At 60.3% G+C, this 57671-nt stretch carries 49 protein-coding genes, 1 tRNA gene and 1 pseudogene (2 of these 51 running past the window's edge); 24 read left to right on the top strand and 27 right to left on the bottom strand.

Going from position 1 to position 57671, the window contains the following annotated elements:
• A tRNA-Cys gene (locus ACZ9IM_RS17945) sits at nt 1-73 on the bottom strand; it reaches 1 nt to the left of the window's first position.
• Nucleotides 74-359: 286 nt separating this feature from the next.
• Nucleotides 360-1265: a helix-turn-helix domain-containing protein gene (locus tag ACZ9IM_RS17940; protein WP_427623995.1), complete on the bottom strand. Its 906-nt coding sequence runs from the start codon at nt 1263-1265 to the stop codon at nt 360-362.
• A gap of 322 nt (nt 1266-1587) precedes the next feature.
• Between ACZ9IM_RS17940 and ACZ9IM_RS17935 the strand changes: the two genes are divergently transcribed.
• On the top strand, nt 1588-2898 hold the full coding sequence (locus tag ACZ9IM_RS17935; protein WP_476224612.1) for an ABC transporter substrate-binding protein: 1311 nt from the start codon (nt 1588-1590) through the stop codon (nt 2896-2898).
• Between the two features lie 179 nt (nt 2899-3077).
• Nucleotides 3078-3851, top strand: coding sequence for an L-iditol 2-dehydrogenase (locus ACZ9IM_RS17930; RefSeq protein WP_476224611.1), 774 nt, complete (start codon nt 3078-3080; stop codon nt 3849-3851).
• A 30-nt stretch (nt 3852-3881) separates the two neighbouring features.
• On the opposite strand, the gene ACZ9IM_RS17925 is transcribed toward ACZ9IM_RS17930, so the two are convergent.
• The 5 genes and pseudogenes from ACZ9IM_RS17925 to nirB all read right to left on the bottom strand — a co-directional run bounded on the left by ACZ9IM_RS17925 (nt 3882) and on the right by nirB (nt 9080).
• Nucleotides 3882-4607: a methyl-accepting chemotaxis protein gene (locus tag ACZ9IM_RS17925; protein ID WP_476224650.1), complete on the bottom strand. Its 726-nt coding sequence runs from the start codon at nt 4605-4607 to the stop codon at nt 3882-3884.
• Between the two features lie 132 nt (nt 4608-4739).
• Nucleotides 4740-5495: pseudogene (locus ACZ9IM_RS17920) on the bottom strand (MCP four helix bundle domain-containing protein); the annotation flags it as partial.
• Between the two features lie 165 nt (nt 5496-5660).
• Nucleotides 5661-6101, bottom strand: a complete 441-nt coding sequence (locus ACZ9IM_RS17915) for a CBS domain-containing protein (protein ID WP_008071340.1) — start codon at nt 6099-6101, stop codon at nt 5661-5663.
• Nucleotides 6102-6132: 31 nt separating this feature from the next.
• The gene (gene nirD, locus ACZ9IM_RS17910) at nt 6133-6519 is read right to left on the bottom strand and encodes a nitrite reductase small subunit NirD (RefSeq protein ID WP_476224610.1); all 387 of its coding nucleotides are present in this window, start codon (nt 6517-6519) and stop codon (nt 6133-6135) included.
• Nucleotides 6519-9080: a nitrite reductase large subunit NirB gene (nirB, locus tag ACZ9IM_RS17905; protein ID WP_476224609.1), complete on the bottom strand. Its 2562-nt coding sequence runs from the start codon at nt 9078-9080 to the stop codon at nt 6519-6521. Before nirB ends, nirD begins: the two co-directional genes overlap by 1 nt.
• Before the next feature lie 963 nt (nt 9081-10043).
• Here nirB and ACZ9IM_RS17900 point away from each other — a divergent pair.
• The 5 genes from ACZ9IM_RS17900 to ACZ9IM_RS17880 all read left to right on the top strand — a co-directional run bounded on the left by ACZ9IM_RS17900 (nt 10044) and on the right by ACZ9IM_RS17880 (nt 14216).
• Nucleotides 10044-10403, top strand: coding sequence for a DUF6124 family protein (locus tag ACZ9IM_RS17900; RefSeq protein WP_476224608.1), 360 nt, complete (start codon nt 10044-10046; stop codon nt 10401-10403).
• A gap of 481 nt (nt 10404-10884) precedes the next feature.
• Nucleotides 10885-11490, top strand: coding sequence for an SCO family protein (locus ACZ9IM_RS17895; RefSeq protein ID WP_008013467.1), 606 nt, complete (start codon nt 10885-10887; stop codon nt 11488-11490).
• Nucleotides 11490-11963, top strand: coding sequence for a copper chaperone PCu(A)C (locus tag ACZ9IM_RS17890; RefSeq protein WP_476224607.1), 474 nt, complete (start codon nt 11490-11492; stop codon nt 11961-11963). The genes ACZ9IM_RS17895 and ACZ9IM_RS17890 overlap by 1 nt, the downstream gene beginning before the upstream one ends.
• A gap of 184 nt (nt 11964-12147) precedes the next feature.
• Entirely contained in the window at nt 12148-13119 is a 972-nt protein-coding gene (locus ACZ9IM_RS17885) for a TerC family protein (RefSeq protein ID WP_476224606.1), read from the top strand.
• A 170-nt stretch (nt 13120-13289) separates the two neighbouring features.
• On the top strand, nt 13290-14216 hold the full coding sequence (locus ACZ9IM_RS17880) for a bifunctional 5,10-methylenetetrahydrofolate dehydrogenase/5,10-methenyltetrahydrofolate cyclohydrolase (protein WP_427628138.1): 927 nt from the start codon (nt 13290-13292) through the stop codon (nt 14214-14216).
• Nucleotides 14217-14386: 170 nt separating this feature from the next.
• On the opposite strand, the gene ACZ9IM_RS17875 is transcribed toward ACZ9IM_RS17880, so the two are convergent.
• Nucleotides 14387-14905 (bottom strand): SgcJ/EcaC family oxidoreductase, encoded by a 519-nt coding sequence (locus ACZ9IM_RS17875; RefSeq protein ID WP_305426835.1) that lies wholly within the window; start codon nt 14903-14905, stop codon nt 14387-14389.
• Nucleotides 14906-15073: 168 nt separating this feature from the next.
• Between ACZ9IM_RS17875 and ACZ9IM_RS17870 the strand changes: the two genes are divergently transcribed.
• The 4 genes from ACZ9IM_RS17870 to ACZ9IM_RS17855 are packed head-to-tail and all read left to right on the top strand — an operon-like array spanning nt 15074 to nt 19693.
• Complete coding sequence (locus ACZ9IM_RS17870; RefSeq protein ID WP_476224605.1) at nt 15074-16258, top strand: sensor histidine kinase; 1185 nt, start codon at nt 15074-15076, stop codon at nt 16256-16258.
• A complete protein-coding gene (locus ACZ9IM_RS17865) occupies nt 16255-16908 on the top strand; it encodes a response regulator (protein WP_192344584.1) in 654 nt (217 codons plus the stop codon). The genes ACZ9IM_RS17870 and ACZ9IM_RS17865 overlap by 4 nt, the downstream gene beginning before the upstream one ends.
• Complete coding sequence (locus ACZ9IM_RS17860; protein WP_476224604.1) at nt 16905-19232, top strand: ATP-binding protein; 2328 nt, start codon at nt 16905-16907, stop codon at nt 19230-19232. The genes ACZ9IM_RS17865 and ACZ9IM_RS17860 overlap by 4 nt, the downstream gene beginning before the upstream one ends.
• Nucleotides 19229-19693, top strand: coding sequence for a response regulator (locus ACZ9IM_RS17855; RefSeq protein WP_123494785.1), 465 nt, complete (start codon nt 19229-19231; stop codon nt 19691-19693). Before ACZ9IM_RS17860 ends, ACZ9IM_RS17855 begins: the two co-directional genes overlap by 4 nt.
• Here ACZ9IM_RS17855 and ACZ9IM_RS17850 read toward each other — a convergent pair.
• Nucleotides 19670-20587 carry an alpha/beta fold hydrolase gene (locus tag ACZ9IM_RS17850; protein ID WP_476224603.1) on the bottom strand — a complete coding sequence of 306 codons (918 nt, stop codon included), beginning with the start codon at nt 20585-20587 and terminating at the stop codon, nt 19670-19672. The two genes, ACZ9IM_RS17855 and ACZ9IM_RS17850, sit on opposite strands and share 24 nt — an antisense overlap.
• Before the next feature lie 310 nt (nt 20588-20897).
• Between ACZ9IM_RS17850 and ACZ9IM_RS17845 the strand changes: the two genes are divergently transcribed.
• Nucleotides 20898-21578, top strand: coding sequence for a glutathione S-transferase family protein (locus ACZ9IM_RS17845; protein WP_476224602.1), 681 nt, complete (start codon nt 20898-20900; stop codon nt 21576-21578).
• 81 nt (nt 21579-21659) lie between these two features.
• On the opposite strand, the gene ACZ9IM_RS17840 is transcribed toward ACZ9IM_RS17845, so the two are convergent.
• Both ACZ9IM_RS17840 and ACZ9IM_RS17835 read right to left on the bottom strand, forming a co-directional pair.
• Nucleotides 21660-22934, bottom strand: a complete 1275-nt coding sequence (locus ACZ9IM_RS17840) for a glucarate dehydratase family protein (RefSeq protein ID WP_476224601.1) — start codon at nt 22932-22934, stop codon at nt 21660-21662.
• Nucleotides 22931-24328 carry an MFS transporter gene (locus tag ACZ9IM_RS17835; RefSeq protein ID WP_476224600.1) on the bottom strand — a complete coding sequence of 466 codons (1398 nt, stop codon included), beginning with the start codon at nt 24326-24328 and terminating at the stop codon, nt 22931-22933. Before ACZ9IM_RS17835 ends, ACZ9IM_RS17840 begins: the two co-directional genes overlap by 4 nt.
• Before the next feature lie 106 nt (nt 24329-24434).
• Between ACZ9IM_RS17835 and ACZ9IM_RS17830 the strand changes: the two genes are divergently transcribed.
• Together ACZ9IM_RS17830 and ACZ9IM_RS17825 are read left to right on the top strand one after the other, a co-directional pair.
• A complete protein-coding gene (locus tag ACZ9IM_RS17830) occupies nt 24435-25337 on the top strand; it encodes a LysR family transcriptional regulator (protein ID WP_476224599.1) in 903 nt (300 codons plus the stop codon).
• Between the two features lie 140 nt (nt 25338-25477).
• Complete coding sequence (locus ACZ9IM_RS17825) at nt 25478-27673, top strand: TonB-dependent siderophore receptor (RefSeq protein WP_476224598.1); 2196 nt, start codon at nt 25478-25480, stop codon at nt 27671-27673.
• Here the strand turns inward: ACZ9IM_RS17825 and ACZ9IM_RS17820 are convergent.
• Entirely contained in the window at nt 27670-27996 is a 327-nt protein-coding gene (locus ACZ9IM_RS17820) for a hypothetical protein (protein WP_476224597.1), read from the bottom strand. The genes ACZ9IM_RS17825 and ACZ9IM_RS17820 overlap by 4 nt on opposite strands.
• A gap of 242 nt (nt 27997-28238) precedes the next feature.
• Here ACZ9IM_RS17820 and ACZ9IM_RS17815 point away from each other — a divergent pair, with 242 nt between their 5' ends.
• Nucleotides 28239-29663 carry a homospermidine synthase gene (locus ACZ9IM_RS17815; protein WP_476224596.1) on the top strand — a complete coding sequence of 475 codons (1425 nt, stop codon included), beginning with the start codon at nt 28239-28241 and terminating at the stop codon, nt 29661-29663.
• 36 nt (nt 29664-29699) lie between these two features.
• On the opposite strand, the gene ACZ9IM_RS17810 is transcribed toward ACZ9IM_RS17815, so the two are convergent.
• From ACZ9IM_RS17810 to ACZ9IM_RS17795, 4 genes are all read right to left on the bottom strand, one after another.
• Entirely contained in the window at nt 29700-30404 is a 705-nt protein-coding gene (locus ACZ9IM_RS17810; RefSeq protein WP_476224594.1) for a phosphoribosyltransferase, read from the bottom strand.
• 81 nt (nt 30405-30485) lie between these two features.
• Entirely contained in the window at nt 30486-31373 is an 888-nt protein-coding gene (locus ACZ9IM_RS17805; protein WP_476224593.1) for a universal stress protein, read from the bottom strand.
• Between the two features lie 175 nt (nt 31374-31548).
• Nucleotides 31549-32367, bottom strand: a complete 819-nt coding sequence (locus ACZ9IM_RS17800) for an alpha/beta fold hydrolase (RefSeq protein WP_427625355.1) — start codon at nt 32365-32367, stop codon at nt 31549-31551.
• Nucleotides 32368-32610: 243 nt separating this feature from the next.
• On the bottom strand, nt 32611-33504 hold the full coding sequence (locus tag ACZ9IM_RS17795) for a LysR family transcriptional regulator (RefSeq protein ID WP_476224592.1): 894 nt from the start codon (nt 33502-33504) through the stop codon (nt 32611-32613).
• A gap of 105 nt (nt 33505-33609) precedes the next feature.
• On the opposite strand from ACZ9IM_RS17795, the gene ACZ9IM_RS17790 reads away from it, so the two are divergent.
• The 7 genes from ACZ9IM_RS17790 to ACZ9IM_RS17760 all read left to right on the top strand — a co-directional run bounded on the left by ACZ9IM_RS17790 (nt 33610) and on the right by ACZ9IM_RS17760 (nt 40523).
• Nucleotides 33610-34275, top strand: coding sequence for an RraA family protein (locus tag ACZ9IM_RS17790; protein ID WP_476224591.1), 666 nt, complete (start codon nt 33610-33612; stop codon nt 34273-34275).
• A complete protein-coding gene (locus ACZ9IM_RS17785) occupies nt 34275-34937 on the top strand; it encodes an RraA family protein (protein WP_476224590.1) in 663 nt (220 codons plus the stop codon). Before ACZ9IM_RS17790 ends, ACZ9IM_RS17785 begins: the two co-directional genes overlap by 1 nt.
• Nucleotides 34937-35575, top strand: coding sequence for an RraA family protein (locus ACZ9IM_RS17780; protein ID WP_401170858.1), 639 nt, complete (start codon nt 34937-34939; stop codon nt 35573-35575). Before ACZ9IM_RS17785 ends, ACZ9IM_RS17780 begins: the two co-directional genes overlap by 1 nt.
• A complete protein-coding gene (locus tag ACZ9IM_RS17775; protein ID WP_476224589.1) occupies nt 35572-36786 on the top strand; it encodes a pyridoxal phosphate-dependent aminotransferase in 1215 nt (404 codons plus the stop codon). Before ACZ9IM_RS17780 ends, ACZ9IM_RS17775 begins: the two co-directional genes overlap by 4 nt.
• Nucleotides 36787-37108: 322 nt before the next feature.
• Nucleotides 37109-38332: a DUF3422 domain-containing protein gene (locus ACZ9IM_RS17770; protein ID WP_476224588.1), complete on the top strand. Its 1224-nt coding sequence runs from the start codon at nt 37109-37111 to the stop codon at nt 38330-38332.
• Between the two features lie 197 nt (nt 38333-38529).
• Nucleotides 38530-39576, top strand: a complete 1047-nt coding sequence (locus tag ACZ9IM_RS17765) for a Rieske 2Fe-2S domain-containing protein (RefSeq protein WP_476224587.1) — start codon at nt 38530-38532, stop codon at nt 39574-39576.
• Entirely contained in the window at nt 39573-40523 is a 951-nt protein-coding gene (locus ACZ9IM_RS17760; RefSeq protein WP_476224586.1) for a PDR/VanB family oxidoreductase, read from the top strand. Before ACZ9IM_RS17765 ends, ACZ9IM_RS17760 begins: the two co-directional genes overlap by 4 nt.
• Before the next feature lie 11 nt (nt 40524-40534).
• Here the strand turns inward: ACZ9IM_RS17760 and ACZ9IM_RS17755 are convergent, their stop codons facing one another.
• From ACZ9IM_RS17755 to ACZ9IM_RS17735, 5 genes are all read right to left on the bottom strand, one after another.
• Nucleotides 40535-41248 carry a GntR family transcriptional regulator gene (locus tag ACZ9IM_RS17755; RefSeq protein ID WP_007895809.1) on the bottom strand — a complete coding sequence of 238 codons (714 nt, stop codon included), beginning with the start codon at nt 41246-41248 and terminating at the stop codon, nt 40535-40537.
• Between the two features lie 93 nt (nt 41249-41341).
• Nucleotides 41342-42583: a thiolase family protein gene (locus ACZ9IM_RS17750; RefSeq protein WP_476224585.1), complete on the bottom strand. Its 1242-nt coding sequence runs from the start codon at nt 42581-42583 to the stop codon at nt 41342-41344.
• A complete protein-coding gene (locus ACZ9IM_RS17745) occupies nt 42580-44463 on the bottom strand; it encodes a feruloyl-CoA synthase (RefSeq protein ID WP_476224584.1) in 1884 nt (627 codons plus the stop codon). The genes ACZ9IM_RS17750 and ACZ9IM_RS17745 overlap by 4 nt, the downstream gene beginning before the upstream one ends.
• Nucleotides 44464-44619: 156 nt before the next feature.
• Entirely contained in the window at nt 44620-46068 is a 1449-nt protein-coding gene (locus ACZ9IM_RS17740; protein WP_476224583.1) for an aldehyde dehydrogenase, read from the bottom strand.
• A 128-nt stretch (nt 46069-46196) separates the two neighbouring features.
• Nucleotides 46197-47027, bottom strand: coding sequence for a p-hydroxycinnamoyl CoA hydratase/lyase (locus tag ACZ9IM_RS17735; protein WP_007895816.1), 831 nt, complete (start codon nt 47025-47027; stop codon nt 46197-46199).
• A 212-nt stretch (nt 47028-47239) separates the two neighbouring features.
• Between ACZ9IM_RS17735 and ACZ9IM_RS17730 the strand changes: the two genes are divergently transcribed.
• The gene (locus ACZ9IM_RS17730) at nt 47240-47728 is read left to right on the top strand and encodes a MarR family winged helix-turn-helix transcriptional regulator (RefSeq protein ID WP_007895817.1); all 489 of its coding nucleotides are present in this window, start codon (nt 47240-47242) and stop codon (nt 47726-47728) included.
• A gap of 57 nt (nt 47729-47785) precedes the next feature.
• Here ACZ9IM_RS17730 and ACZ9IM_RS17725 read toward each other — a convergent pair whose 3' ends face one another.
• The gene (locus tag ACZ9IM_RS17725; RefSeq protein WP_476224582.1) at nt 47786-49096 is read right to left on the bottom strand and encodes an OprD family porin; all 1311 of its coding nucleotides are present in this window, start codon (nt 49094-49096) and stop codon (nt 47786-47788) included.
• A 335-nt stretch (nt 49097-49431) separates the two neighbouring features.
• Between ACZ9IM_RS17725 and mhpT the strand changes: the two genes are divergently transcribed.
• Complete coding sequence (gene mhpT, locus ACZ9IM_RS17720; protein WP_476224581.1) at nt 49432-50649, top strand: 3-(3-hydroxy-phenyl)propionate transporter MhpT; 1218 nt, start codon at nt 49432-49434, stop codon at nt 50647-50649.
• 130 nt (nt 50650-50779) lie between these two features.
• Here mhpT and ACZ9IM_RS17715 read toward each other — a convergent pair whose 3' ends face one another.
• The 5 genes from ACZ9IM_RS17715 to ACZ9IM_RS17695 all read right to left on the bottom strand — a co-directional run.
• The gene (locus ACZ9IM_RS17715) at nt 50780-53203 is read right to left on the bottom strand and encodes an efflux RND transporter permease subunit (protein WP_476224580.1); all 2424 of its coding nucleotides are present in this window, start codon (nt 53201-53203) and stop codon (nt 50780-50782) included.
• Between the two features lie 52 nt (nt 53204-53255).
• Nucleotides 53256-54359 (bottom strand): WD40/YVTN/BNR-like repeat-containing protein, encoded by a 1104-nt coding sequence (locus ACZ9IM_RS17710; protein WP_427625333.1) that lies wholly within the window; start codon nt 54357-54359, stop codon nt 53256-53258.
• 69 nt (nt 54360-54428) lie between these two features.
• A complete protein-coding gene (locus ACZ9IM_RS17705; RefSeq protein ID WP_427625331.1) occupies nt 54429-55790 on the bottom strand; it encodes a DUF1329 domain-containing protein in 1362 nt (453 codons plus the stop codon).
• A 15-nt stretch (nt 55791-55805) separates the two neighbouring features.
• Nucleotides 55806-57455, bottom strand: a complete 1650-nt coding sequence (locus ACZ9IM_RS17700; protein WP_476224579.1) for a DUF1302 domain-containing protein — start codon at nt 57453-57455, stop codon at nt 55806-55808.
• A gap of 101 nt (nt 57456-57556) precedes the next feature.
• Nucleotides 57557-57671, bottom strand: the 3' portion of a protein-coding gene (locus tag ACZ9IM_RS17695; RefSeq protein ID WP_476224578.1) for a coniferyl-alcohol dehydrogenase. It continues 653 nt past the right edge of the window; only the last 115 of its 768 coding nucleotides appear in the window; its start codon lies off the right edge, out of view; it ends in the stop codon at nt 57557-57559.

Raw genomic sequence — 57671 nt, 5'->3', positions numbered from 1 at the left:
GGAGGCCGAAGTCGGAATCGAACCGGCGTAGGTGGATTTGCAATCCACTGCATAACCATTTTGCTATTCGGCCTCAAACATCTGATGTCAGTAGCACAACATCAAACGTGTAAACTCGTATCTGGAAACAAGATTCTAATCTAGCATCCAACCCTTTGAAATCTAAGGGGTTTTCGTGTTCCCTAAGCAGGAATGGACGCAATTCTGGACTGGTTCGAAAGGCATGTCAAGAACTGGAGAAAAATAATTCCACGTCCATCCCGTCATCCTTAAAAGATCGCAGCCTTCGGCGGCTCCTACATGGGTCGCGTACATCCGTAGGAGCTGCCGAAGGCTGCGATCTTTTGATCTTGTGCCCTTTAATGACTGACCGCCACCACCCGTTGCAACCGCTGCCGATACTGACTGGGCGTTTCCTGCATTTCATGTCGGAAGTGCCGATTGAAATTCGACAGGTTGGCATAACCCACTTCAAAGCAGATATCTGCAACGCTGAAACTGCTTTGCGCCAGCAAACGGCAGGCGCGCTGAACCCGCAGTTTGCGCGTCAGGTCGACGAAGGTATGGCCAGTGGCGCGCTTGAAGAATTTGGAGAAGGCCGGTTCGTTCATGTCCAGGCGCTGGGCGATGACGGACATCCGCAACTCATCCGCAAGGTCGTTGAGGATGTAGTCGAAGACAATACTCATGCGCTGGGCCGTCAATGCGTCGAGCATCGGCGCATATTGCAGGCTGGCGAGCGTCTGTCGCTCGGTGTCGGGGGCCGATGCCAACAACTGCAGCAACGACAGGAACAGGCACAGCCTCTGTAATCCTTGGCACTGACCGATTTCTTCCATCAGTCGGGCCGCTTTTTTACGGGTCACGCCATGAAACTGGATGCCCTGGGCCGCCTGACGAAACAGGCTTTGCAATTCGCTGAGTTCGGGGACCTTGTCGCGCAGTTGCATCAACATCTGACCATCGAATTGCAACACGACGTCGCGGCCGGCAATCACCTCCCCTTTGCCCAGGTCGCTGATCCAGTCGTGAGGCAGGCCTGGACCGATCAGGGCGACGTGGCCGGCCTCGAACAGGCCGATGTAGTCACCCGCCAATAGCCGACCACTGCCTTCGCGGATCAGGTGGATCTCGAATTCCGGATGATGATTCCAACGCGCAAGGTCGAAGGGATAGTCATGCTCGTACCAACGAAAGCTGTGCTGGGGCTCGTTCAGAATGACTTCAAGCGCTGGCGGCTTGTCTGCGGTTACGTGATGGTTCATCACCCTGGCGATTCCATTTTTGTTGGTTTTATCAAGGCTACCGCGAAGCCGGGACGAATCGAAGAGATTCGAAACTCCACGGCGCTGTTATCAGATTCACACTAAGCAGACAGCAAGCCTAGCGCCCTGTGTGGCGGTCACTGATACTTTTTTTCCACTGTCCTGCCCGGTTAAAAAAGTATCAGTGCGGTGTATGCCGTTCATTTGTTCATCACTTGGGTTGCTGTAATCCTGTGGTCATCCCGTTGCGGCTATGACTCGCATCGTGGATTACAACAACAATAAGTGCCTCTGCCGCCCAAGGCGCAGAGCGGAGAACACGATGAAGATCATCCCAAGCGCGTTTTTTCTATCCGCCGGCCTGTCCTCTGCCCTGCTCTGCCAGGCTGCCGAAACGGTGACCATCGCCACCGTGAACAACAGCGATATGATCCGCATGCAGCGGCTGTCCAAAACGTTCGAACAGCTGCACCCGGACGTGAAGCTCAACTGGGTGGTGCTTGAAGAGAACGTGTTGCGTCAGCGCCTGACCACTGACATTGCCACTCAGGGCGGTCAATTCGACGTGCTCACCATCGGCACTTACGAAACACCGCTGTGGGGCGCCAAGCATTGGCTGGAACCGATAAAGGATCTGCCCGCCAGCTATGACCTCGAGGATATTTTCCCCTCGGTTCGCCAGGGACTGTCAGTCAACGACACGCTCTATGCCCTGCCGTTTTATGGCGAAAGTACAATCACCTATTACCGAACCGACTTGTTCAAGAACGCCGGCCTGAGCATGCCCGAGCACCCGACCTGGACGCAGCTCGGCGAGTTCGCCGGCAAGCTGCACCAGCCGGACAAAGAGCAGTATGGAATGTGCCTGCGCGGCAAGGCTGGTTGGGGTGAAAACATGGCGTTGCTGACCACCATGTCCAACGCCTTCGGTGCACGCTGGTTCAACGAGCAGTGGCAGCCGCAACTCACTGGGCCGGAATGGACCGCCGCCGCGAACTTCTACGTCAACACCCTCAAGCAGTACGGCCCGCCGGGCGTTTCGAGCAATGGCTTCAACGAGACACTGGCCCTGTTCAACAGCGGGAAATGCGCGATCTGGGTCGATGCCAGCGTCGCAGGCTCCTTCATCACCGATACAACTCAAAGCAAGGTCGCCGATAAGGTCGGCTTCGTCGCGGCCCCCACGCAGGTCACCGACAAGGGTTCGTCCTGGCTCTATGCCTGGTCGCTGGCCATCCCCGCGACGTCCAAACACAAGGAAGCCGCCAAAGCCTTTGTGACGTGGGCGACCTCCAAGGAATACATCCTGCTGGTCGCCGAGAAGGATGGCATCACCAACGTACCGCCGGGCACTCGCATGTCCACCTACAGCGACGCTTATTTGCAGGCTGCGCCCTTCGCCGGTGTCACGCTGAAAATGATGCAGCACGCCGACCCTGCACACCCGTCAGCCCAACCCGTGCCCTACGTCGGTATCCAGTACGTGACCATTCCTGAGTTCCAGGCCATCGGTACGTCGGTCGGCAAGCTGCTGTCTGCGGCGCTCACCGGGCAGATGCCGGTTGAGCAGGCTCTGGCCTCGGCCCAGCAAACCACCGAACGCGAGATGAAACGCGCTGGTTATCCCAAGTAGGTAATCCGTGTGGGAGCGAGCCTGCTCGCGATGAGGCCGGCATATTCAACATTGATACAGCCTGAGACGCCGCCATCGCGAGCAGGCTCGCTCCCACAGGGTTCTTCGCAGGCTGACGACCGCATTTAATGCCCTCAACGGGGGCGTCTCTCTTTAGCTCTAACGATTGGATGGGAAAAATGAAACGTTTGGAAGGAAAAAGCGCCCTTATCACCGGTTCTGCCAGAGGCATCGGGAGAACGTTCGCGCAAGCCTATATCCGCGAAGGCGCTACGGTCGCGATCGCAGACATCAACCTGGAACGGGCGCAAGCCACCGCTGCCGAGATGGGGCCGAATGCCTATGCGGTCGAGATGGACGTGACCGATCAGCAATCCATCGACGGTGCCATCGCTGCGGTTATCGCGACCACAGGCAAGCTCGATATCCTGATCAACAACGCGGCACTGTTTGATCTCGCGCCGATTACCGAGATTTCTCGCGACAGCTACGAACGGCTGTTCTCGATCAACGTTTCCGGCACCCTGTTCACGCTGCAGGCCGCGGCCAAACAGATGATCAGCCAGGGCCACGGCGGCAAGATCATCAATATGGCCAGTCAGGCCGGTCGGCGCGGTGAAGCGCTTGTCGCGGTGTATTGCGCGACCAAAGCCGCGGTGATCAGCCTCACGCAATCGGCCGGCCTCAATCTCATCCCCCATAACATCAACGTGAACGCCATCGCGCCGGGCGTGGTGGACGGTGAGCATTGGGATGGTGTCGATGCGCTGTTCGCCAAATATGAAAACCGGCCGCTCGGGGAAAAGAAAAGGCTGGCGGGTCAGGAAGTACCCTATGGACGCATGGGCACGGCAGATGATCTTGTCGGTATGGCGATCTTCTTGGCATCGGCCGAGAGCGATTACATCGTGGCGCAGACCTATAACGTCGATGGCGGCAACTGGATGAGCTGACTGGCCCCAGGAACAGGGCCAGCCAATGCCTCAAAGACGAAAACGATCCACCGATTGCGAGAGCTGGCCCGCCAATGTAGACAGCTCATCGGTGGTCGAGGCGGTCTGGTTGATGACCTTGCTGTTGCCTTCGGACATGCCGGCAATCATTTCCACCTGATGGGCGATTTCGTTACTGGCCAGGCTCTGTTCACCGATCGTGCGGCTGATGTCATTGACCAGCTCAGTGGTGCTGAGCGTGGCCTGGAGGATTTCGCGGATGGCGCGCTCGACATCGGCGGTCACCGCCATGCCTTTGTCGACCTGCGCGACGCCCGCCTCCATGCTGGTGACCGCCTCACGGGTGCTTTGCTGAATGCGCGCGACCATGGTGGCGATTTCCTGGGTGGAGGCGCTGGTGCGGCCCGCCAGGCTGCGCACCTCATCGGCCACCACAGCAAAGCCACGGCCCTGCTCACCGGCGCGAGCGGCCTCGATGGCGGCGTTAAGTGCCAACAGGTTGGTTTGGTCGGCGATGCCCTTGATCACCTGAATGATGCTGAAAATCCCCTCGGACTCCTTGTCCAGTGTGCGGATCACCTGTGCCGACTGCTGCGCCGAACGCGCAATACCGTCCATGTCGCTGACCACCTGATGGATCACGCGACCGCCGTCCTTGGCCAGCTCCTCGGCCTGGTTGGCCATGTCCAGTGCACGCTCGGCATGTCGGGTGATTTCCTCGATGCTCGCGGTCATTTCGCTGGCCGCCGCGGCCATGGTGCTGGCGGCGACGCTTTGTTGCTGGCTGCTGCCCGCGACCTTATGGCAGCCGCTGCTCAACTGCTGACTCATGCCACTGACGCCATGGGCGTTGCTGCGAACCACCTCGATCATCCCGCGCAGATCGCGCTGCATGGTCGCCAGGCTGCGAATCAAGGTGCTGGCTTCGTCCGTGCGGGTGGGTTCGACAATAGGTTCGCTCAAGTTGCCATGGGCGATGCTCTCGGCAATGCGACTGGCGATCTGCAACGGCCCCATGATGCTCAGGATCACCCAGCGCCCCTGGGCGAGCAGCAGTAACAAACTGGCGATGAGGACGGTGCCGAGGGTGAAGTTGGCGCTGCTGATGGCTTGCGCAGTGCCTGCGCTGGTCTGTTGGGTGTTGGTTTCGATCAGCTCGCTGAGGGCGGCCATCTGGTCTTCCAGTTGGCTGAACACGTTATTGAACGTGCCCAGTTGCTGTTGCGCGGTATCCGGATTATCCAGCGCCAGCGCGACAATGCGTTCGGCGGTACTGATGTACGTATCGAGGCTGGGCTTGATCTTGTCCAGCGCTGCCTTGAGGGTATCGTTGACCGGCAGCTTGAGGTTGTCACCGAGCATCTCGCGAAAATGCGCCGCATGTTCTTCGAGGGAGCTGCGCACCTCAGCCTTGCTGCTGGTGCTTTTGCCCAACCCGACCAGCATCGCCGACAGTACATCCGCGCGCAGCGCATCGTGCATCATGTCGGCTTCGAGGTGGTTGCGCAGCGCGGTCATGCTGACCTCGCTGTCACTCACCGCTTCAGTCATCCGGGTATTTCCCAGATAGCTGACCAGGCTCACGATCAGGGCGGTGAGCAAACTGGTGCCGATCAACAAAAACAAACGCAACTTTATGGACATTTGATAATTCCCCTGGCGGCATCTGCATGGTCGGCTGACTTGCTTTGCTCTTGGGGTTATCGACTGTTCCAACCAGTTACTTAGGCCTATTTCCATTTGAGCCGGTTTTTACGACCTGCGGTATGCCCTGTCGCGTTTGATCTTGTGATCGGTCCCGCAGCGTCCTCAGTGCCCGCGAATGTAGTGCTCCAGTTGCCGAATCAAATCCGCCTGCTCGACGATGGCTTCCTTGACCAGATCGCCAATCGACAACAGCCCGATCAGTTCACCGCTCTCAAGCACGGGCAGATGGCGCAAATGGCTGTCGGTCATGACCGCCATGCAGCGCTCGATGCTCTGCTGACTGTCGGCGGTCACCACCGGCGCGCTCATGATCTCGCGCACCGGTGTACCGACCGAAGAACGGCCCTGTAGCACCACCTTGCGCGCATAGTCGCGCTCGCTAATGACACCGACCACCTGCCCGTCTTCAATGACGGGCAACGCGCCGACGTTCTTCTCGGCCATCATTTTCAGGGCGTCGAGGACCATCTGGTCCGGTGCGATGCTGTGCACCTGCTGGTTTTGCACGACTTTCAGTTTGAGCAACTGTGCGGCTGTCTTCATCAACGTTCTCCGATACGGTTCAGAGCGGCGATCAAGCCGCTGCGACTTCCACGATGCCGGCGTTCAGGCGCACCGGCCATACCCGCAGGCGCTGCTCCGGGTATTCCAGGCAACTGCCGTCCTCAAGACGGAAATGCTGCTTGTAGATCGGCGAAGCAACCACCAGATCACCCTTGAGGCTGCCGATCAGTCCGCGGCCGATGACGTTCGCGCCGGATTGCGGATCATGGTTGTCGATGGCGTAGAGGGTGCGACCTTCGGCCTGCGGCAGGTAGAACAGCGCCACCTGCGCGCCGTCGAGCCAGACCACGACGCCGGAGTTGCTGACCAGATCCTGCTGACTGCACACCGCCTGCCAGGCCTGAGCATTGGCCGCGGTTGCAGGGATTTCGACACGCTGGGTAGTGGACTGGCTCATCAGGCATTCTCCTCGGTGACAGGGATAAGGTTGAGTTCGGCGGCCATGATCGGCCGGCGCTGACCGCGCTCCTGAACAAAATGGATGTCCGGGTCCGGGCGTTGATCGTTGACGAAGGTGCGGAAGCGCTTGAGTTTTTCCGGGTCTTTGAGGGCGTTGGCCCATTCGCATTCGTAGCGGTTGACCACCAGTTGCATCTGCGATTCGAGTTCCGCGCCAAGGCCCAGGCTGTCGTTGATGACCACGTCCTTGAGGTAATCCAGGCCGCCCTCCAGGCTTTCGCGCCAGACCGAGGTGCGCTGCAATTTGTCGGCGGTGCGGATGTAGAACATCAGGAAGCGGTCGATGTAACGGATCAGGGTTTCATCGTCCAGGTCAGTGGCGAACAGCTCGGCGTGGCGTGGGCGCATGCCGCCGTTACCGGCCACGTAGAGGTTCCAGCCGTTCTCGGTGGCGATCACGCCCACGTCTTTGCTCTGCGCCTCGGCACATTCACGGGTGCAGCCGGAGACCGCGAACTTGAGTTTGTGCGGCGAGCGCAGGCCTTTGTAGCGATCCTCGAGGGTCAGGGCCATTTTTACGCTGTCCTGCACGCCGTATCGGCACCAGGTGCTGCCGACGCACGACTTCACCGTGCGGGTCGATTTGCCATAGGCGTGCCCGGTTTCGAAACCGGCCTCAATCAGCTCGGACCAGATGTCCGGCAACTGATGCAACTGCGCGCCGAACAGGTCGATCCGCTGGCCGCCGGTGATTTTGGTGTAGAGGTCGTATTTCTTCGCCACCACGCCAATCGCGATCAGCTTGTCAGCCGTGATCTCGCCCCCGGCGATGCGCGGCACCACCGAATAGGTGCCGTTTTTCTGCATGTTGGCCATGAAGGTGTCGTTGGTGTCCTGCAACGGCACCAGCGAGGCATCCATGATCGGCTGATTCCAGCACGAGGCGAGGATCGAGCCCACCGCCGGTTTGCACACGTCGCAACCGGTGTGACCACGGCCGTGCTTGGCCAGCAGTTCTTCGAAGGTGATCACCCCTTCTACCCGCACCAGCGCATAAAGCTCCTGACGGGTGTAGGCGAAGTGTTCGCACAGGCTCTTGTCGACACTGACGCCACGGGCAATCAACTCGTGTTCGAACACTTGCTTGAGCAGGCCTGCGCAACCACCGCAACCGGTGCAGGCCTTGGTCTGCGACTTGAGCAGGCCCAAGTCGGTGCAACCACCGTCGATGGCCGAGCAGATCGAGCCCTTGGTGACGTTATGGCACGAGCAAACGGTCGCCGACTCAGGCAGCGCGCCCGGGCCCAGGGTTGGCGCGCCGGTGGACGATGGCAGAATCAGGCTGGCGGGTTCCGACGGCAAGGCAATACCGTTCTGCATGTATTGCAGCAAGGTGTCGTAATAGCTGTTGTCGCCGACCAGCACTGCGCCGAGCACGCGTTTGCTGTCAGCATCCACCACCAGGCGACGGTAGCTGGCCGTGGCTTCATCGATGAACTGATAACTGCGCGCCCCCGGGGTCTGGGCGTGAGCATCGCCGATGGAGCCGACATCGACGCCGAGCAGTTTGAGCTTGGTCGACATGTCGGCGCCCTGAAACGGCTCCGCCACTTGATTGCACAGCAGCGTCGCGACGCCACGGGCCATCTGATAACCGGGCGCGACCAGACCGAAGAGGCTGCCGTTCCAGGCGGCACACTCGCCGATGGCGTAAATATTCGGATCGCTGGTCAGGCACTGATCGTCAATCACCACGCCGCCACGCGGACCGATGTCCAGCGCACATTGGCGGGCCAGCGCGTCTTGCGCGCGGATGCCGGCAGAGAACACGATCAGGTCGGCTTCCAAAAATTCGTCGTTGGCAAAATTCATCCGATAACGGTATTCCTCGCCGGCACTGATCGACTGCGTGCCACGGGACAGATGCACACCCACGCCGAGCCGCTCGATTTGTGCCTTCAGCGCCAGGCCACCCTGCTCGTCCAACTGCACCGGCATCAGGCGTGGGGCAAATTCCACCACATGCGCTTCCAGGCCCAGGCTTTTCAAAGCATTGGCCGCTTCCAGACCGAGCAGGCCACCACCGACTACTACGCCACGCCGGGCATTGGCGGCCGCGGCACGAATCGCGTCGAGGTCTTCCAGGGTGCGATAGACCAGGCGCGAGTCACCTTCCGCACCTTCAATAGGCGGCACGAAGGGATAAGACCCGGTGGCCAGGACCAGTTTGTCGTAAGCGACGCAACCTTGCGCGGTGATCACCTGGCGTCGCGCTCGGTCGATTTCCAACACCGGCACGCCCAGATGCAGAGTGACGCCCGGCGTCTGGTACAGAGAGGCTTCGCCCAGGGCCAGCGACTCGGCATCGCGACCACCGAAATACTCGGACAGATGCACCCGGTCGTAGGCGCGCATCGGCTCTTCGCTGAAGACATGCAGGCGATAGTGGTCAAGGGCGCCGCGCTCGATGAGCTGCTCGACACAATGATGTCCGACCATGCCATTGCCGATCACGATCAGTGTTTGCAGTTTGTTCAACGCGGCAACATTGGAATTCATAGTAAGCACCCAGCCAAAGCCAATCACGGTTAAAAAAGCAAAAAAAACGCCTGAAACCTCTCGGTTTCAGGCGTCTTTGCCTGTTCTTCGCGGTGTTCGACCTGGCGCCTTCGCCGGATCCACCGATGTTGCCCACGACCTGCTCGGCCGGTCGATCTTCGTTGATCGAGTGGGCTGCCCATCTGTTTTCGATGGACCTGAGGGGATCAATGCAGCCTTTGTGCCAGTCCGCGGTGTATGACTTCCTCAGTTCTGGAAAACCGGCCTCTGAACGATGGGGAAATGTGATAAAGACACCGGCCCACGCGGGTCTCATCGGGCGCGAGCCAACTTTGCAGGCCCCTGCGAGCGGGTGGGCGGACGTTGGAGCTGAAGGAAGGAATAGCTCAGGAAACCGCTTCGCACTGGTGCACGGTGTCAGGCATGGCTCTGTAAAAGTGCATGCGGCTACGTTCTATTTGGGCTTAGTCCCGCGAGCAATGCCAGTCAGTTAAGCGCGAATCCCTGTGGGAGCGAGCCTGCTCGCGATAGCGGTGGATCAGTCAATATTGATGCTGAATGTTCCGCCGTCATCGCGAGCAGGCTCGCTCCCACAGGTTTCCTCAACATTGCCGGAATGCGCGTGTTTAAAAGCCCTGAAGGTTACTTCCTGAAAGCTACAAGATCTTGCGCCGTTGCCTACGCTTACGCCAGAATCCGCCGGCTTGTGCGCCTTGGGGTTGCTCGGTAACTTGAGTCCTGTCACTGCCCATCAGTGATCGGGTTTAGCAGCCTGGGGTTACAAGCAAGGTGCACAAGCTGTTGTCAGTCAGGCATTCCCATGCCTGCACTTGATGGTGGTTGTGCGCAGGGCGCCTTCGGGCGCGCCGGCTTTGCTAGCTTCCCCGGTCTGCTAACCTGCGTACAGCTGCCTCCCTCTCGTTTAGCAGCAGGAGGGCGGCACCCAATCAGAGAAGCCAGCTTATGTTCAAAGTTACGCCCAACCCACCGGACACAGATCCGATATCCCCCTACGAACCCAATTCAAACAAACTCAACGAGGCCGCCGAACGGGCCCTCGATTATCACCTCAACACGATTGCCGACATCAAAGCCACCGCGCGTAAACCCAGCAAGCTGTTTTCCGTGGCCCCAGAGGCGACTACCGAAACCCTGGCGGTTTTTTTGGTCGAGACGCTGGCCTCGGTCGATGTGATGGTCCATCAGTTGGTGGATCATCTGGAGGGTGAGTCGCGTCACGCCCTGCTGGGCATTTCCAACAGCATCATGGTGGCGGAGATCACCGCGAACCGGGTGCTGGATCACATTAATACGCCTGAGTAGGTATGGGCTGTTGTGGTGAGTGAGTTACCGACGCAGGGTTGTGCAGTGATCCTTTTTTGGGGTCGCTGCGCGCCCCAGCGGGAGCAAGCTCCCTCGCCACAGGTTTCTCGGTGCCATTCGGGCAAGCGTCAATGCCGGTAAGTCAAGCACTTGAACACCGCGGTCCTTGTGGGAGCGAGCCTGCTCGCGATAGCGGTGGATCAGCCAATATCGATGCTGAATGTTCCGCCGTCATCGCGAGCAGGCTCGCTCCCACAAGTTTGCGCACCTTAACTTACCGGCATTCAGGCAAGCGTTGCCTTCAGCAGCATCGCGTACTTGTAATTTTCATGTATCCCGAGGCCGCGACCTTTTGGCGCATGACCGGCGGGCCATCGATTGAGCGCCATAGCGCAACAGTTTGTTAACATCCGTGCGCTTTTTTTCGTCTGATTGATCAGCCACTGTAGATTCCCGGTCGCTACACAGGATGCTTTTTTCCATGAGTACGTTGTATACCCGTCGCACGGTCCTGCAAGGCATGAGCCTGTTGAGCCTTGGCCTGCTCGCCGGCTGCGATGACAGCAGCAAGCTGTCGTTCAAGTACGGCAAGGACCTCAGCGACAAGATCATGGGGCGCACCTTCAAACTCAAGGACGCCCAGGGCGAAACCCGGATGCTGGGCAGCTACCGTGGCCTGATGCCGATGGTTTTTTTCGGTTTCACCCAATGTCCGGCGGTTTGCCCGACGACGCTGGCCCGTGCGGCACAGGCGAAAAAACTGATGGGCCGCGATGGCGAACGCCTGCAAGTGATCTTCATCACCCTGGACCCCGAACGCGATACGCCGCAAATGCTCGACGCCTACGTCAAAGCCTTCGATCCGAGTTTCGAGGCGTTGCACGGTACGCTGGAAGAAACCGCCGCCACCGCCAAGGAGTTCGGTGTGTTTTTTGAAAAGATCCCGAGCGGCTCGACCTATACCCTCTCCCACACCGCGACCAGCTTCGTTTTCGACTCCCGAGGCACTTTGCGCCTGGGGCTGTCCGCGTCCCTTACCGCTCAAGAGTGTGCAGAAGACCTGCTCACCGTCATGGAGGTCTGCTGATGACTTCGATCTACGCACCACGTATTAAACAGCTGACCCTGGGCCTTTTCCTGATCGGCATGGCCTGGCAGGTGTCCGCTCAAACCCAGGTGAACGACGCCTGGGTCCGCGCGACAGTGGCCGGCCAGCATTCGACCGGCGCCTTCATGACCCTGCAGGCCGACAGCGACAGCAAATTGCTCAGCGTGCAGTCGCCGGTCGCGAACACCGTGCAAATTCACCAATCCAGCATGAAAGACGATGTGATGAGCATGAGCCAGGTCGAGTCCGTCGCGCTGCCGGCCGGCAAACCGGTGAGCTTTGATCCCCATGGCTACCACATCATGCTGATGGACCTGACGACTCAGGTTAAGGAAGGCGACAAAGTGCCGCTGACCCTGACCGTGGAAAACGCCAAGGGCGAAAAAGAGACGATCAAGGTTGACGCCGAGACTCGGGCGCTCGGTATGCACGATCACAGCAAGATGCATTGAGAGGCTCAATCCCGGCCTGTCCGAACGCCGGTGTTGCGGCGGTGTTCGGCTCGCGCTGAGAATTATCAGCGACACTTCGTAAATAACGAATTATTGGTAAAGAATATTCGATTTTTCTTCGCCGCAATCTCCCCGCTAGCATGACCCTGTCGGCTCCAGAACAAGTCCAGACAGGGAGAACGACATGCAACCCCTGAACATCGGTGAACTCTGGATGTGGGTCACCTTCATTGCCTTCGTCATCGCCATGCTGGCTTTGGATCTGTTTGTTTTCGGCGGGCGCAAGGCGCATCGGGTATCGGTGCGCGAGGCGTCTAGCTGGGTGATTGCGTGGAGTGCGCTAACGCTGACCTTCGCGGGATTGCTCTGGTGGTACTTGAATGGCGAGTTCGGGCCCGAGATCGCCCAGCGCAAAATCCTCGAATTCCTCACGGGCTATTTGATCGAACAGTCGCTGTCGATCGACAACATGTTTGTCTTCGTGATGATTTTCAGCTACTTCGCCGTACCTGCGGAGTTACAGCGTCGAGTGTTGCTGTACGGTGTGCTCGGGGCCATCGTGATGCGTGGGGTGATGATTCTCGCCGGTGTGTGGCTGGTGTCGCAGTTCGCGTGGTTGTTGTATGCGTTCGGTGTGTTCCTGATCATCACCGGAATCAAGATGCTGGCATTCGCCCATCAGCGGCCTGACCTCAATAAAAACCCCTTATTGCGCTGGATACATAGCCATCTGCGCGTCACCGACGAGTTTCGTGGCGATCGCTTTTTTGTGATGAAAGATGGTCGGTACTGGGCGACGCCGATGTTTCTGGTGCTGGTGCTGATCGAGGCGAGCGATCTGATGTTTGCGGTCGACAGTATCCCGGCAATCTTCGCCATTACCACCGACCCGTTCATTGTGTTCACCTCGAACATTTTCGCGATCATGGGCCTGCGCGCCTTGTACTTTTTGCTGGCCGACATGGCTGACCGCTTCCACCTGCTCAAATACGGTTTGGCGATCGTGCTGGTGTTCATCGGCGCCAAGATGACGCTGATGCCGTGGCTTCACATGCCGGTTGAATGGTCGCTGGCCGTTGTCGGCGGGATCATACTGACTTCGGTGCTGTTGAGTCTGATCTTGACCCGCAAGGAGGATCAAATGCGCTCCCTGTAGGAGCTGCCCACGATCCCTTGCCTGTCTTATCTTCCGGTGTTGCGGTGGTATTGGCCTGCCCTCAACTGGTAGCCTGTACGTCCCTGCCTGCATGTCTCTGATGGATCATCGGCGCGCGAAGACGCCGCGATGATCACTGCCCCCTTTTTAATCAGACAACGGTGACTCTTTTGACCAGCAGCACCCCCGCATTTGCCCGTGACATCGACGGCAAAGCCATCTCTGCCCAGGTTCTCGACGAAGTCCGGGAAGAAGTTCTGGCCCTGGCCGGCCAGCAAATCTATCCCGCCCTTGCGGTCCTGTTGGTCGGTGACGACCCGGCCAGCCACGTTTATGTGCGCAACAAACTGCTGCGCGCCAAGGAAGTCGGTATCCGCTCCCTTGAATACCGCCTGCCGGAAACCGCCAGCCAGACCCAGGTTCTGGAGCTGATTGCGCAACTCAACGCCGATCCCACGGTGACCGGCATCCTGGTGCAATTGCCCTTGCCGGACTCTATAGATGAGCAGGCAGTGATTCATGCCATCGACCCGATCAAGGACGTGGACGGTTTTCATCGGGAAAACGTCGGTGGGCTGGTGCAAGGCATGGAGGTCCTGACCCCGTGCACGCCCAGTGGCTGCATGCGCCTGCTGCACGAGACCTGCGGTGATGACTTGAGCGGCTTGCACGCGGTGGTCATCGGCCGTTCGAACATTGTCGGCAAACCGATGGCGACCTTGTTGTTGCAGGCCAACTGTTCGGTCAGCGTGGTGCATTCGCGCAGTGTCGACGCCCCGGCGTTGTGCCGGTTGGCGGATATCGTGGTTGCGGCGGTGGGCCGGCCAGAGTTGATCGACGCCAGTTGGCTCAAGCCCGGTGCGGTGGTGATCGATGTCGGTATCAACCGCATCGCCAGCGAATCCGGCGATCGTCTGGTGGGCGATGTCGACTATGCCAGCGCCCGCACCGTCGCCCGGGCGATCACCCCGGTGCCGGGTGGCGTCGGGCCGATGACCATTGCCTATCTGCTGAAAAACACCCTGATCGCCAGCCAGTTGCAACGCGCCGCCCAAGCCCGCGGGCAGCAACCTGTGGACGACTTGGCGTTGAACTGACACAAACGCACACGGCCCACTTCAAAGTGGGCCGTATCGGTAATACCAGTCAGGCGCGGAACCTGTGGGAGCGGGCTTGCTCGCGAAAGCGGTATGTCAGGCGACATCAGTGTTGGATGTGCTGACGCCTTCGCGAGCAAGCCCGCTCCCACAGGGATTGTGCTTGGCCGTTACTTCCCGGCGTGCAGCACCTGTGCTTGCGGCATCGCCGAAGAGTGATGGTTGAGAATCTTCCACTGCCCGCCAACCTGTTCATAGACGAAGGTGTAGCGCGCCTGCACTTGACGAGTCTTGCCATCGGCCTCGGTCAGGAAAAAGGTATAGACGCCGCTGTCCATCGCCACATTGGCGCCCAATGGACGGATCTCACGGTAGTTGATCTGGCCCACCGGCTTGAGCGCCATGAAGTGATCGAAGTAGTCCTTGATCTGTGCCGGCGTGGTGCGCACCTTGTTGGAAACCGTCGGCTGCAACACGGCGTTCGGCGCATACAGGTCGACCACGCTCTGAACATTGCCGCTCTTCAACGCGCTATTCCACTGGTCGAACAATGCGGCGATTTCGCGATCCTTCACATTGGCCGGCTGTTCGGCCACGCTGCTGTAAACGTAAGGCACTGCCTCCAGTGCCTGGGCCAACGGGGCGGTCAGGGCGAACAACAGGGCGATGGTTGAGGTCTTGAATTTCATTGCGCGATTCCAATGGTGGTCGATGGCCACACTGTGCCGCTCGGAACGTCGCCCGCCATCGGCCAACCGGAGTCATTTGCCTATGCCATTCGGCAGATAGCGCCCTGCCCCGTCAACAAGGTTTAATGACGCCCCAGCCCGAACGGGCGTGCCCGCCGGAATCCGCCCATGCAAAACACTGATCATGACCCCGGTAGCGCCCTGGCCATTCGCACCCAGTATCGGCAATCGCAAAGTCGCGCCGCGCGGCTGCGGCTGCTGGTGGATACCGGCCAGGAGCTGACGCAACTGGCCCCCGCAGCCATGCGTCAACGGGTGCTGCAACGGGCCTGTGCCTTCCTGGCGATGGACCACGCGTTACTGCTGGAATGGGACGTGGATGCGCAGGTCAAGACCACCGCCAGTCACGGTAGCCGTGATCGTTTACACAGCCTCGAGCGTCTCGCCGATACGGCGATGTGCTCCCCGCAATGGCAGGAACAGCCGAGCGCGGTTCTGCCCAATGTGCTGCGGGTGCCTCTGCGCGGCGGCGATGGCGCGGCCTTCGGTGCGTTGGTACTGGCCAACAGCGTCAGCATCAGTGCACCGGACACCGAGGACCTCGAATCCCTGCAATTGCTCGCCACCCTGCTGGCCGCGCACCTGGAAAACCAGCGGTTGCTGGATGCACTGGTGGCCCGCGAGCGCACCATGTCCGATCTGGTCCACAGGCTGTTCAGGGCACAGGAAGACGAACGCAAACGCATGGCTTACGACCTGCACGACGGCCTGGCGCAAACCCTCGCCGGGCTGCATCAGCGCCTGCAAGGTTTTGCCGGCCGCTGCCCGCCACTGCCCGACGAACTCAGCGCAGACTTACAGACGATTCTTGCACTGGCCCAGCACTGTGTCGGTGAAGGCCGGCAACTGATCAGCGGCCTGCGCCCGACGGTACTCGACGACTTTGGCTTGCTGAAGGCGGTCGACAAAGAAGCGGATCGCCTGCGTGACGCCGGGATCAAAGTGAACTGGAGCACGCGTTGCGAAGCACGTTTGCCCAGCCAGGTGGAGATCGCCCTGTTCCGGATTGCCCAGGAAGGCATTAACAACATTCTCAAACATGCGCAGGCCAGCCATGTCGTCCTTGCGCTGGAACTGCACGAAGGACTGGCCTCGCTACGGCTGGACGACAACGGCAAAGGTTTTGCCATGGAACAACGACTCGACACCTGCGGCGCCCGGCACTTGGGGCTCGCGGCGATGAAGGAGCGCGCAAGCCTGCTGGGCGGCGATTTCACTTGCGTCAGCCATCTGCATGGCGGGACGCAACTGCGTGCCACCGTACCCTCCGACCTCAATGGAACAGCTCAATGACTGAAGTTTTACGTCTGGTTCTGGCGGACGATCATGAGGTCACCCGAACCGGTTTCGTCGCGCTGCTGGCCGGCCATCCGCAATTCGAAGTGGTCGGCCAGGCCCGCGATGGCCAGGAAGCGGTAGACGTGTGCGAACGTCTGCTACCCGACATCGTCATCCTCGACATTCGCATGCCCGTGCTCAATGGGTTGGGCGCGGCGCGGATTCTTCAGCAGCGCCTGCCGGCCCTGAAAGTGGTGATCTTCACCATGGACGACAGCCCGGATCACCTGGAAGCGGCGATGAATGCCGGTGCCGTGGGTTACCTGCTCAAAGACGCCAGCCGCAATGAAGTGATTGACGCCCTGCAACGCGTCGCCGCGGGCGAGGAAGCCCTCAATAGCGCGGTCAGCGCCCGCCTGCTGCGGCGCATGACCGAACGCAACGCCAGTGGCGCCGCGCCTGCCGAAACCTTGACCGCCCGCGAACGCCAGGTCCTCGGGCTGGTAGCCAGCGGCTTCAGCAATCGTGAAATCGGCGAAGAACTCGGTATCACCACGGGCACGGCCAAAGCCCACGTGGAACGGGTCATCGGTAAACTCGGCGCCGCCGACCGAACCCAGGCGGCCGTTCGTGGCATGGCCCTGGGGCTGGTGACCCAGTCATGAAGGTTTCAAATGCTCGACGCTGGGCCGATCTGCCATTACGCGGCAAAGCCCTCGTGGTGATTTCCCTGCCGTTGGTCATCCTGTTGCTCTCGCTGGTGCTGATCTACATCACCGAACGCCAGACCGCACGCGCGGAAGAGGACGTGCGCCGGGTGCTGCTGGTACAAGGCGACATTCAGGCCGTGCATACCCTGCTCGCCGAGGCCGCCGCCAGCGTGCGCGGCTATCTGCTGACCCGCCGCGAGGATTTCCTGCCGGGTTATCGACAAGCCAAGCCCTTGATCGAATCAGCCCTGCGACGGCTCGACAGCAACGTTCGCGATGAGCGGGTGCGCAAACATCTGGAGGCGATCACCCCGTTGATCGAGACCAAGGTCGAGGGTCTGGTTGAACTGCTTGACGATCGCAGCGCCACACCCGAGTCGATTACCACCATCCTGATCAACAACAAGCATATCCTCGACGAATTGCGTGAACGCATCAGCGCCATGCGTACCCTCGAGGATACGTTGCTGGCCGAGCGTACCGCGGCCGCTGCCTCCACTCGACAGCGGTTGTTGTTCTCCACCCTGCTGGCCGCGGCCTGCGGGTTGTTCGGCGCCATCGTGGCGGTACTGTTTCTGTCCAAGGGCATCGTCGCCCGGGTCAAACAGGTCCAGGGCAACGCACAACGACTGGCACTCGGTCAGCCGTTACTGCCGCAACCGCCGGAGAATGACGAGATTGGTCAATTGGGCACGCGCCTGGTCGAAGCCGGATTGTTGCTGGCTGAACGTGAACGGGCGTTGCGCGACAACGAAGAGCGTCTGCGGCTGATCATCGACGGCGTGAAGGACTACGGTATTTTCGCCCTCGACACACAGGGCTTCGTCACCAGCTGGAATGCGGGCGCCGAACGGATCAAGGGCTACACCGAACAGGAAATCGTCGGCCAGCATTTTTCGGTGTTTTATCTGTCGCAAGAATGCCCGCAGCATCCCGACATGGCGCTGCGCGAGGCCACTCGCGACGGTCATTACATGGAAGAGGCCTGGCGTTGCCGCAAGGATGGCAGCCGCTTCTGGGCCAGCGTGGTGATTACCGCGCAATACGACAGCAGTGGCGCCCTGCGCGGATTTTCCAAGATCACCCGCGACATCACTGATCGCCGTGCGGCCGAGATAGCGCTGAGCACCGCACGGGAAGAAGCCGAACGCGCCAGCCGCGCCAAAAGCGAATTCCTGTCGCGCATGAGCCACGAACTGCGTACCCCGCTCAACTCCATTCTCGGCTTCGCACAACTGTTGGACATGGACTCACCCAAGGGCCAGCGGGCACAGATCGGTCACATCCTGCGGGCCGGACAACACCTGCTGACCCTGATCAACGAGGTGCTGGACATCGCCAAGATCGAAGCCGGGCGCCTGCCACTGAACGTTGAAGCCGTGCCCTTGGCGGTGGTGCTGCAAGAAGCCCTGACGCTGGTTTCCCCCATGGCTTGCGACGCCGGCATCCAATTGGTCGATTTGCCGATGCTGGCCGCTGACAGCGGGATCGTCGCCGATCGGCAACGCCTGGTTCAGGTGCTGCTGAACCTGTTGTCCAACGCGATCAAATACAACCGGCCCCGGGGCCAGGTGCACATCGAAGTCAGGGTTATTCAACAGCGAATTGCCGTGTCAGTCTGCGATACCGGCAAGGGCATTGCGGCCGATCGACTGGAGCAACTGTTCAAGCCATTCGAGCGTCTGGAGACCGATCCGAACGTGGAAGGCACCGGCCTGGGCCTGGCTTTGAGCAAGAGTCTGCTGGAAATGATGAACGGCAGCCTGACCGTCAAAAGCCAGCCTGGCGAAGGCGCAAGTTTCACCCTGGAACTGCCCTTCGTGCGCCTGCAGCCAATCACCGAGCCACCGGTTGCACGAATCAGTCACCCAACGGTCACAGCCGCCCTCACCGCCCCCGATTACCTGGGCAAAGTGCTGTGCATCGAAGACAATCTCTCGAGCCTGGCCCTGATCGAAACCCTGCTGCAACGGCGACCGCACATCCAATTGCTCTCAAGCATGCAGGGGCAAATGGGTCTGGACCTGGCCCGTCAACATGCGCCGCAGCTGATCTTGCTCGACGTGGCGCTGCCGGATCTGGATGGTTTCAATGTGCTGCAACGCTTGCGTCAGTCGTCCGTCACCCGTGCCATTCCCGTGCTGATGATCACCGCCGATGCCAGTGACCTCACGCATCTGGCCTTGCTGGAAGCGGGAGCGACGGCGGTGCTGACCAAGCCGATTAACATCCCTTCATTCCTCGCCCATCTTGACCAGCATCTACCGGAGCCCGTGTGAACACCGACCTGCGCATTCTGATCATCGACGACCAGCGGCCCAACCTCGACTTGATGGAGCAGTTGCTTGTCCGCGAAGGGCTGACCAATGTACTGAGCAGTACCCAGCCGCTGCGAACCCTGGACCTGTTCAACAGCTTCGAGCCTGACCTGGTAATTCTCGACCTGCACATGCCGGAGTTCGACGGCTTTGCCGTACTGGAACAACTCAACCGGCGCATCCCGAGCGGCGAATACCTGCCGATCCTCGTGCTCACCGCCGACGCCACCCGCGATACCCGCCTGCGCGCGCTGGCCCTGGGCGCCAAAGACTTCATCAGCAAGCCACTGGACGCCCTGGAAACCATGCTGCGCGTCTGGAACCTGCTCGAAACCCGCGCGCTGTATAAAGCCTTGCGTACTTTGGTCCCGGCGGATCAGATCGAGTTGCTGCGCCAGTTAAAGCCGCACCCAGTTAGCTGACTGAAGGGGCGGAATCACTGACGCTTTGCTACTGAACGTCAGGTCACGGGGCTGGCTCGGTATTTTGGCGACCGGTTGTAGAAAGCCCAGCAAGGCCTGCTGGGTATCATTCCAGGCCGTCGGGTGTTCCATATCGAGGAAGTGCCCGGCGTTCTTGATGGTCTGAAATTGAGCCTGACGGCTATGAGCGCCAAAAAGACGGGCGTCTTCCACCGAGGTGTACTCATCCCGTTCGCCGTTGATAAACAGCAGCGGAACTTCGATGGCATCGGCACAGGAAACGTAGCAATGAGTGTCCTGAGTCAGCACTTCGTTGACGTGAAAATGCATCTGCCGGTATTCGTGTTCGTCAAGGCTGCTGACATGGCGTTCGTTGAAACGCTTGAACAGCGACGGCAGATGCTTGCCGATCGTGCTGTTGATCAAGCGCCCGACATTGCGCCGATCACAGGCCTGGAGGAAGTGCCGGCCACTCTCCAGATAATCGCGCATCGGCGTATTGATTCGCGCCGCGAATGAACTGATCACCGCTTTTTCGATTCGTCGTGGGTGCTGGGCCAGCGCCAACAAAGTCGCCGCGCCGCCCCAGGAAAAGGACAGCACATGCTGCGCCCGAAAGTGCTCGATCAACTCCAGCAATATTTCGGCTTCGTCTTCCTTGCGGATCGGCAGGTCATGCTGGTTGTGTTGTTTCGATTGACCGGCGTAGGGCTGATCGTAGAGGACTACATTGAAGCGTGGCCGCAGGTAGCGCACCGTTTGGGCAAAAGATGCGGTCGTTGCCAGCGAGCCGTTGACCAGAATAATGGTCTTGTCGGCGGTGGCGTTGAGGTAATGCTCGGTATAAACCCTGTACTTCTTACCAATCTGGACGATCGCAGTTTTCAACGTCATTTCATTCTATTCCTTGAACAAATTGGATCAGACACACAGCTTGATTGACCGTCCGGCTTCCTCCGGGCAAGCCTGACAGCACAAACCAGCGACAACGGTACAAGGGCGCTGAGATGAACGCTATGACCAACAAGTCACAAACCGACCAATGGCTCAGTCAAGCAGAGTTTCTTCCGTTTGCAAGTATGCAAATTCGAAATTGACGGCCCTGACGCACTGCTGACATCCGCCTATGATTGTTCATTGCCCCCGTCTTTTCATATCAGGGCCTTGCTCTTCCCGCCCCTCCCATCCAATGAGGAGTTGAAAGATGTCGCTGACGCTTTACTACCATCCACTGGCGTCGTTCTGTCACAAGGTACTCATCGCGCTCTACGAAAACGGCATCGAATTCGAGAGAAGAATCATCGATCTCGGTGACCCTGCCGACAGCGCAGAACTTCAGGCATTGTGGCCAATCGGAAAGTTTCCAATAATTTTTGACGCTGTTCATCAGCTGAACCTGCCGGAGTCCAGCATCATCATCGAGTACCTGGATAGACGATTTCCAGGCACGCACAATCTGGTTCCAGACGATTGGGAGACCGCGCTGGAAGTCCGATTATGGGATCGCTTTTTCGACCATTATGTACAAGTGCCGATGCAACAGATTGTCAGTGATCGGCTACAGGCGACCAACGGCGATTTGACCAAAGAGCGATCCATGCTGAAAACGGCCTACAACATGCTTGAACGCCGGATGGCATCCAGAATCTGGGTGGCCAGCCCGGCCTTCAGCATGGCCGATTGCCCCGCTGCCCCAGCACTTTTCTATGCCAGGACGCTCGTGCCATTTCCCGATGACTACGGCCACTTGCGTGCCTATTTCGAGAGGTTGGTACAGAGACCATCATTTCAACGGGTGATTGACGAAGCAAGGCCGTGGTTTTCGTTCTATCCGTTTGCGGAGGCCCTCGAGCAACGGTTTCGCCAGGCGCCGGACAACGCATGATCCGCGTCCATAGGCTTCGCGCCTGATACCAGTCGGTACGAAGCGCGAAGGACAGTCACCGATTTGTTCGGGAATACGCGATCAAAAACGCGGTTTGATCGTCTTCCACTCCGGCTTGTAACGCTGCATCTGTTTCACGTCATCGCGCTGACGAATGCCGCAGCTCAGGTATTGATCATGCAGCTTGCCCAGTTGATCGTGATCCAACTCAAGACCCAACCCAGGCGCACGGGTGATTTTCACGCAGCCATCGACGATGGATAGCTTGCCGCCCTTGATCACCTCTTCGTCCGGTTCCTGCCAGGGGTAATGAGTGTCGCAGGCGTAATCGAGATTGGGCACTGAAGCGGCGACATGTGCCATGGCCATCAGGCTGATGCCCAGGTGCGAATTGGAGTGCATAGACACGCCAAGGCCGAAGGTGTCGCACATTTTTGCCAACGCCTGGGTGTCCCGCAGACCACCCCAGTAATGATGGTCGGCGAGCACGATCTGCACGCTGTTCAGGGCCACACTGCGGCGAAACTCATCAAAATCCGTGACCACCATATTGGTCGCCAGCGGCAGACCGGTGCGTTTGTGCAATTCGGCCATACCGTCGAGGCCCGGTGTCGGGTCTTCGTAATATTGCAGGTCATCACCCAGCAGCTCTGCCATGCGGATCGAAGTCTCCAGCGACCAGTTGCCGTTCGGATCGATGCGCAACGGGTAACCGGGAAAGGCCTTTTTCAGCGCCTTGATGCACGACACTTCGTGCTCCGGCGGCAGTGCCCCAGCCTTGAGTTTGATGCTCTTGAAACCGTAGGCCTCGATCATGCGGCGGGCCTGGGCGACGATCTGCTCTTCGTTCAGCGCCTCGCCCCAGCTGTCCGGTTTGTACGGTGAATCGATGTGTTGCGCGTACTTGAAGAACAGATAGGCGCTAAACGGCACTTCATCACGAATCGCCCCGCCCAGCAGGTCCACCAGCGGCACGTTCAGGGAATGCGCCTGTAGATCGAGAAACGCCACTTCAAACGCCGAATACGCGTTGCTCACCGCTTTGCTGGCGTGAGAGCCGGGCGCCAGTTCCGCACCGGCGATGCTCTGGGTTTTGTTCGCCGCCACGGTGGCCTCCACGATGGCGCGCAACTGATTGAGGTTGAACGGGTCGAGACCGATCAGCTGACTTTGCAATTGCTGTTGAATCGCCAGTGCCGGGGCGTCGCCGTAGCTTTCGCCCAAACCGATGTAGCCATTGTCGCTCTCGATCTCGATGATCGAGCGTAACGCGAAGGGTTCGTGAATACCGCTGGCATTGAGCAGCGGCGGATCGCGAAAGGCGATGGGGGTGACGGTAACGCGTTTGATTTTCAAGAGGCAGCTCCCTTTGGCTCGGTATTCAAGGCTTGATGACTGACAGAATTTTTTGCGGCTGCGGCGTCGACCGGTTTACCGGTGAGCGAGCTGCGCGTGTCGCCACGCGGTGCAGTACGGGCAAAAAAGATCACCACGGCCGCGACCAGCGAAGTCGCCGCCAGGCCGTACAAACCGCCTTCGATGGAGCCGGTGGTCTGCTCCAGGAAACCGAACGCGGTCGGCGCTACGAAACCGCCTAGATTGCCGATGGAGTTGATCAAAGCCAGCACTGCCGCAGCGATACGCGCATCCAGATAGCCCTGGGGAATTGGCCAGAACAAAGCCGAAGCCGCCTTGAAACCAATGGCCGCAAAACAGATGGCGACGAAGGCAAAGATCGGCCCGCCGGTGGTTGACATGAACATGCCGAACGCGGCAATCACCAATGTCACGGCCACCCAGGCCTGTTGGTATTTCCATTTACTGGCCATGGCGGCGAAGCCATACATCGCCAGAATGGAGATGATCCACGGGATCGAGTTGAACAGGCCGACCTGAAAGTCGCCGAGGTTGCCCATCTTCTTGATCATGCTGGGCAGCCAGAACGTGGCGCCATAAATCGTCAGGGCGATGGAGAAGTAGATAAAGCAGAACAGGGCGATCTGCCGATCGGCGAGCAATTTGAACATCGACGGTTTAACTGTCTGCACGGCTTCGCGAGCCTGCTGTTCCAGGTCAATGGCGCTTACCAGTGCATCCCTTTCTTCGGCGCTCAGCCATTTCGCCTCGCGTGGATGGGATTGCAGCCAGAACCAGACAAACCCACAGAGCACGATGGAAGCAAAACCTTCAATCAGGAACATCCACTGCCAGCCATGCAAGCTGAGACCGCTGACGTGCAGCAGCGCGCCGGATACCGGCCCGGAAATCACCGAGGCAATGGCTGAACCGCTCAGGAAGATCGCCATGGCCTTGCCCCGCTCGGTCGACGGTAGCCATTGGGTGAAGTAATAAATGATACCGGGGAAAAAACCCGCTTCGGCGGCGCCGAGAATGAAGCGCAGCACATAAAAGCTGGTTTCGCCGCGCACGAAGGCCATGGCCATCGCCGCCGCGCCCCAGGTGAACATGATGCGCGTCAGCCAGGCGCGGGCACCGTAGCGTTGCAGCAACATATTGGAAGGCACTTCGAAGATCGCGTAACCGATGAAAAACAGCCCGGCACCCAAGCCATAGGCCGCGGCGCCAATGCCCAGGTCGGTTTCCAGGTGGCTGCGCACGAAGCCGATGTTGACCCGGTCGATGTAGTTGACGATGAACATCACCACGAACAGCGGCAGTACGTGACGCTTGACCTTGGCCGCTGCTCGGGCGAGGACGGTCGGGTCCGGCGGACTCTTATAGGTATTCAAGGGGCGACTCCCGTTCATTGTTTTTTTAGGGGAGAACCGATCATGGACGCGCCTATTGATCCCGTCTAATCTAACTTGGCACTCGATTGATACCTGGATTAGATCAATGTTCGAACTGACGCAACTGCGCTGTTTCACCACCGTGGCCACCGAACTGAACTTCCGCCGGGCTGCCGAACGGTTGAACATGACCCAACCACCTCTGAGTCGCCAGATTCAACTGTTGGAACATCACCTGGGCGTCGAGTTGTTCACCCGCAGCACACGCAGCGTCGCCTTGACCGCCGCCGGCCGCGCCTTTTTTATCGAGGCACAGAACCTGCTGGAGCGCGCTCAGCAAGCCGCCGTAACCGCTCGGCGCTTCGCCGAAGGGGACATAGGTACGGTCAATATCAGCTTCGTCGGTAGCGCAGTTTACGAGTTCCTGCCCAAGGTCATCGCGGAAGCGCGGCTCAAACAGCCTCACGTCAAAATCGATCTGTCGGAGATGAACACCTACCAGCAACACGAAGCCCTTCGCGCCCGCCGGATCGATCTGGGCATCGTTCGCGCACCGTTGCTCGAGCCAGGCTATGCCACCGAATGCCTGGTGCGTGAACCTTTCGTATTGGCCGTCCCCCACAACCATCGACTGGCCAGCGCCAACACCGTGTCCGTCAAAGATCTGGACGCTCAACCCTTCCTCATGTACTCCCATGCGGCGTACCCGCCGTTCAACGAACTGCTGACCGGCATGCTCCGCTCGGCCCGCGTCGCCCCGGAATATGTGCAGTGGCTCGGCTCGTCCCTGACTATCCTGGCCCTGGTCAACGCCGGAATGGGCCTGGCCCTGGTACCTCGCTGCGCCACCAGTGTTGTGTTCAAGAACGTGGTGTTTCGCGATATCGATCTGGGCGAAGGCGTACAGAGTGAACTGCATTTGATCTGGCGTGAGAACAACGACAACCCGGCGTTTGCGATGTTGCTGGAGGGCATTCGTAAGGCTGTGAGGGATGGCTGGGGGTTGTGAGGAACCCCGCAGTTACCCGGCGATCGTCGCAATGACACTTTCATTTCATGATCGCTCCTCTTGTATGATGCCCCGCTTTCAAGCGTGAGCCACAGGCCAAGACTCGCCAAACCCGGGCCCGCAGTCGTCGAGGATTTTTCATGAATAGGCTTTACCGGACCTCCCGCCAGGGAGTGGCCGCCCCGCGGTTCGCGCTCAATCCTCTGAACCTGGGCTTGGGCCTGCTGCTGTCCAGCGCCGTGCCTTCGGCCTGGGCCACCGCAACCGAACTGCCAGCGGTGACCGTCACCGGCGAAGACACCTCCGGTTATCAGGCCGACAGCGCTTCGGTCGGTGGTTTCGAGGCGGCGCCATTGCTCGATACGCCGGCCTCGATTTCGGTGGTCAACGAGGCGATGATCAAGGATCAGCAGGCCCGCCTGCTCAGCGAAGTACTGCGCAACGACGCCTCGGTGGGTGAAAGCTACGCGCCGGTCGGCTACTACGAAAACTTCGTCGTGCGTGGCTTCTCCCTCAACTCCGCCAGCAGCTACAAGATCAACGGCCGCACCATCACTGGCGAGCAGAATGTCGGGCTGGAGAACAAACAGCAGGTGGAGTTGCTCAAGGGCCTTTCCGGTTTGCAAAGCGGTGTCAGCGAGCCCGGCGGATTGGTCAACTACGTGACCAAGCGGCCTGGCGACGTGCGTTCGGTCACCGTCTCCACCGACGATCGCGGCAGTGGTTACCTGGCGACCGACATCGGTGGGTGGTTCGGCAGCGAGCAGCAGTTCGGCCTGCGCGCCAACCTGGCCCACGAAGACCTGCATTCCTACGTCGAACACACCAATGGCCAGCGCGATTTCGCCTCGCTGGCCTTCGACTGGAACATCAGCCCCAATGCGCTACTGCAACTGGACGCCGAGTACCAGACCAAAGAGCAGCGCTCAGCACCGGGTTATCAATTGCTCGGCGGTTCCAGCCTGCCGCACCACGCCTCGCCAAAGAAACTGTTGGCCCACCAGAGCGGTTCGAAACCGGTCACCACCGATGCGCTGAACCTCAACGGTAATTTCGAATACCGCTTCAGCGACCAGTGGAAAGGCAACCTCAGCGCCTCGCGCAGCCGGGTGGTGATCGATGACTACAGCTCGTTCGCCTGGGGCTGCTACGGCTCCGCCAGTTGCGCCGGCGCGGCGGTGCCGAACTATTTCAGCCCCGAGGGCAACTACGACATTTACGATTTCCGCAGCCCCGACGATACCCGCCGCAACGATGAAGTGCAGGCGGCCCTCAGCGGCCACTTCGAAACCGGTGGCCTGGGCCACGAACTCAGCGTCGGGACTAGCGCGTTCCGCCGCGTGGTGGACAAACGCGATGCCATCAATCAGATGATCGGCAGCGCCAACATCAACAGCGAACCGGCTGATTTTGCCCCTTACGATGGCCCGCTCAACGATTCCTACCGACGCCTGGACAGCCGTCAGTACGGGCTGTTCTTCAATGACCGGATCAGTTTCAACGAGCAATGGCAGGCGGTGCTTGGCGGGCGCGAAGTGCGCCTGGATGAAGAGACCTTCGACAGCCAGGGCGACACCACCCGGCACACCCAACGCTATGAGTTCCTGCCCCAGGCCGCGCTGATCTACAAGCCGGTGCAAAACCTGTCGCTGTACACCCGCTATAGCAAGGGCCTGTCCCTGGGTGGCGAAGCAGCGTGGTTTACCACCAATGCCTATGAAATTCTTGCGCCCACCGTATCGCGGCAAATCGAGGCAGGGATCAAATACGACTGGCAGCGCATCAGTCTGGCCGCGGCGCTGTTCCAGATTCGCCAGGCCGACCAGTACTCGCGACCGAATGATGACGGTACGTTCACGTTCACCCAACAGGGCGAACAGAAAAACACCGGGCTGGAGCTCTCGGCCAATGGCTGGGCCAGCCAGCGCCTGCAGATCGCCGCCAGTGTCGCGGCGATTCGCGCGCGGGTCACCGACAGCGGCACGCCAGCTTATGAAGGTCACCAGGCGATCAACGTTCCGACCCTGCGCGCCAACCTCTATGGCGACTATGCCCTGCCCTGGTTCGATGGCCTGGCGCTGCTCGGCGGAGTGCAGTACAGCGCCAGCAAGTACGCCAACCGCCAGGGTGAAGTGCAGACCGGTGCCTATGCCATCTTCAACATCGGCAGCCGCTACAGCACTCGCATCGACGGTTACGGCACCGTGTTCCGCCTGACCGTGGACAACCTGTTCGACAAACGCTACTGGCGCGACGCCGGTGAATACATGGGCGATGGCTACCTGTTCCAGGGCGCCCCACTGACCGCCCGGCTGAGCGCCACGATCAACTTTTAGCGTCGGGCCAACTCATGCCGGATGCATTGCTCGTAATACGTTTGCTTGATAGCAGCAGGCTTGAGGCGCGAGAGACTGTTATAGGTTTGTTCGGTAATCCCCATGGCCGTCATGCGCATCCACGGCCGGGGGAATTTTCGCGTTTGCAGTTTCTTGCGTGCCCCGTAAAGCGTGAAACCGGAAAGCTTCGCCGCTTGCGCGTCTGCGGCTATGTCCGAGCCCCAGCTGCAGACGAAACGACTGTTCTTGCTCAGGTCCTTTGCCTGAGCCTCAAGCGAGAGCATCAGGGCAAACGTCACAGCCATCCATACCAAAGTCCGCATATCGCCAATGCCTAACCTTCTGAAAAGAAAGCAAGTTTGACAACGAAACAGAAATCGGTGGGCCAGCAGTTCGCCTCATTCTCATCTGTTTTTTTGGTCTCGATCGGCATAGCAGAATCTCCTTGACGGTGTCCGAAACTTTTTTGAGCTTTAACTGAGCCTTGCAGTCTCTAGTTTGAGAGCGTCGTGGTTATCGACAGGTCATTTGCGGCGAGCGCGCGGTCAGCCGGTGGAGGCTATCGATGTCAGATCTTGAGCATGTCATTCAGCCCTTTGATGCCAGGTTGGTGATGATCGGCTCTGGCTGTATCGGAAAAGGCGTACTCCCGCTGCTGTTGCGCCATCTTGAACTTGAACCGCAGCGACTGTTGATCCTCAGTCCCGATGAAGATGGACGTTTACTCGCACAGGAATTTGGCGTCGCCCACCAAGCCGAGCAACTGGATCAGAACAATTACGAAGCGGTGCTGGACCCTCTGTTGAGCGCCGGCGATTTTCTGCTCAACCTCTCGGTGGGGGTTTCGAGCCTGTCCCTGATTCAGTTCGCCCAGCGTAAAGGCGTGTTGTATCTGGACACCTGTATCGAGCCGTGGGAAGGCGGTTATACCGACCCCGACAAATCCCTGTCCGAAAGATCCAACTATGCATTGAGGGAAGCGGCACTTCGGCTTCGGGGCGAAAGTGCGCAGGGTCTGTCCACCGCCATGTTGACCCACGGTGCCAATCCGGGGCTGGCGTCCCACCTGGTCAAACAGGCACTGGTTAACCTCGCTGAGGATTTGGGTGACACAACGCCCCTGCCCGCTACTCGCGAAGAATGGGCGCAACTGGCCAGCCGACTGAATATCCGCTGCATCCACATTGCCGAACGCGATTCGCAGTATTCATCGCAACACAAAATTGCCGATGAGTTCGTCAACACCTGGTCCGTGGACGGTTTCATCAGTGAAGGCAGCCAACCGGCGGAGTTGGGTTGGGGCAGCCATGAGAAAGCGCTTCCCGAGGATGGCTATTACCACGCCTTCGGGTGCCAGGCCGGGATCTATCTGCAACGTCCTGGTGCTTCGACGCAGGTTCGAACCTGGACGCCCTCGACGGGGCCAACCCATGGGCTGCTCGTGACCCACAACGAAGCCCTGTCGATTGCCGACTACCTGACCCTTGGCCAGGGAAGGCAGCCGACTTACCGGCCGACGGTCCACTACGCTTATCGGCCCTGTGACGATGCCTTGCTCTCGGTGCATGAACTCGCCGAGCGCAACTGGAAACCCCAGAGCGGCCAGCGCCTGCTCGATGACGAAATCACCGGCGGCAGCGACGAACTCGGCGTGCTGCTGATGGGGCATGCCAGCAACAGCTATTGGTATGGCTCGCGCTTATCGATCCAGCAAGCCCGGACACTCTGCCCCCATAACAGCGCCACCAGCCTGCAAGTGACGGCGGGTGTGCTGGCTGGTGTGATCTGGGCTATTCGCAATCCGCAACGCGGTATTGTCGAACCGGATGAATTGCCCTTCAGGGAGATTCTGCAGATATGCATGCCTTACCTGGGCAAGGTAGAAGGCATTTATTCCGACTGGACGCCGCTTACCGGACGTCACTCACTGATGCCCGAGCAGACCGATGAATCCGATCCGTGGCAATTCGTGAACGTCAGGATCACTTGAAAGCCTGACATGGTTTGCTCCACGCCAGGCAACGGCTCAAATACCGGAACCGTTCTGAAATGAGTCGCCCGAACCGGACTCTCGTTGCCAGGCCCGGTGCAGAAGATCGATGACCTCTTCGTCAGATGTCTGCGAAAAATCCGTGTACCAATGCCCGATCGAGATCATCCAGTCGGGGATGAGCGGGCAAATCAGTTCGTCCACTTCATCACGCAGCGCCTCTGCCGTCTCAGCCGGTGCCACCGGCACGGCAACGACGATGCGCGATGGCGCTTGCAGGCGCACGGCCTGTATCGCGGCCATCATCGTGGCACCTGTCGCCAGGCCATCATCAATCAGAATCACCACCTGATCCTTGAGCGCCACAGGTGCACGTGATGCCCGGTATAGCTGTTCGCGACGCAACAACTCCTGCGTTTCCTTTGCAACCACGGCATCGAGCGTGCGTTGATCAATACCGTTAGCCCGCAGCGCATCCTCGTTGACGATTTGTATGCCGCCACTGGCAATTGCGCCCATGGCGAACTCCTGGTGCGTCGGTACTCCCAACTTGCGCACCAGCATCAGCTCCAGACGAACCTCCAGGGCCGTGGCGACTTCATAGGCCACCGGAACGCCGCCACGGGGTAAGGCGAGAACGATGACATCGGCTCTTTTAGCGTATTTGAGCAACGGCTCCACCAGGCCTCGGCCGGCATCAACCCGGTCATGCAAGATGGTTTGCAATGAAGGACTAGTCATTTGAAAACCTCCCTGGGGCGGGATCCCCAAAAACGGGCGTTCGTTTGACGGCGGCCATCATTCCGATTGGGGCGCCCGCCCCTAGACCGCCAGAATGCTGCAAGGCACCTGGTACAGGATATGTTCCGTCGTGCTGCCAAGCAGCCGCTCCAGGCCACGGTATTGAGCCCTGCCCATCACGATCACATCCACTTGATGCACGTGGGTGAATTCGCTCAGTACCGAGACAGGTTGCCCCATGATGAAATGTCGACACTCAGGGGGGACACCGAACCGAGCGGCCAGCTTGAGAAAAGCTTTTTCCAGGTCGTTGCGCAACTCCTTGGTCAGCTCCGAGAGCGTCAGATCGCCGCCCAGATCCGCCAGAAAAGCTGCCGAAATGTCACAGGCATACAGCATATGCAACTCGGCATTGCACTGCAGCGCAAGACCCGACGCCTGCAAGATGATCCGGTCATTGAGTTCACTGTTCGAAGGCTCGGTGTCTGACACGTCAACCGCGGCTACCACCTTCTGCGGCAAGGCATGGCATTCACTCCCCACCAGATAAACCGGGACCGGACAATGGCGCAACAAACGCCAATCCAGCGGCGTGAAGAACGCGCGCTTGAGCACGGGTTCATGCTGCACTTGCTTGATCAACAGATCGGGTTGCATTTGCGTGACGTGGTCAAGAATGTCCTGACGCATGTTGTCGGCCCATGCGACTTCGGTTGTCACCTCGATCCCCCGGCCTCGCATCTTTTCCGCTTGTTCATCGAGCCAGTCGCGGTGCTCCTGCAGGTAGGTCGCCCGAGCCATTTTGCGGTCGCCTTCTTCGAGCAGCGACAGAATATCCAACGAGGGGATCAGGCCGGCAATGTGCAAACTCGCCCCGCTGGCCTTGGCCAGGGCAGCGCCATGGTTTATCGCAGGAGAATGGCGCAGCAGCGGGTTGATGATCAGTAATAACCGTTGATACTGGCTCATGGGCAGACTCCAGACAGGTTGATTCTCGACGCCGGCTCGAGAATCCAGCATCAGGCCCAGATTCGTCCCTTAAAGCCTCTTAAGCGTTGATTTATATCAACTCCCTTGAATGAGGCATTGAAAGGGCCACTTGAGAAGAATAGTTCACAACGCTGCTGTGCATCTCATGCCAGACTCATCCGCGATGGCCGTTCGCCTGAAAATCGGCAATCTGCTGCCACATCGCGATCGGATTGGAATACATGGGGAAATGCCCGCACTGCGCAATCGACGCCAGCCGCACGCCTTGGGCCTGGATATGCGGCAGATAGGACAATGAAGCGTTCTGCTCGCCGTACATGAACATGCGCGGGCATGGCAGGCCGAGGAACTTGCCCATCAAGTCGGCGTTGTCGGAAAGATCGACCATCGACTCGAAGATCCCGCGTACCGCTCCGGCACGAACCTTGTGCCGCAAGCTTGCGGAATAAAGCGCGCTGGCATAAGCCGGGGCGTGTCGGGCGCGTTCGATGAAGGCGGCGAAAAACACCTCGGGATCGTCCGCCGGGTAATCGACGATCTGCCGGCTGAGGAAACAATCCTCCGGGGCGATGTTGCCCTCGATGTCGACGAAGCTGAGCACCCGATCCGGGCATTGATGAGCCAGCATCAGTGCGGTCAGTCCGCCCATGGAATGGCCGACCAGATGAAAGCGTTCGATACCGAAATGCTCCAGCATCTGCAAGGCGGTCTTCAGCAGAAAAGGGATGGAAATCCGCGAAAGGTCGCCGCACTGGCTTTCCCCGCAACCCGGTGCGTCATACGCGACGAAAGGATGACCGGCGAAGGCGGCCTGCTGCACGATGTCGGCGTAGTCTTCCTTGGTCGAGCCAAACCCATGCAGGAACACAATCGGCGCCAGGACACCGTCGCGGTGAAGGGTGGCGATGTTCAGCCGGACGCCCTCCACCGTCAGAGGAATGTGCGCTTGAGTGAAGGTTTCAGGTTTGGACACGTGATGGATTCCTTGAGCGAAAAGGTGACCGCCGGGCTGCAAATGCTGTTCACTGTGGCGAGCGAGCTTGCTCGCGCCGGGCTGCGTAGCGGCCCCGGAAATCTGACAAACATTGCCTGTTTTTTGTGAGTGCTGCGCACTCAAGCGGGAGCAAGCTCCCTCGCCACAGCAGGCCGTCAATTTCGCGGGGATCGGGCCTTCTGTAAATTCCTCATTCAGGAATACCGTGATAGGTCAAACCTATCAAACGTTCTTTCGGAGCCGGGCGACCACCTCCTCCACCAGCGGATTGGGCCGATCGGCGTTCCAGGCCACCGCTGTCGTCACCACATTGAGCGGCTGGCTCAGCGGTCGCAACACCACATTATCGGGGGCCAGTTTTTTCAGCGACGCCGGCACCAGGGCGATGCCTTGTCCACAACTGACGAAAGCGATTTGCGACGCGACGGAGCGCACTTCATGCAGCACGCGCGGGGAAAAACCGCTGGCACGGCAGGTTGCGATCAGATTGTCGAAGTACACCGGGCTGACCTTTCGGGAAAACATCACCAGGGGCTCGGTGGCCAGGCTCGACAGGCTGATGCGCTTGCGCGAAGCCAATGGGTGATCGCTGGGCAAAGCCACGACCAGGCGATCCTCGGTCAGTGGCAGCGACTTGATCGAGGCGCCCAGGTCGCCGTCCAGACGGGCGAAGGCCAGGTCGATGTCCCCGGCTTCCAGCGCAGGCACGGCTTCGACGCTGTCGATCTCCCGCACGGACACGGTGAGGTGCGGGTAATCGACCTTCAGCTGCTCGATCAACCCGGGCAACACATCGAACATCGCCGTGGAAATCGCGCCGACAGTCAACATCCCCGACTGCCCCGCCACTGCCTCCTCCACGGCCAGTTCCAGGCGCTCCAGTTGCTCGGCGAACTTGCGCACCGCCGGCAGGATCGCGGCGCCTACCGGGGTCAGTTTCGCTCCCCGCCGCGAGCGGTCGAACAGCTTGACCTTGAGCGCCTGCTCCAGCACCTGAATCTGCTCGCTTAACGGTGGCTGGGACATTCCCAGGCGTTTGGCGGCGCGGCCGAAATTCTGTTCTTCGGCAACGGCCAGGAACAACCAGAGGTGACGAATCAAGCGGAAATTGATCATGGTTAATCCATAGGTTTAACGTATGCAATGCTTCTGTGATTAGTAATATACCTATCAAATAGCCTCGCCGACACTGGGCGCCTCCGTCACCACTGGGGCTTTCCCATGATCAATAAAAGTTTGCTGGATCGCTTGGCGGCGCTGGATACCAACACGGTCTCCGATGCGCTCGACTTCCTCGGCCTGCCGGGCGCCACCGTGGGGCTACGCCCGCTGTGGAACTGCCCGAAGATCGTCGGCCGCGCCAGTACCGTCTTGCTGGCGCCCAAATCCGACACCCTACCGACCGTGCACCTGATTACCCCGGTGGTGGAACACATCAACAGCGACGATCGTGTGCTGGTGATCGCCGGCGGTATCGAAGGGATTTCCTGCTGGGGCGACATCCTCGCCAACGCGGCGGCCGGCAAGCACGTACGCGGCACGGTGATCGACGGTTTCAGCCGCGACATCGACGGCAGCGAAGCGATTGGTTACCCGGTTTATGGCCGTGGGGTCACCATGATCAGTGCGCGCAACCGGGTGGTGCAGATCGATGCCGCGGTGACGATCAAGGTGGCCGGTGTCGACGTCAGCGAGGATGACTATGTCATTGCCGATACCTGCGGAACCGTATTCGTCCCACAAACCCATATCGAAAAGGTCATCGATCTTGGCGAACGCATCGCCCGCCGTCAGGACGGCATGGTCGAGGCCGTGCGCAGCGGTCGCTCGGTGGCCGAGGTGATGCACGACACCCAGTTCGAAGCGATCCGCGTGGAGCACGTCTGATGAATCTTGAAGATCAAACCCTGGTCGCCTTGTTTGAAGGCCTCGACACTCCGGGCGTCTCCGATGCCCTGGACAAGCTCGGCCTGCCCGGTCAATGCCTCGACGTGGCGCCGCTGGACAATTACGCCAAGGTCATCGTCGGACCGGCGTTCACCGTGCAGTACGTCTCGGCCAGTGTTCCGCCGGGCACGGTGGGTGATTTCATCGAAGACGTCGCACCCGGCGACGTGGTGGTGATCGACAACGGCGGCCGTACCGACTGCACCGTTTGGGGCGACATCATGACCCAGTACGCCGGCATCCGACAGATCGCCGCCACGGTCATCGACGGGGTGTGCCGCGATGTGAACAAGGCGCTGGGTGATGGCTACCCGATCTTCAGCAAAGGTCGCTTCATGCGCACCGGCAAAGACCGCGTGCAAGTGCAGTCGGTCAACCAGCCGGTGTCCATCGGCACGACACGGGTCTGCTCCCGTGACATCGTGGTCGCCGATGCCAACGGCGTGGTGATCGTGCCTCGCGCCCGAGCCGCTGAAGTGGCGGCGTGTGCCCGTCAGATCGAATCGGTCGAAGCCGACATTCGCGCCCTGATCGCTCAAGGCAAAACCCTCAAAGAAGCCCGTGCTGCATTGGGTTACCACAACCTGCAGAGGAAAGCCTGATGACCACGCTCCCCTTCCCCCCGGATTTTCGCGCGCGGGCAAAAGTACTGGGCACCTCGACGCTGTATGAAGCGTCCCATCTGCCCTGCGCGGTTGACAGTGCGATCCGCCCGATCTGGGACGGCGCCTTTATCGCCGCCCCCGCCTACCCGCTGGAATGTTCGCCGGGCGATAACCTGGCCCTGCATCTGGCGATGGAACGCGTGCCCCGTGGCAGCGTACTGGTCGTGGGCACGGGTGGCTTCATCGCCGGTTACTGGGGCGAGGTGCTCACCGTGGCGGCCGAAGCGGCGGGCGTGGTCGGTTTGGTAATCGATGGCGGCGTACGCGATATCGCCGCCTTGAAGAAACGCCAGTTCCCGGTATTTGCCCGTGGCATTTCGGTCAAAGGCACGGTCAAGGCCAGCGCCCCCTCAGTGGGACAACCGTTCAATTTCAATGGTGCTTTCGTGGCACAGGGCGACCTGGTGGTGGCTGACGACGACGGCGTGATCATCATCCCCAAGGCCGATGCAGCACGTACCCTCGCCGAAGGCGAAGCGCGCGCGAACAAGGAAGCGCAGATGATGCAGGCGCTGACCGAAGGCCGCTCGACCCTGGAACTGATGAACCTGACAGACTGGAGAACCCGGGCATGAGCATCGACATTCAGCGCCTCAACCAGCGCCTGGCCAGCGCACAGCCCTCGGCGACTTATCGGATCATGGATCGAGTGGCGGAACGCCGGGCACAAGGGGCGAAGATCATTTCGCTGTGTGCCGGCGAGCCCGATTTCGATACCCCCAAACATGTGCGTGAAGCGGCCATTCACGCCATCGAGCATGGCCACACCCGCTACACCCAGGTGGCCGGTGTGCGCTCGTTGCGAGAAGCGGTGGCGGCCAAGTTCCGGCGCGAAAATGGTCTGAACGTGAGCTGGCAAGACACGCTGGTTTGCAACGGTGGCAAACAGGTGATCTACAACGCCCTGGCCGCCACCCTCAACGAGGGCGACCAAGTCATCGTGCCGGCTCCGTACTGGGTCAGTTACCCGGAGATGGTGCAACTGTGCGGCGGTGAAGCGCGGATCGTCACCTGCGACGCCGATACCGGTTTCAAGCTGACGCCTGCGGCACTGGCCGCCGCGATCACCCCGCAGACCCGTTGGTTGATTCTCAACTCACCGTCCAATCCGACCGGTGCGGTGTACAGCGAGGTGGAACTTCGAGCCCTGGCGGCTGTGTTGCTGGATCATCCCCACGTGCTGATTCTGGCCGATGACATCTATGAACACCTGATCTTCGACGATCAAGCGTTCTACACCCTGGCCCAGGTGGAGCCACGACTGGCGCCGCGAACCCTGACCATGAACGGTGTCTCCAAGGCCTACGCCATGACCGGCTGGCGCATCGGTTTTGCCACCGGGCCGCGCTGGTTGCTGGAGGCCATGGAAAAACTGCAGGGCCAGCAGACCTCGGGCGCGAGCTCGGTTTCGCAGCAAGCCGCACTCGCCGCGCTGGAGGGGCCGAAAGACTTCATCCGCGAAAGCCGTGTCGCTTTCCAGGGCCGGCGCGATTTGATGGTGGCGCTGCTGAACGACACGCCGGGGCTGGAATGCGTGAGCCCGGCGGGCGCGTTCTACGCGTTCGCCTCTTGTGCAGGGCTGATCGGCCGAACCTCGCCCGCTGGTCGAGTGCTGCACACCGACGAAGATGTCGCCCACGCGCTGCTCGACGAAGCGGATGTGGCCGTGGTGCATGGCAGTGCATTTGGTCTTGGCCCCTACATTCGCATTGCCTATGCCCTGGACGACGCTTCATTGCGCCAGGCCTGCGAGGCGATTCGGGCGTTCTGTACAGCGTTGCGTTAAACCTGAGGGAGCGGGCCAGCGTTGATCACAACACTCCCGAACGACACTGAACGAGTGTGGGAGCGAGCCTGCTCGCGATAGCGGTGTATCAGGCGACATCAATGTTGACTGTGCCGCCGCCTTCGCGAGCAGGCTCGCTCCCACATTGAGCCAGCGTTGATCGCAACACTCCCGAACGACACTGAACGAATGTGCGGGCTTGCCCGCTCCCACAGGTTCCGTGGTTGGCTGACTGGCATTGGTCGATCGCCGGTTTTGTTTGTGACTCAAGAATGGGGCATCCAGTCCCAAGAACAAACAACTCCAACATGGCCCAAACAGCATGCATCCGCAAAGACTGATCCTGCACAACGAGTTGCACGCGCGCCCGTCTCTGTATTTCGATGAGCCCGCCCATGTGTTTCATCTGGCGTTTCTGGCGAATGACGGGCAGTGCGACACTTTGCTGAGTCGCTGCTGCCCCGGCCCGGTCGACCCGGAAGCGGCTCAGGGCATCACCGAGTTGGAGGGCCATGCCTTGAAGTGGGAACGGCACGCAGAGTTCCTGACGCTGACGCTGGTGGTGCCCTCCTCCAGTCAGGAACCATGCTGGAGCCCGCCACCCAGGGCCTTCATGGACCGGGTCGAGCCTTTCATGCAGCACGTGATCAACGCTGTGCAGATTGTGGTGCGCACCGATACGTCTTTTTCCGGCGATCTGTCCGTTTATGGATTCAAGGATCCCAGCGGCTCTTGCATCGGCGGTGGCGATGCGACGGTCTGGAGCGATTTTCGCCTGAGCGAGGATGGCACCAACCGTTTTCTCTTCGTGAACAAACGCCTGAATGCCTATCGCTTGGGACGGATGATCCGCCGCCTGCTGGAAATCGAAACCTACCGAATGATGGCTTCGCTTTCACTCATCACCGCGAAAGCCTTGAGCACTCAGCTCAACGTCTTCGACAAGACCCTGGTCAACCTTTCGGAACGTAACGCCGGCCCCGATACCGGAAATGCGAAAGCGTTGCTGACCGATATTGCCAACCTGTCGGCGCAAGTGGTCAGCAGTAACGCAAAAACCCGACACCGCTTCAGCGCCACCCAAGCCTATGCACAGCTGGTTTTCGAACGCCTGGGCGAACTGCGCGAAAGTCATGTGGGTGATTGCCAGCGACTGGGTATCTTCATCGAAAGGCGCTTCAAACCCACGGTCAGATACTGCGCCGTCACCGAACAACGCCTGGAGCAACTGGCCGAAAGCGTGGCCAACCTCGGGGACTTGTTGCAGGCCCGTGTGCAGGTCGAAATGGAAGAGCAGAACTCGGAAATCCTGAAGAGCCTGAATGCCCGCGCCGATACTCAAATCAAAATCCAGCGCGCCGTCGAAGGCTTGTCGATTATCGCCATCACCTATTATTTGTTGAGCCTGTTCAAGCTGTTCTACTCGGGACTGCACGTCATGGGTGCGGACATTTCCGCGAGAGACGCCCTGCTGGCCATGACTCCGCTCGCGCTCTGCGTCCTGCTGTTTATTTTGATCAGGATCAGGAAGGCCAAAGAGCATTGATACGCGGCACCAGAATCGACCGATTTCGAAGCTGACATCCGGGATGATCCGCTACGGATCCGGCTGGCTTGGCAGAGGGCTAGAACTGCGCCAATGGATCCATAAAATCGTTAACAAACAGAATCAGTTTGACAATCACCCTATAAATCAACATTAATGGATCCACTAAACAACAAAAACAGCCTTGGAGAATCTCCATGTACCCCAAGAACACCTGGTACGTCGCCTGTACACCCGATGAAATTGCCGACAAGCCGCTAGGCCGTCAGATCTGTGGTGAAAAGATGGTTTTTTACCGCGGGCATGAAGGCAAGGTGGCGGCTGTCGAAGACTTCTGCCCTCATCGCGGCGCACCGCTGTCTTTGGGCTATGTGGAAAACGGCAACCTGGTATGCGGCTATCACGGCCTGGTGATGGGCTGCGACGGCAAGACCGTGGAAATGCCCGGGCAACGGGTTCGCGGCTTTCCGTGCAACAAGACATTCGCCGTGGTCGAGCGTTATGGATTTGTCTGGGTCTGGCCCGGCGATCAGGCGTTGGCCGACCCGGCGCTGATCCATCATCTGGAATGGGCGGACAGCGATGAGTGGGCCTATGGCGGCGGCCTGTTCCACATCCAGTGCGACTATCGCCTGATGATCGACAACCTGATGGACCTGACTCACGAAACCTACGTTCACGCGTCCAGCATTGGCCAAAAGGAAATCGACGAAGCACCGCCGGTGACCACGGTCGACGGCGACGAGGTGGTGACCGCCCGGCACATGGAAAACATCATGGCCCCGCCTTTCTGGCGCATGGCCCTGCGCGGCAACAATCTGGCCGACGATGTGCCGGTGGACCGCTGGCAGATCTGCCGCTTCACCCCGCCCAGCCATGTGCTGATCGAAGTCGGCGTAGCCCATGCCGGCAAAGGTGGTTATCACGCCCCCCAACAGTTCAAGGCGTCGAGCATCGTCGTCGACTTCATCACGCCGCAAACCGAAACCTCTATCTGGTACTTCTGGGGCATGGCACGCAATTTCAACCCGCAGGATGAAGCCTTGACCGCGAGCATTCGCGAGGGTCAGGGCAAGATTTTCAGCGAGGACCTGGAGATGCTCGAGCGCCAGCAACAGAACCTGCTCAGCCATCCCCAGCGCAACTTGCTCAAGCTCAATATCGACGCCGGCGGTGTGCAGTCGCGTCGTATTCTGGAGCGCCTGATCGCCGAGGAACGAGCCCCGCAGGAGTCAATGGCATGATCGAAGTGCTGGTGGTATCCCGCAACAACGAAGCCCAGGACATCTGCAGCTACGAGCTGGCCAGTGTCGATGATCGACCGCTACCGACCTTCAGCGCCGGCGCGCATATCGATGTGCACCTGCCCGGCGGCTTGATCCGGCAATATTCCCTGTGCAACCACCCCGAAGAACACCATCGCTACCTGATTGGCGTGCTCAAGGATCCGACCTCTCGCGGTGGTTCACTGGCCATGCACGAGCAGATCCACCCCGGCACGCGGCTGTCTATCAGTGAGCCGCGCAACCTGTTTCCATTGGCACATGAGGCCCGGCGCAGCCTGCTCTTCGCCGGCGGTATCGGCATTACCCCGATCCTGTGCATGGCCGAGCGCCTGGCCCACAGCGGCGCGGATTTCGAACTGCACTACTGCGCCCGTTCGCGAGAGCGCGCAGCCTTTGTCGAACGCCTGCAACACTCGCCTTTTGCCCACCGGGTGTTCCTGCATTTCGATCAGGAACCCGACACCGCGCTGGACGCGGCCAAGGTCCTGGCCACACCTCAGAACGATGTGCATTTATATGTGTGTGGCCCCGGCGGTTTTATGCAGCATGTGCTGGACACGGCCAAGGCCAAAGGCTGGCAGGAGCAATGCCTGCATCGCGAGTACTTCGCCGCCACCCCCGTCGACACTGGCGCCGACGGCAGTTTCTCGATCAAGGTCGCCAGCAGCGGCCAGGTCTTCGAGGTGCCGGCCGACAAGAGCGTGGTGCAGGTGCTGCAAAACCAGGGCATCGAGATCGCCATTTCCTGCGAACAGGGCATCTGTGGCACCTGCCTGACTCGGGTGCTGGAGGGCGTGCCGGAACACCGTGACCTGTTCCTCACCGAGGATGAACAGGCCTGCAACGACCAATTCACCCCTTGCTGCTCGCGCTCGAAAACGCCGCTGCTGGTGCTGGATATCTGAAGGAATCGCGCCTATTCCGAGCGGAGAATGACCTTCATCCGCTCTTCAGCCGTCGCCGAGCCGAAGATCTCGGCGTAGCGCAGCGTGGCGTTGGCGTGCTCGCGCATGATCGCTTCGGCACGCGCGCCCTGGCGGTTGACCAAGGCATCGAACACCGAATGGTGTTGCATGTGGGCGTAGTTGAAGCGTCGGTATTCCCGGACCATGTCGTTACGGTCCACAGCCAGGGCTGTTACCGAAGCGAAGGGCAAGTGGTCGTTGCGCGCCAGTGCGTCGGCGATCGCCGGATTATGGCTGCCTTCGACAATCACCTCGTGAAAACGCATGTTGAGGTCGTGATAGACCTCCAGGTCCTCGATGGTCACAAACCCCTTGTCGAACAGCTGATCACCTTGCATCAGGCACTGTTCAAGGGTTGCCCGGGCCTCGTCCGATAGCCCGCGCTCGGCGGTCTGTCGCGCCGCCAGGCCTTCGAGCACACCCCGCACTTCAACTGCACCGGCAATGTCATCGGGGCTGACCGAACGCACCTGAAACCCGCGCCCGCCAAAGCGCACCAGCAAGCCTTCCTGCTCCAGCGTGCGGAACGCCATGCGCACCGGCATCCGCGAGACACCAAACAACTCTGCTGTGGGAATTTCCATCAAGCGCTCGCCAGCCGCCAGCTCGCCCGAGGCGATCATCTTGCGCAACGCGACCAGCACCGTTTGACCGGGCTTACTCATCCAGGCAACTTCCAGAAAGGTGGGTCTGCATAGTAACGCAAGACGGTGACGCAAGGATTGGGCTGACTGCAGCAAAGGCCTCGGGGTTCTGCTTCAGCCTTGAAACGCCGGGTTTTCGATCAGCAGAGCCATGCCCTGCCCGCCACCGACACACGCGGCGGCGATGCCATAGCGCAGATTGCCCTCGCGCAATTGCCTGGCCAGGGTCAGCACCAGGCGCAAACCCGTGGCGGCCAAGGGATGCCCCAAAGCAATCGAGCCGCCCCGCCGGTTGAGCCGATCACCGTCCAGTTCAAGCGCCTGGGCCACAGCCAATACCTGAGCGGCCTGGGCCTCATTGATTTCCAGCAAGCCGATGTCACCAAGGGCCAAACCGCTGCGTTGCAGAAGCAGCTGGATGGCTGGCGCAGGCCCTATCCCCATGAATTCCGGTGCCACGCCCACCGCGGCACTGGCCAGCAAATGGGCCAACGCCGGACGCCGGGCCGCAGACGCTCGCCCCACCAGCGCGGCGGCCGCGCCATCGACCACCGCGCAACTGTTGCCGGCCGTTTGCACACCGCCGGCATGCACCGCCCGCAACCGGCCCAAGGCGTCCAGATCGGTGGGTCGCGGATGACTGTCGCGAGTCACGCGGTCTACGCCCCGTGGCAACTGGATACTGCGTGGCTGATAGCCAGCCAGTTCAAAGCGCTCATTGCCGAGCGCCACCAGCTCCGGTTCAAACCAGCCATCGGCCTGGGCCTGTAGCGCGAGTTGATGGCTGTCGAGGGCGTAACGATCCACCTCTTCGCGGCTCAGGCCGTGCCGCCGGGCCAGGTTGTCGGCGGTGGTAATCATGTCTACACCCGGGGCCGGGTCGTAGAGGGCTTCCCAGAGAAAGTCCTTGAATTCCACGCCCGCACCGAGCCGGAAACCACCTCGGTGGGTGTAGGCGGCAATCGGGTTGCGCGACATGGATTCAGCCGCCACGCACAGGGCTAACTGCACGCCGTCATCCAGCTGCCTGGCGGCCTGCCGCAAGAGTTCGAAACCAGTGGCGCAGATGCGCTGCACACCCAGTGCCGGAGTCTCTTGCGGCACGCCACTATAAAGGCCGATATGCCGAGGCAGCAGGTAAGCATCGAAACTGGCCTGAGCCATGGAGCCGGCCAATACGCTATCGACCAAAGATGGATCGATAGCGGCGCGGGCCAGCACCTCGCGCCCGACCTTGATCCCCAGGTCGATCGGCGAAACCTGGGCCAAGGCCCCGCCGAGATCGACCCAAGGCGTGCGCAGCGCTTCGAAAATGGCCACATCGCCAAAGCTCGAATACTGCCCCACTCCACTCATGGCAGAGGTCCGGCACGCAAGATGGAAGGTTCTTCGCCGCGATACAGCGCCTCGACCTTGTCGGCGCGCCACTGCAACACCGCGCGCTGGTTGATCGAGCCCTTGTCGGTGATTTCACCGCGGTCGATGGAGGCGGGTTCGTCGAGCAGCGCGATCCATTCCAGGCGGCTGGCATTCCCGGTGGCGTCGCGGTTGAGCCGTTGCAGCCAATCGCCGAACCACTCTCGCACCGGCGCGCTGGCCAAGACTTCGGCATCGCTGGCGTGCGCACTCAAACCGGCCAGACGTCGGCATTCGTAAAGACGGGGAAAGACCAGTGCCCCCAGGCACTCACGGTCCGGCGCGGCCACCACCAGGTCCTGAACATAGGGCGAACCTTCGAGCACCGCGCGATTGCGCAACGGGCCGACGCTGACAAACACGCCGGAGCTCAGTTTGAAGTCCTCGGCGATGCGCCCGTCGAACATCAGCCCCAGTTGTGGATCGCGGGCGTCGGCCAGTTTCAATGCGTCGCCGGAACAGTAGAAACCCTGCTCGTCGAACACTTCGGCGGTCTGCTGCGGCGCGCGCCAGTAACCCGGCATGATGTGCGGCCCGCGAAAACGCCCCTCCAGCTTGCCGTCCACCGGCACCAGCCGCACTTCGCAACCGGGTGCCGGCAGGCCGATGTAGCCGGCCATGGACAATGGCCCGGTGGTGAACGTGCAGGACGGTGCCGCCTCAGTCATGCCGAGCCCGGCCATCATACGAATGCGTTCGCCACAATGCAGTTCGGCAACCCGGTCCAGGCGATCCCAAACGCGTTGGGACAAACCGGCGGCGGCGAAAAAGAACAGTTTCATGCGCGAGAAGAAACATTCACGCAACTCGCCGTCCTGCTCCAGCGCGTTGACCAGTTCTTCCCAGCCTTTGGGCACGGTGAGGTACGCGGTGGGCGATATTTCCTTGAGGTTGCGCAGTGTTTCAGCAAAACCCTGGACGGTCGGCTTGCCGTCGTCCAGATAAAAAGTGCCGCCGTTGTACAGCACGATCCCGACGTTGTGGCTGCCGCCGAAGGTGTGATTCCACGGCAGCCAATCCACCAGCACCGGAGGTTCTTCACCGAACACCGGGAAGGTCTGCAACAGCATCTGCTGGTTGGCGCAGAGCATGCGCTGGGTGGTGATCACTGCCTTGGGCAACTTGGTGGAGCCTGAGGTAAACAGGAACTTGGCGATGCTGTCCGGCCCGGTAGCCGCGAAAGCGCAATCGGCCTCGGCACTGCCGGGTTGTTCCAGCAGGCTGGTAAAGCTCGCCTGATTGCGGCCAGGAATTTGACCGCGCACGGTGATCAGCGGCGTTTCGGCCGGCAGCACCGCATTGATCGCCCGCTGATAGGCCGCGGCGTCGCTGACGAACACCAGGCCCGGTTGCAGCAGATTGCAGACATGCCGCAGCTTGGCGAAATCCTGGGACAACAGCGAATAGGCAGGAGAAACCGGGCAGTAAGGAATCCCGGCATACATCGCGCCCAAGGCAATCTGTAAATGCTCGATGTCGTTGCCCGAGAGGATCGCCAGCGGTCGCTCGGCCGAAAGCCCATAACTGAGCAGGCGTTGGGCAATGGCGCGGACGCTGGTCAGCATCTCGGCGTAACTCACGCGGCGCCAGTCGCCGCCGTTCTGGCGAGCAGCGATAAAGGTCTGTTGCGGGCGCACATGGGCCCAATGCACCAGGCGATCCAGCAAACGTGCAGGCAACTTGGCCAAGGGTTCCAGGGAGCGCATATGCAGGATGCCCTGCTCTTCGCTGACCTCGACCGCAGGATTGCCGATGGACACCTGGCGATAGCGCGGTGCGTTGGCTTCGATCTGGCGTGTCGATCTGAATTCGGAACTCACGTGCTTGCTCTCCATCAAGGCACGCCACCGGCTCGCAGAAATGCGTTCAACCGGGGCATGGCAGCCAGTGGCTGCAGCCTCTTTATTGTTATGTCTGCCTGCACACGGGCAACGATTGCTCTCAAGCGTTCGCTTGCCCGACGGTGCGGCGGATGCTCAGATCGGGTAGTGCCGCGGGCCGTTCTGCAAGGTCACCCAGCGTAACTGGGTGAAATGCTCGATGGACGCCTTGCCGCCAAAACTGCCATAGCCGCTGGACTTCACCCCGCCGAAGGGCATCTGCGCTTCGTCGTGCACGGTCGGACCGTTGATATGGCAAATGCCCGACTCGACCCGCTGAGCCAGGGCCAGAGCACGGCCAGTGTCGCGGCTGAAAATCGCCGCCGACAGACCGAACTCGGAATCGTTGGCCAGGCGCAGCAGTGCTTCATCGCCCTCGCCGCGCAACACCACCGCCACCGGGCCGAAGGACTCTTCACGGTACAGGCGCATGGCATCGGTGACGCCGTCGAGCAAGGTCGGCTGCAGAATACTGCCCGCAAGCTGGCCACCCGTGACCAAAGTTGCTCCCTTGTCGAGGGCATCGTCGATCAACAATTTGATGCGTTCACCGGCGCTGCTGTCCACCAGTGAACCGAGCACCGAACCTTCGGCGTTGGGGTTGCCGGCGGGCAAGGTGGCGATCTTCGCCGCGAGTTTGGCGACAAAGGCATCGGCCACTTTGGCATCGACGATCAGGCGCTCGGTGGACATGCAAATCTGCCCCTGATTAAAGAAGGCGCCAAAGGCTGCAGCCTCCACCGCTGCATCCAGGTCGGCATCCTCCAACACCAGGAACGGCGCCTTGCCTCCCAGTTCCAGCAACGCCGGTTTGAGATGACGCGCCGACAATTCACCGACGATGCGCCCGACATGAGTCGAGCCGGTGAAGTTGACCCGACGCACCGCCGGGTTGGCGATCAACCGCTCGACAATCGCCGCGGCATCCTGGGGCGCGTTGCTGATGACGTTGACCACGCCGTCACCGAGGCCTGCGTCCTGCAACACCTGGCCGATCAGCCGGTGCACCGCAGGGCTCAGTTCCGACGCCTTGAGCACCACGGTGTTGCCGCAGGCCAACGGCATGGCGATGGCGCGGGTGGCGAGGATCACCGGAGCGTTCCACGGCGCGATGCCCAGCACCACGCCGCAGGGTTGCCGCAAGGCCATGGCGAAGCTGCCGGGCACATCGGAGGGAATGACTTCGCCGGTGATCTGGGTGGTCATGCATGCCGCTTCACGCAGCATGTTCGACGCCAGGTGCACATTGAAACCGTACCAGTTGGCCATGGCGCCGGTCTCGCCGGCCGCCGCGATGAACTCCGCGCTGCGGGCCTGCAACTGTTCGGCCGCACGCAGCAACCGGGTGCGTCGTTCATTGGGGGCCAGGGCCGCCCAGGCGGGGAATGCCGCTTTGGCCGCGGCGACCGCAGCATCGGCATCTTCCAGAGTGGCGGCGGCAACCCGCGACACGACTTCGCCGGTCACCGGATTACGCCGTTCGAAGGTTCGTCCGTCTCGGGCGGAGCACGACTGGCCGCCGATCAGCAGGGGCACGTCCAGCATGGTGATTCCTCTTTATTGTCTTTATCGGGAATACGTTCGAGGGGCTCACAGTAGCGCCTGGGCGCCGGGGCGAACAGCTGGCAGACGCTCGATCGCCCGGCCAGCTCGCCCTGATTCAATACCGGGTTTCAGCGTTTGTAAGCCTGCAGACCGGGCTTGATGCTCTTGTCGTCGAGGAACTGCTTCATGCCCTGCTCGCGGCCACCTTCGGTGTCCAGCAGGCGCGACTGATCGAGCTTGGCGTAGAGGTAATCTTCGTTCTGCTCCCAGGTCAGTTCACGGCAACGCTTGAAGCCGTGCTTGGCCGCCCGCAGCACCACCGGGTTTTTCTCCAGCAGGTTACGCGCCAGCTCGATCGTCACTTCACGCAGTTGCGCCAGGGGTACGCTCTCGTTGACCAGGCCCATCTCGGCGGCTTTCTGCCCGCCAAAGGTTTTGCCGGTCATGATGTAGTACAGCGACTGGCGATGGCCCACGGTGTCGGCCATGGCCTTGCTCACCAGGTTGCCTGGCGGGATGCCCCAGTTGATTTCCGACAGGCCGAAGGTCGCTTCATCGGCGCAGATCGCCAAGTCGCAGGCCACCAACGGGCTGAAACCGCCACCGAAGCACCAACCGTTAACCATGGCGATGGTTGGCTTGGCATACATACGCAGCAGTTTCCATTGCCATTGAGAGGCTTCGCGACGAATTTTTTCCTGAAGGATTTCCGGGCCAGCGTCCACTTCGCGGAAGTATTCCTTGAGGTCCATGCCGGCGGTCCAGGCTTCGCCCGCACCGGTCAGCACCAGCACACCGGCGTCCGGATCCTGCTCCAGGGTTTCCAGAACGTCGATCATCTCGCGGTTCAATGTCGGGCTCATGGCGTTGCGTTTTTCCGGGCGATTGAGGATGACCCAGGCAATGCCTTCCTCGATTTCCACTTTGACCGTTGTCCAGCGACCTTCGTAATTGCTCATGGCGTTGCTCTCTTGTTCTTGGCTTGACGATGGGTAAAAACTAAACCGCAATATTAGTTATGTCAATTAACTATTAATGAAATTAACCGAATATTTTTTGTCCTAAAAACAAGCGCAACGCCCCAAGATCTGAAAGAGGTCATGGCTATCCCCGGCCAATCTCGGCAAACTAGATAGTCTTCTTAACCGCCAGCCTGAGGATTCACCCTGCAATGGCCAAGTCTTCCAAGATTGCCGCCGCCCCCGAGGCCCCTGCCGACAGCGCCGAAACCCAGGCGCCGCTGGATTCCGCCCTGGACGATCTGATCGGTTACGCCATGCGCCGGGCGCAGCTGAAACTGTTCCAGAACCTCATTGGCCGACTCTCGGCCCATGACTTGCGACCGGCGCAGTTCTCGGCCCTGGCGATCATCGACCAGAATCCCGGGCTGATGCAGGCCGATCTGGCCAAGGCTTTGACCATCGAGCCACCGCAAGTGGTGCCACTGCTGAACAAACTGGAAAGCCGGGCACTGGCGGTGCGGGTGCGCTGCAAACCGGACAAGCGCTCCTATGGGATTTTTCTCAGCAAGACCGGCGAGGCCTTGCTCAAGGAGCTGAAACTGATCGCGGCCGAGAGCGACCTGGATGCAACGTCCAACCTCGACAGCCAGGAACGCGAAGAGCTGCTCAGGTTGTTGAAAAAGGTCTACCAGGCCTGAAACGCCAACGCCGGCGCGTTCCTGAGGAACGGCCGGCTTCATGGCAGGTAAAATGACTTACCAGATCGGTACGGTGTAGAGCACCAGAAAGCGGGTCTGGTTTTCATCGCGAAACGCTGCGCCGGCGGGGAAATCATTGCGATAGATCGACTTGCGCGCCATCAGCCCGACGTTCTTCAGCGGACCACTCTGGATGACATACCCGAGTTCCATCTGGAATTCTCGCTCCTTACGGTCGTCGGCATTCAACGCCGTCAGCTCGATATGGTCACCGCGCACATAACGCAGCCGGCTCTTCAGCCCGGGCACCCCGGCGGCGGCAAAGTCATAGTCGTACATCGCCTGCCAGGTCCGCTCCTTGGCATTGAGGAAGTCCGAACTCATGGTCAGCTCACTCATGCCCATCAACTCGGTGCCCGACACATAAGGCGTCGCTGTATCTCCACTGGCATGCATATAACCCAGGCTCAGGCGATGACCGCCGAAGCGATAGCCGAACAGCGCCGACAGGTTGCGGTTGTCCACCTTGCCAGCCTTGGCGCTGCCATCTTCGTCGCTGAAGAAACTGCGCAGATCGGTGGTCAGCGTGCCCTCGCCCACCTGCAGATTGTGCAGCAAGGCCAGGGTGTTCTGCTGGTACAGGTCCGCCACTTCGGCGTGATAGGCACGCAGACTGAGGTCCTTGTTCACCTGATAATCGCCACCGACATAGGCCATGTGCGATGAAGTGGCCGCGCCGTTGAAACGCCGGTTCGGCGAGGCGATGCTCATCGGCTGGTAGTCCGTGGAATCACGCTTGTTGATGCGATCGATGTAGCCGGTGTTGAGGGTCAGCCCGTCGATGTCCTTTGAGCTTAGGGTGGTGCCGCGAAAAGTCTGCGGCAACAGCCGCGACGGGCTGGCGAAAGCGAACGGCAGGAAGATCGACACATCACCGGTCTTCACCGTGGTCTGGGCAAAGCGCATCTTGGCAGTCATGGCCAGGCGCGAATATTCGTCCGCCGCGCGCTTGTCGCTGCTGGACACCGGCAGCAACTCGGTGCCGCTGCGGTCCGGCGACGAGTCCAGCTTCACCCCCATCAGCCCGCGGGCATCCAGGCCGAAGCCGACAGTCCCCGGGGTAAAACCCGACTCCACATTCATGATGAAACCCTGAGCCCATTCCCTGGTCGCGGTTTTCGCCCCGTCATCCTTGTAGTCCCGATCCAGGTAGTAATTGCGCAAGGTCAAGGTGCCGTGGCTGTCGTCAATAAAGCCTTCGGCCAGCGCCGGGGTGGCAATCACACTCAAGCCCAACAGGACCAGGCAAGGTGCGCGAACAGGTAAGGCTGAAGTCGCCGCAAGGGCGTTCCAAGGGAGCGTTGGCATGTTCGATGTCCACTTATTGTTGTTGTTTTTTGAACGGGATCGCCAAGGTTGCCCCAGGGATCTCAGGCCAGAGAATGGAAAGAGCTGAGGGCGGCGTCAATCCATAATGACCGATAAACGAACATTAATATTATTATCTATTTTTCAGATCCATCTTCGCCAATACGCCATAACATTGATTTAAATGGAATTAATGACATTTTCCAGCGAATATCCTTGACCGTTCATTTTTTAGTTATCTTTGTTAATCTTAATTCCAGCCTATCGTCACTTGAGGCGAGCGGGCTCGCGTTCATCCGTCAGCACACCCACAAAAACAATAAATGAGGTTCGCCATGGACACCCCATCACGTCGTACGACGCTGACCATCGCCCTGTGTTTTATCGTTGCACTGATTGAAGGCTTCGACCTGCAAGCTGCCGGCACTGCCGCCGCGGGCCTGCGTCAAACCTTTGCCCTGGACCCGAAAATGATGGGCTGGGTGTTCAGTGCCGGCATCATTGGCTTGCTACCGGGCGCCTTCTTCGGCGGCTGGATTGCCGATCGCATCGGTCGCAAGAAAATCCTCATCGGCGCCGTGCTGCTGTTCGGCGTGTTCTCGCTCAGCACTGCCTACGTCAGCACTTTCTCCAGCCTGCTGTTGGCGCGCTTCATGACCGGCCTGGGCCTGGGCGCCGCCCTGCCCAACCTGATCGCCCTGTGCGCCGAAGCCGTGGGTGAACAACGCCGTGGTACCGCCATCAGCATCATGTATGCCGGCGTGCCGTTGGGTGGAGCACTGGCGGCGGTGGTCGCCATGCTGTTCACCGATCATTGGCAGGCGACCTTCATCATCGGCGGTCTCGCACCGTTGCTGGTGGTGCCGCTGATGATCCTGTTGCTGCCCGAGTCCAGCGCCTTTCGCCAGCAGCAAGGGACTGTCAATGTGGCGCGCGCTTCAACCGGCCAGGCACTGTTCGGCGAAGGCCGGGCTCGCGTCACCCTGGCGTTGTGGCTGAGCTACTTCTTCACCCTGACCGTGATGTACATGTTGCTCAACTGGCTGCCATCACTGCTGCTGGAACAGGGCTTCAGCAAACCCCAGGCGGGCCTGGTGCAAATGCTGTTCAATATCGGCGGCGCCCTCGGCTCCCTGCTCGGCGGACTGCTGCTGGATCGCTGCAACGGCATCAAGGTGGTGCTGTTTGTCTACGCCGGGTTGCTGGCGGCGCTGGCCGGGGTCGGCCTGTCGGTGGGCATTGTCCCGATGGGCATCGCCGGGTTTGCCGCAGGGTTGTTTGTGATGGCTGCGCAACTGGTGCTTTACGCCCTGGCACCGCCGTCGTACCCAACCTCGGTGCGTGCCACCGGCGTCGGCGCGGCAGTGGCCATCGGGCGCCTGGGGTCAGTGGCCGGGCCCTTGGCCGCAGGGCAGATACTGGCGGCCGGGGCCGGCACCACCGGCGTATTGCTGGCGACCTCCCCCGGGTTGGTGATTGCAGCGCTGACCATCATCAGCGTGATTGCCCGTTCGGTCCCACTAACTGTATCGATGGAAAAGGCCAAGGCCTGATGTGCGAGACCTGTGGGAGCGGGCTTGCTCGCGAAGGCGGCGGTACAGGCAACATTGATGTCGTCTGACACTCCGCCTTCGCGAGCAAGCCCGCTCCCACAGGGTCCGGCGTGCCGAGCCCTACAGCCCTTCAGCCCTCCTTGACCCACTCCACAAGCAAACTCGCCTCAGGCTTTTTTGCGAAGACCTTCTGCGGCAGCAGCAGCCAGGCCAGTGCCGGCAGCAGGATCAAGGCACCGAGCATGTTCACCAGGAACATGAAGGCCAGCAGGATGCCCATGTCGGCCTGGAATTTGATCGGCGAGAAGGCCCAGGTCGATACCGCGACCGCCAGTGTCATGCCGGTCAGCAATACCACTTTGCCGGTGAACAACAGCGCTTGGTAATAGGCCTGGGCCAGGGTGTCACCGGCACGCATCCGAGCCAGGATCACGCTCAATACATAGAGCGCATAGTCGATGCCGATGCCCACGCCAAGCGCGATGACCGGCAGTGTCGCGACTTTCACCCCCATTCCCAGACCCACCATCAGCGCCTCGCAAAGAATCGAGGTGAGCATCAGCGGCAGCATCGCGCAAAGGGTTGCACGCCAGCTACGGAAGGTCAGCAGGCAAAGCAGGCTGACCGCGCCATAGACCCAGAACAGCATCTCGTGCATGGATTTTTTCACCACGATATTGGTCGCGGCTTCGATACCGGCGCTGCCGGCGGCCAGCATGAATTTGACCTCTGGCACCTGATGCGCAGCGATGAAGGCTTCGCTCGCCTCCACCACCCGATTCAGGGTATCGGCCTTGTGATCGGACAGGTAAACGTACAGCGACAGCATCGAACAGCCCTGATTGAACAGCTCCCGCGGTGCACGGGTCTGCACCGCACCCAGCGCGCCGTCATTGGGGATCAGCTCATACCACTTGAAGTTACCTTCGTTGTAACCGGCCGTGGCGATCTTGCTCATCGCCGCCATTGAAGTGGTCGACTCCACGCCAGGCAACTGTTCCAGTTGCCAGGCCAACGCGTCCACCGCAGACAGGCTGGCATAGCGCGTGCACTGATCTTCCGGCGTCTTGATCATGATCACGAAAATATCGGAACTGGCCGCATAGTTTTGGGTCATGAACAGCGCGTCGCGGTTGTAGCGCGAGTCGGCGCGCAACTCCGGGGCGCCAGGATCGAGATCGCCGATTTTCAGGTTCAGGCTCACGGCAAAACCGAATGCTGCCAGCAGCAGGCCGCCCAGCATGGCGCCAATGGCCCAGCGCCGCTGGGTGAACAAATCGAGCACACGCCACAACGGATGCTTGATCTGTGCTTGCAGCTCGGCGGTTTCCGAACTCAGGCTGCGTTGCGCCGCTGCCGGGCTGACACCGATATAGCTGAGCAGGATCGGCAGCAGAATCAGGTTGGTGAAAATCAGCACCGCCACGCCGAGGCTGGCGGTGATCGCCAGGTCCTGAATCACCCGGATGTTGATCAGCAGCAATACGGCGAAGCCCACCGCATCGCAGAGCAAAGCGGTCATCCCGGCGGCAAACAGTCGGCGAAAGGTATAACGCGCGGCCACTACCCGGTGGGTGCCACGACCGACGTCCTGCATGATGCCGTTCATCTTCTGCGCGCCATGGCTCATGCCGATGGCAAACACCAGAAACGGCACCAGCGCCGAGTACGGGTCCAGCTCGTACCCAAGTAGCGCGAGCAGGCCCATCTGCCAGAGCACGGCCACCAGCGAACAGGTCACCACCACCAGGGTGCTGCGTGCGCAACGGGTGTAACCGTAAAGCACAACCACGGTCACCAACACAGCCATCACGAAGAACAACAAGACCTGGGTCAGCCCCTCGATCAGGTCGCCGACGATCTTGGTAAAACCTGTGATGTGGATGCGCAGTTCATCGGTCTGGTACTTGTCCCGCAGCGCCTCCAGCTGTCGGGAAAACTCGCCGTAGTCCAGGGCTTTGCCGGTCTGCGGACTGATTTCCAGCAGCGGCACGAAGATCACGCTGGACTTGAAGTTACCGGCGACCAATTGGCCGACCTCACCGGAACGGGCGACGTTGGTCCGCACCTGCTCGATGCTGGTCGCCGAGCCATCGTAATCGTCGGGGATCACGGTGCCGCCATCGAGCCCCTCTTCGGTCACGGAGGTCCAGCGGGTGGTCGGGGTCCATAACGACTTCATATAGGGACGATCGACACCCGGCAGCAGATAAAGCTCGTCGTTGAGCCTGGCCAGGGTGTCGAGGTAATCCTTGGTGAAGATGCTGCCCTGCTTGACCTCCACGGCGATCCGCAACGAGTTGCCCAGACCGCTCAACTCGCTGCGATTCTCCAGGAAGTTGGCGACATAGGGGTGCCCCGTAGGGATGGTCTTCTCATAACTGGCGTTGATACCGATGCGCGTGGCTTGCCAACCGAGCACCAGCGTCACCAGCAGACACAGCAGGATCACCAGCGGCCGATGGTTGAAGATCATTCGCTCGGCGAAGTTGCCCGACGCCTGGTCGAAGTCTTCCAGGCGGCCGATCACGGTTTGGGTTTTGTCGTCTTTCAAGTCTGACTCCTGTTGCACGGGCCATGGCCCGATAGCGCTACACCGTGAAGTTTCAAGGTTTGGCGGAGGCCCGTGGATCCTGATCAGTGGCCACGCCACTCAAACCGACGCTGGCCAGACTGCCGTCGGCTGTCTGTTGCACGGCAGCGACCGTCCCGCCGCTGCGACTCTGGCGCTTGTCGAAGCTGCGACCCTGGTCATGGCTGAACAACAGTTCACCGCTCTGACTGGCCAACAGCAGGCTGCCGTCACGCAACTCGATGGCTGTCGCCAGTGTTGATTCGATGCCGGTGTCGAGGCGTCGCCAACTGCTGCCACGGTCCTCGGACCACCAGGCGTTGCCGCGCAATCCATAGGCGATCAACGCTCCGCCGCGGGTGCCGAGCAGACCGAAAAAGCTGCCTTCATAAGGTGATTTCAGAGGCTGGAACGAATGCCCGGCATCGGTCGAACGCAACAACAGACCGCGCTCTCCTACCAGCAGCAGGTCGTTACCCGAAGCGCGAATGCCATACAGATTCAGGCCCTGCGGATTGTCCACATGCTGCATCCACGGTCGCCAGTTTCGCCCGCCGTCGTCGGTGCGATAGATCTGGTTGTAGGCGCCAACGATGTAGCCATGCAGGCGGTCACTGAAGTACAGGTCGAGAAACGGTTTATCCGGCCCGTCATCCAGCATCTGCCGTGCCTGCGCAAGGTTGCTGGCGCCGCCCGGCTGATGGGCATCGCGCTCCGCAGCCTGCACCGCCAGCGCGGCGGCACGCTCACCGTCGAGTTGCTTGTGCCAGGTTTCACCACCGTCCTCGGTGTGCAACACCACGCCCAGATGACCGACCGCCCAGCCCTGCTCGGCATCGACAAATTGCACCGCGGTCAGGCTGACGCTGACCGGCACACGGGCCTGGCGCCAAGTCATTCCAGAGTCATCCGAGAGCAGCACGATGCCGCGCTCGCCTACCGCCACCAGACGCTCGCCAGCCCGGGCCAACCCAAGCAATACCGCGCGCGCGGCCTTGGCGGTCGGCAGTGCCGGCTGCTGTAGAACAGCAAACGTCGCGGCCTGCGCAACCATGGACGTGCTCGCCAACAGACACAACGCCAGCGCGCAGGCACTCCATCGCAGACCGAAACTTGCAAAGATTTTTTCAACGTTCATGTCTTTATCCCGCCTGGAAAATCGCCAGCGACCGCGACGAGCTTTTCACTCGTCACGGCGCTCCATGGTTCAACGCATGTTTTCGTTGGCCATGGCATCCGGTGTGTAAAAGGAAGCCGAAGGTTTTGCGATCGTCTGGTACTGGACCGCCAGATCGTTGCTCGAAGAGTTAAGGAAGTAGGCGCCGGTATCGAGGTTGTAGCTGCCCCACATGACCTGCGCAGTGAGCGCCGGCAGGTCCGGTGCCAACAGCGTCAGCGAATACATCTGCCGACCCAGTTTGCCCTGAGCGTCATACCCGTCGACCATCAGGATCTGCCAGGAGTCCTCGTCGACGTAGTAGGTCCTATGCGGCACCACATGGCGCTTGCCGGATTTGAGCGTGGCCTCGACCACCCAGACCCGATGCTTCTCCCAGCGCACCAGATCAGGATTGAGGAAGTTCTGTTTGACCAGGTCGTCGCTCTTGGCCAGGCCGGCGCGGTTATTGTTGTAGGGAACGATCAGTTCTTTCTTGCCCGCAAGCTTGAGATCGTAGCGGTCGGTAGGCCCGAACAGCATGAACGCTTCGTCAAACAGACCGACGCCAGAGGTGACGAAGTCCGGGGTATCGTAGGCGATGTTCGGCGCTCGGCGTACCCGGCGCTGGCCGACCAGATACTGCCAGGCCGCACGGTTGGCCGGGTCCATGTCCCAATGGGTCATCAGGCCTTCGCCGGCCTTGGATGACGGCAGTTCGGTCAGCAGCTTGCCAATCTGGTACTTGCCGGCAAAATTTTCCAGGCTGCCGCTTTCCGAGTAGTAGGGAAACTGATAGCTGAACAGGGCTCGGGTCGCCTGGACCTTCTTGCCACCGGCGGTCATCAGCCAGGTATCAAAAGGTGCGCTGATGGTCTCGCCGCCCTGCCAGGACAACCGGTAGTTCCACAGAACCTGCGCGCCGTTGTCCGGGATCGGGAACGGGATACCGCCATAGGCGCTGCTGACTTTCTCGGTGTCCACATCCAGCGTGGCACGGGTGGCATTCTTGCCGGTGTTGTCATACACCCATTGCGGGGCCGCTGCCGAGCGATGGGTCGGGTATACGTCCAGGCGATAGTCCGGGTATTTCTTCAGCAGGAGCTTGGTGCCTTCGGCCAATCCGCTGGCGTACTGCTCCATGTTCGAGGCCTTGATTGAATACAGCGGTTTCTCGCTGGCGAATGGATCGGGACGTTTGTCACCCGGTTTGTAGCCCGGCGCGACCTTCGTGTAGCCGCCATCCCAGGCCGGGATGCTGCCATCGGCGTTGCCGGCCCGCTCACCGCCAAGGGGCGTCAGTTCAGACTTCAAACGTGCAGCCTGTTCAGGCGACACCGCTGCCTGCGCCAGGCTGATGCCAGCCAGGGCCAGGGTAAGGACGCAAGTGTTCAGGAAAGCGTTGTTCTGCATGGCGAATCCACCTTATTAGAATGAGGTTTTCACGTAGAGCGAGACGAAGTCACGGTCGGCCAGCGACTGCCCGTAACTGAAATTGCCGTCCTCGCGCAGCCCGGCTTTCGGCGCACCGAAGAAGTTCACGTAGTTCAGGCCGACATCCCAGCGCTGCAGATACGTGGCCTTGAGTCCGACACTCCAGTCGCCAGCATGGGTATTGCCGAAGCCCGACTTGTTGACGGCCGAAGAACGCCCGTCGAGCACCACGCCCATGCCGATTGGCACGGTCAGGTCGATCCCGTCGACAACCTGGAAGTACGCAGGCTCCATCAATACCCGCAACGCAGTGGCATCGCGGGTGGTGTTGGAATCCAGGGCCGCGGCGTTCTCGGTGACACTCAGAGTGCGGTTCCACGCCAGTTCGGCCAGTGCCGAGCCGCCATCCCAAAAAGCACCAGGCGATAGCAGGTAAATCGCCGACAGGTTGGCGTGAGCGGTTTTGCCTCGGGCGAACAGTGAGTCATCGCCGCCATCGGCCTCCATGCCTGGGGTCACCACTTGCAGGTTGCTCACCAGTGGCGCATTCCAGCGCACGGAGGTTTCACCGGCAAAGTTGAACGGCCCATAGGCAGTGGAGAAGCTGACGCCGGCAGTCTTGATATCTTCGGCGTAGACCTGACGATAGGAACTCAGGATCGGCAGCCCGGTGGCCGCCGCGGCTGCACCGTCGAGGTAGGCGTACAAGCCAATCGGGGCTTTGTCGTGATACTGCGCGGCGTAGAAACCCAGCTCCAGTTCGGTCCCGGTCGGTTTGAAGCGAATCTGCATGCCACCCTGCCCCGAATTTCGCGGTTTCAGATCGCCGCCATTCACGGTGTCGTTGCCGAACACTTCGCGCAGGGAACCGCTGCCATAACCGATGGCATCGGCATCGCTCAGGTAGCTGCCGGCGCCGGGCAGATTGGAACGCTCCCACTCGAACTGGTAGTAAGCGCCCACCGACAACTGCGGGTTGATCTGCAACTGCCCGGAGATTTGATTGACCGGGCGCAGGATTTCCTTGAACTGGGTCCCCGGCACGCTGAGCAACTTGACTACATCGGTCGGCCCCTGGGCATTGGCGATGCCGTTGCCACCGTAGAACAGGCTTTCACCGTAGATCAGGCTGTGCCGGCCCAGACGCACCACGCCCTGGGAATCTTCACCGAGGTCACCGCGCAGGAACACGAAGGCGTCGAGAATTTCCGCGTCGCGACCGTGGAGCTCGCGGGTTTCGCTGAGGAAATGCGGTTGCTCGCTGCTGTCGGTGTCCTGGTTGTAGATATCGTCGTACCAGGCCGCGCCGCTCACCCGCAGCCCATAGTTTTGCCGGCTGAGGTCCATTTCAGAGAACAGGTCCAGGCGGTTGGAGACCAGGCCGCGGCTGAAGTTTTTATCGCCCTGACTCTGGATCGAGGGGTAAAGACCGTTGGCGGTCGGTGCGTTGACCAATCGGCTGTCCTGACCTTGCAGGCGCCAGGCCTGGCTGTACTTGATGGTGTTGTCCCAACGCAGTTTCCAGTCCGAATCACCCAGGTCCATTTGCATGGCCTCGGCCCTTTCGATCATCACGCCTGCACTGCATAACGCCAGAAACAGGGCGCAATGCTTGAAACGAAAGCAACGTTTAACGTTGTCCATGGACGCTCCTCATTATTTTTATTTTTGGCATGGCTTTGCACGCATGGCGCCAGCCGACACGCTCAGTTAGCGGCTTGCGCCGCTGTCTACAGGTGTGCGTTTCAGATGTAGGTGGAGGCCAATCCGCCATCGACTGCCAGATTCACTCCGTTGATCCAGCGCGACTCGTCGGCACACAGGAAAGCGATCACCGCCGCCACCTCATCGGCATAACCA

It is taken from the genome of Pseudomonas sp. TE12508 (assembly GCF_056279485.1).
Note: the sequence above shows the minus strand (reverse complement) of the source record. Positions and strands in the feature narration are given on the sequence as shown.

Excerpts from the sequence above, each read along its gene's own strand:
- nirD (WP_476224610.1), bottom strand. The coding sequence starts at position 6,519 with ATGAGCCAGTCCACTACCCAGCGTGTCGAAATCCCTGCAACCGCGGCC.
- ACZ9IM_RS17700 (WP_476224579.1), bottom strand. The coding sequence starts at position 57,455 with ATGGACAACGTTAAACGTTGCTTTCGTTTCAAGCATTGCGCCCTGTTT.
- ACZ9IM_RS17885 (WP_476224606.1), top strand. The coding sequence starts at position 12,148 with ATGCAACCCCTGAACATCGGTGAACTCTGGATGTGGGTCACCTTCATT.
- ACZ9IM_RS17930 (WP_476224611.1), top strand. The coding sequence starts at position 3,078 with ATGAAACGTTTGGAAGGAAAAAGCGCCCTTATCACCGGTTCTGCCAGA.
- ACZ9IM_RS17775 (WP_476224589.1), top strand. The coding sequence starts at position 35,572 with ATGAGCATCGACATTCAGCGCCTCAACCAGCGCCTGGCCAGCGCACAG.
- ACZ9IM_RS17940 (WP_427623995.1), bottom strand. The coding sequence starts at position 1,265 with ATGAACCATCACGTAACCGCAGACAAGCCGCCAGCGCTTGAAGTCATT.
- ACZ9IM_RS17705 (WP_427625331.1), bottom strand. The coding sequence starts at position 55,790 with ATGCAGAACAACGCTTTCCTGAACACTTGCGTCCTTACCCTGGCCCTG.
- mhpT (WP_476224581.1), top strand. The coding sequence starts at position 49,432 with ATGGACACCCCATCACGTCGTACGACGCTGACCATCGCCCTGTGTTTT.
- ACZ9IM_RS17805 (WP_476224593.1), bottom strand. The coding sequence starts at position 31,373 with ATGAGCCAGTATCAACGGTTATTACTGATCATCAACCCGCTGCTGCGC.
- ACZ9IM_RS17865 (WP_192344584.1), top strand. The coding sequence starts at position 16,255 with ATGACTGAAGTTTTACGTCTGGTTCTGGCGGACGATCATGAGGTCACC.
- ACZ9IM_RS17770 (WP_476224588.1), top strand. The coding sequence starts at position 37,109 with ATGCATCCGCAAAGACTGATCCTGCACAACGAGTTGCACGCGCGCCCG.
- ACZ9IM_RS17815 (WP_476224596.1), top strand. The coding sequence starts at position 28,239 with ATGTCAGATCTTGAGCATGTCATTCAGCCCTTTGATGCCAGGTTGGTG.
- ACZ9IM_RS17830 (WP_476224599.1), top strand. The coding sequence starts at position 24,435 with ATGTTCGAACTGACGCAACTGCGCTGTTTCACCACCGTGGCCACCGAA.
- ACZ9IM_RS17795 (WP_476224592.1), bottom strand. The coding sequence starts at position 33,504 with ATGATCAATTTCCGCTTGATTCGTCACCTCTGGTTGTTCCTGGCCGTT.
- ACZ9IM_RS17780 (WP_401170858.1), top strand. The coding sequence starts at position 34,937 with ATGACCACGCTCCCCTTCCCCCCGGATTTTCGCGCGCGGGCAAAAGTA.
- ACZ9IM_RS17870 (WP_476224605.1), top strand. The coding sequence starts at position 15,074 with ATGCAAAACACTGATCATGACCCCGGTAGCGCCCTGGCCATTCGCACC.
- ACZ9IM_RS17875 (WP_305426835.1), bottom strand. The coding sequence starts at position 14,905 with ATGAAATTCAAGACCTCAACCATCGCCCTGTTGTTCGCCCTGACCGCC.
- ACZ9IM_RS17820 (WP_476224597.1), bottom strand. The coding sequence starts at position 27,996 with ATGCGGACTTTGGTATGGATGGCTGTGACGTTTGCCCTGATGCTCTCG.
- ACZ9IM_RS17845 (WP_476224602.1), top strand. The coding sequence starts at position 20,898 with ATGTCGCTGACGCTTTACTACCATCCACTGGCGTCGTTCTGTCACAAG.
- ACZ9IM_RS17890 (WP_476224607.1), top strand. The coding sequence starts at position 11,490 with ATGACTTCGATCTACGCACCACGTATTAAACAGCTGACCCTGGGCCTT.
- ACZ9IM_RS17895 (WP_008013467.1), top strand. The coding sequence starts at position 10,885 with ATGAGTACGTTGTATACCCGTCGCACGGTCCTGCAAGGCATGAGCCTG.
- ACZ9IM_RS17860 (WP_476224604.1), top strand. The coding sequence starts at position 16,905 with ATGAAGGTTTCAAATGCTCGACGCTGGGCCGATCTGCCATTACGCGGC.
- ACZ9IM_RS17850 (WP_476224603.1), bottom strand. The coding sequence starts at position 20,587 with ATGACGTTGAAAACTGCGATCGTCCAGATTGGTAAGAAGTACAGGGTT.
- ACZ9IM_RS17785 (WP_476224590.1), top strand. The coding sequence starts at position 34,275 with ATGAATCTTGAAGATCAAACCCTGGTCGCCTTGTTTGAAGGCCTCGAC.
- ACZ9IM_RS17760 (WP_476224586.1), top strand. The coding sequence starts at position 39,573 with ATGATCGAAGTGCTGGTGGTATCCCGCAACAACGAAGCCCAGGACATC.
- ACZ9IM_RS17740 (WP_476224583.1), bottom strand. The coding sequence starts at position 46,068 with ATGCTGGACGTGCCCCTGCTGATCGGCGGCCAGTCGTGCTCCGCCCGA.
- nirB (WP_476224609.1), bottom strand. The coding sequence starts at position 9,080 with ATGAATTCCAATGTTGCCGCGTTGAACAAACTGCAAACACTGATCGTG.
- ACZ9IM_RS17925 (WP_476224650.1), bottom strand. The coding sequence starts at position 4,607 with ATGGCCGCGGCGGCCAGCGAAATGACCGCGAGCATCGAGGAAATCACC.
- ACZ9IM_RS17725 (WP_476224582.1), bottom strand. The coding sequence starts at position 49,096 with ATGCCAACGCTCCCTTGGAACGCCCTTGCGGCGACTTCAGCCTTACCT.
- ACZ9IM_RS17765 (WP_476224587.1), top strand. The coding sequence starts at position 38,530 with ATGTACCCCAAGAACACCTGGTACGTCGCCTGTACACCCGATGAAATT.
- ACZ9IM_RS17935 (WP_476224612.1), top strand. The coding sequence starts at position 1,588 with ATGAAGATCATCCCAAGCGCGTTTTTTCTATCCGCCGGCCTGTCCTCT.
- ACZ9IM_RS17900 (WP_476224608.1), top strand. The coding sequence starts at position 10,044 with ATGTTCAAAGTTACGCCCAACCCACCGGACACAGATCCGATATCCCCC.
- ACZ9IM_RS17730 (WP_007895817.1), top strand. The coding sequence starts at position 47,240 with ATGGCCAAGTCTTCCAAGATTGCCGCCGCCCCCGAGGCCCCTGCCGAC.
- ACZ9IM_RS17790 (WP_476224591.1), top strand. The coding sequence starts at position 33,610 with ATGATCAATAAAAGTTTGCTGGATCGCTTGGCGGCGCTGGATACCAAC.
- ACZ9IM_RS17825 (WP_476224598.1), top strand. The coding sequence starts at position 25,478 with ATGAATAGGCTTTACCGGACCTCCCGCCAGGGAGTGGCCGCCCCGCGG.
- ACZ9IM_RS17710 (WP_427625333.1), bottom strand. The coding sequence starts at position 54,359 with ATGAACGTTGAAAAAATCTTTGCAAGTTTCGGTCTGCGATGGAGTGCC.
- ACZ9IM_RS17735 (WP_007895816.1), bottom strand. The coding sequence starts at position 47,027 with ATGAGCAATTACGAAGGTCGCTGGACAACGGTCAAAGTGGAAATCGAG.
- ACZ9IM_RS17755 (WP_007895809.1), bottom strand. The coding sequence starts at position 41,248 with ATGAGTAAGCCCGGTCAAACGGTGCTGGTCGCGTTGCGCAAGATGATC.
- ACZ9IM_RS17750 (WP_476224585.1), bottom strand. The coding sequence starts at position 42,583 with ATGAGTGGAGTGGGGCAGTATTCGAGCTTTGGCGATGTGGCCATTTTC.
- ACZ9IM_RS17915 (WP_008071340.1), bottom strand. The coding sequence starts at position 6,101 with ATGAAGACAGCCGCACAGTTGCTCAAACTGAAAGTCGTGCAAAACCAG.
- ACZ9IM_RS17810 (WP_476224594.1), bottom strand. The coding sequence starts at position 30,404 with ATGACTAGTCCTTCATTGCAAACCATCTTGCATGACCGGGTTGATGCC.